Annotated in this window: 39 protein-coding genes; 14 read left to right on the top strand and 25 right to left on the bottom strand. The window is 36.9% G+C overall.

All coding sequences use genetic code 11. The annotated features are described in order from the left end of the window. On the bottom strand, window positions 1-1,439 hold a 1,439-nt coding region (locus AC4MRQ_RS02415), incomplete at its 3' end, for a WD40 repeat domain-containing protein (RefSeq protein ID WP_491196041.1). A 734-nt stretch (window positions 1,440-2,173) separates the two neighbouring features. On the opposite strand from AC4MRQ_RS02415, the gene AC4MRQ_RS02410 reads away from it, so the two are divergent. From AC4MRQ_RS02410 to AC4MRQ_RS02365, 10 genes are all read left to right on the top strand, one after another. Next, window positions 2,174-3,058 (top strand): alpha/beta hydrolase, encoded by an 885-nt coding sequence (locus AC4MRQ_RS02410; protein WP_491196040.1) that lies wholly within the window; start codon window positions 2,174-2,176, stop codon window positions 3,056-3,058. 70 nt (window positions 3,059-3,128) lie between these two features. Then, window positions 3,129-3,953, top strand: a complete 825-nt coding sequence (locus AC4MRQ_RS02405) for an SDR family oxidoreductase (protein ID WP_491196039.1) — start codon at window positions 3,129-3,131, stop codon at window positions 3,951-3,953. Window positions 3,954-4,020: 67 nt separating this feature from the next. Continuing rightward, entirely contained in the window at window positions 4,021-4,530 is a 510-nt protein-coding gene (locus AC4MRQ_RS02400; protein WP_491196038.1) for an SRPBCC family protein, read from the top strand. 4 nt (window positions 4,531-4,534) lie between these two features. Continuing rightward, complete coding sequence (locus AC4MRQ_RS02395) at window positions 4,535-5,443, top strand: helix-turn-helix domain-containing protein (RefSeq protein WP_491196037.1); 909 nt, start codon at window positions 4,535-4,537, stop codon at window positions 5,441-5,443. Window positions 5,444-5,548: 105 nt separating this feature from the next. Further along, on the top strand, window positions 5,549-5,995 hold the full coding sequence (locus AC4MRQ_RS02390; protein ID WP_491196036.1) for a hypothetical protein: 447 nt from the start codon (window positions 5,549-5,551) through the stop codon (window positions 5,993-5,995). Between the two features lie 611 nt (window positions 5,996-6,606). Further along, window positions 6,607-7,443, top strand: coding sequence for a helix-turn-helix domain-containing protein (locus tag AC4MRQ_RS02385; RefSeq protein WP_491196035.1), 837 nt, complete (start codon window positions 6,607-6,609; stop codon window positions 7,441-7,443). A gap of 169 nt (window positions 7,444-7,612) precedes the next feature. Then, a complete protein-coding gene (locus AC4MRQ_RS02380; protein ID WP_491196034.1) occupies window positions 7,613-8,770 on the top strand; it encodes a BamA/TamA family outer membrane protein in 1,158 nt (385 codons plus the stop codon). An 82-nt stretch (window positions 8,771-8,852) separates the two neighbouring features. Next, entirely contained in the window at window positions 8,853-10,817 is a 1,965-nt protein-coding gene (locus AC4MRQ_RS02375; RefSeq protein ID WP_491196033.1) for a glycoside hydrolase family 2 protein, read from the top strand. Between the two features lie 96 nt (window positions 10,818-10,913). Next, complete coding sequence (locus tag AC4MRQ_RS02370; protein WP_491196032.1) at window positions 10,914-13,190, top strand: glycoside hydrolase family 2 protein; 2,277 nt, start codon at window positions 10,914-10,916, stop codon at window positions 13,188-13,190. 63 nt (window positions 13,191-13,253) lie between these two features. After that, complete coding sequence (locus AC4MRQ_RS02365; RefSeq protein ID WP_491196031.1) at window positions 13,254-13,673, top strand: DUF2141 domain-containing protein; 420 nt, start codon at window positions 13,254-13,256, stop codon at window positions 13,671-13,673. A 465-nt stretch (window positions 13,674-14,138) separates the two neighbouring features. Here the strand turns inward: AC4MRQ_RS02365 and AC4MRQ_RS02360 are convergent, their stop codons facing one another. Then, window positions 14,139-14,486, bottom strand: coding sequence for a 4a-hydroxytetrahydrobiopterin dehydratase (locus AC4MRQ_RS02360; RefSeq protein WP_491196030.1), 348 nt, complete (start codon window positions 14,484-14,486; stop codon window positions 14,139-14,141). Window positions 14,487-14,911: 425 nt separating this feature from the next. On the opposite strand from AC4MRQ_RS02360, the gene AC4MRQ_RS02355 reads away from it, so the two are divergent. After that, window positions 14,912-15,919: a metal-dependent hydrolase gene (locus AC4MRQ_RS02355; protein ID WP_491196029.1), complete on the top strand. Its 1,008-nt coding sequence runs from the start codon at window positions 14,912-14,914 to the stop codon at window positions 15,917-15,919. 136 nt (window positions 15,920-16,055) lie between these two features. On the opposite strand, the gene AC4MRQ_RS02350 is transcribed toward AC4MRQ_RS02355, so the two are convergent. The 3 genes from AC4MRQ_RS02350 to AC4MRQ_RS02340 all read right to left on the bottom strand — a co-directional run bounded on the left by AC4MRQ_RS02350 (window position 16,056) and on the right by AC4MRQ_RS02340 (window position 20,544). Then, window positions 16,056-17,453: a TolC family protein gene (locus AC4MRQ_RS02350; RefSeq protein WP_491196028.1), complete on the bottom strand. Its 1,398-nt coding sequence runs from the start codon at window positions 17,451-17,453 to the stop codon at window positions 16,056-16,058. Between the two features lie 71 nt (window positions 17,454-17,524). Beyond that, window positions 17,525-18,898: an HlyD family secretion protein gene (locus AC4MRQ_RS02345; RefSeq protein ID WP_491196027.1), complete on the bottom strand. Its 1,374-nt coding sequence runs from the start codon at window positions 18,896-18,898 to the stop codon at window positions 17,525-17,527. Window positions 18,899-18,909: 11 nt separating this feature from the next. Then, window positions 18,910-20,544, bottom strand: a complete 1,635-nt coding sequence (locus tag AC4MRQ_RS02340; protein ID WP_491196026.1) for an ATP-binding cassette domain-containing protein — start codon at window positions 20,542-20,544, stop codon at window positions 18,910-18,912. 227 nt (window positions 20,545-20,771) lie between these two features. On the opposite strand from AC4MRQ_RS02340, the gene AC4MRQ_RS02335 reads away from it, so the two are divergent. Both AC4MRQ_RS02335 and AC4MRQ_RS02330 read left to right on the top strand, forming a co-directional pair. Further along, window positions 20,772-21,911: a universal stress protein gene (locus tag AC4MRQ_RS02335; protein WP_491196025.1), complete on the top strand. Its 1,140-nt coding sequence runs from the start codon at window positions 20,772-20,774 to the stop codon at window positions 21,909-21,911. A gap of 412 nt (window positions 21,912-22,323) precedes the next feature. Next, window positions 22,324-26,058 (top strand): BspA family leucine-rich repeat surface protein, encoded by a 3,735-nt coding sequence (locus tag AC4MRQ_RS02330; protein WP_491196024.1) that lies wholly within the window; start codon window positions 22,324-22,326, stop codon window positions 26,056-26,058. A 415-nt stretch (window positions 26,059-26,473) separates the two neighbouring features. On the opposite strand, the gene AC4MRQ_RS02325 is transcribed toward AC4MRQ_RS02330, so the two are convergent. From AC4MRQ_RS02325 to AC4MRQ_RS02280, 10 genes are all read right to left on the bottom strand, one after another. Further along, window positions 26,474-26,863: an SRPBCC domain-containing protein gene (locus tag AC4MRQ_RS02325; RefSeq protein ID WP_491196023.1), complete on the bottom strand. Its 390-nt coding sequence runs from the start codon at window positions 26,861-26,863 to the stop codon at window positions 26,474-26,476. Window positions 26,864-26,970: 107 nt separating this feature from the next. Then, window positions 26,971-27,828, bottom strand: a complete 858-nt coding sequence (locus AC4MRQ_RS02320; protein WP_491196022.1) for a 4Fe-4S binding protein — start codon at window positions 27,826-27,828, stop codon at window positions 26,971-26,973. Between the two features lie 133 nt (window positions 27,829-27,961). After that, the gene (locus AC4MRQ_RS02315) at window positions 27,962-28,333 is read right to left on the bottom strand and encodes a hypothetical protein (RefSeq protein ID WP_491196021.1); all 372 of its coding nucleotides are present in this window, start codon (window positions 28,331-28,333) and stop codon (window positions 27,962-27,964) included. Between the two features lie 249 nt (window positions 28,334-28,582). Beyond that, entirely contained in the window at window positions 28,583-29,266 is a 684-nt protein-coding gene (gene bioD, locus AC4MRQ_RS02310) for a dethiobiotin synthase (protein WP_491196020.1), read from the bottom strand. Between the two features lies 1 nt (window position 29,267). Then, complete coding sequence (gene bioC / locus AC4MRQ_RS02305; RefSeq protein WP_491196019.1) at window positions 29,268-30,059, bottom strand: malonyl-ACP O-methyltransferase BioC; 792 nt, start codon at window positions 30,057-30,059, stop codon at window positions 29,268-29,270. Window positions 30,060-30,063: 4 nt separating this feature from the next. After that, complete coding sequence (locus tag AC4MRQ_RS02300) at window positions 30,064-30,732, bottom strand: DUF452 family protein (protein ID WP_491196018.1); 669 nt, start codon at window positions 30,730-30,732, stop codon at window positions 30,064-30,066. A gap of 5 nt (window positions 30,733-30,737) precedes the next feature. Beyond that, window positions 30,738-31,892, bottom strand: a complete 1,155-nt coding sequence (locus AC4MRQ_RS02295; RefSeq protein WP_491196017.1) for an aminotransferase class I/II-fold pyridoxal phosphate-dependent enzyme — start codon at window positions 31,890-31,892, stop codon at window positions 30,738-30,740. Continuing rightward, complete coding sequence (gene bioA / locus AC4MRQ_RS02290; protein WP_491196016.1) at window positions 31,889-33,178, bottom strand: adenosylmethionine--8-amino-7-oxononanoate transaminase; 1,290 nt, start codon at window positions 33,176-33,178, stop codon at window positions 31,889-31,891. Before bioA ends, AC4MRQ_RS02295 begins: the two co-directional genes overlap by 4 nt. A 12-nt stretch (window positions 33,179-33,190) precedes the next feature. After that, complete coding sequence (gene bioB, locus AC4MRQ_RS02285; protein ID WP_491196015.1) at window positions 33,191-34,183, bottom strand: biotin synthase BioB; 993 nt, start codon at window positions 34,181-34,183, stop codon at window positions 33,191-33,193. A 55-nt stretch (window positions 34,184-34,238) separates the two neighbouring features. Then, a complete protein-coding gene (locus AC4MRQ_RS02280) occupies window positions 34,239-34,535 on the bottom strand; it encodes a hypothetical protein (RefSeq protein ID WP_491196014.1) in 297 nt (98 codons plus the stop codon). Window positions 34,536-34,854: 319 nt separating this feature from the next. On the opposite strand from AC4MRQ_RS02280, the gene AC4MRQ_RS02275 reads away from it, so the two are divergent. After that, the gene (locus AC4MRQ_RS02275; RefSeq protein ID WP_491196013.1) at window positions 34,855-36,261 is read left to right on the top strand and encodes an amidophosphoribosyltransferase; all 1,407 of its coding nucleotides are present in this window, start codon (window positions 34,855-34,857) and stop codon (window positions 36,259-36,261) included. Between the two features lie 78 nt (window positions 36,262-36,339). On the opposite strand, the gene AC4MRQ_RS02270 is transcribed toward AC4MRQ_RS02275, so the two are convergent. The 10 genes from AC4MRQ_RS02270 to AC4MRQ_RS02225 all read right to left on the bottom strand — a co-directional run. Further along, the gene (locus AC4MRQ_RS02270) at window positions 36,340-38,364 is read right to left on the bottom strand and encodes an alpha-galactosidase (protein ID WP_491196012.1); all 2,025 of its coding nucleotides are present in this window, start codon (window positions 38,362-38,364) and stop codon (window positions 36,340-36,342) included. Between the two features lie 347 nt (window positions 38,365-38,711). Continuing rightward, on the bottom strand, window positions 38,712-38,972 hold the full coding sequence (locus AC4MRQ_RS02265; protein WP_491196011.1) for a hypothetical protein: 261 nt from the start codon (window positions 38,970-38,972) through the stop codon (window positions 38,712-38,714). A gap of 2 nt (window positions 38,973-38,974) precedes the next feature. After that, window positions 38,975-40,384, bottom strand: a complete 1,410-nt coding sequence (locus AC4MRQ_RS02260) for a serine hydrolase (protein WP_491196010.1) — start codon at window positions 40,382-40,384, stop codon at window positions 38,975-38,977. 148 nt (window positions 40,385-40,532) lie between these two features. After that, window positions 40,533-41,291, bottom strand: a complete 759-nt coding sequence (locus AC4MRQ_RS02255) for a CPBP family intramembrane glutamic endopeptidase (protein ID WP_491196009.1) — start codon at window positions 41,289-41,291, stop codon at window positions 40,533-40,535. A 47-nt stretch (window positions 41,292-41,338) separates the two neighbouring features. Continuing rightward, window positions 41,339-42,049, bottom strand: coding sequence for a LytR/AlgR family response regulator transcription factor (locus tag AC4MRQ_RS02250; RefSeq protein ID WP_491196008.1), 711 nt, complete (start codon window positions 42,047-42,049; stop codon window positions 41,339-41,341). After that, window positions 42,039-43,058: a sensor histidine kinase gene (locus AC4MRQ_RS02245; protein ID WP_491196007.1), complete on the bottom strand. Its 1,020-nt coding sequence runs from the start codon at window positions 43,056-43,058 to the stop codon at window positions 42,039-42,041. Before AC4MRQ_RS02245 ends, AC4MRQ_RS02250 begins: the two co-directional genes overlap by 11 nt. A gap of 644 nt (window positions 43,059-43,702) precedes the next feature. Next, entirely contained in the window at window positions 43,703-44,257 is a 555-nt protein-coding gene (locus AC4MRQ_RS02240) for a 2-oxoacid:ferredoxin oxidoreductase subunit gamma family protein (RefSeq protein ID WP_491196006.1), read from the bottom strand. A gap of 28 nt (window positions 44,258-44,285) precedes the next feature. Further along, a complete protein-coding gene (locus AC4MRQ_RS02235) occupies window positions 44,286-45,050 on the bottom strand; it encodes a thiamine pyrophosphate-dependent enzyme (protein WP_491196005.1) in 765 nt (254 codons plus the stop codon). Window positions 45,051-45,053: 3 nt separating this feature from the next. Next, window positions 45,054-46,136: a 3-methyl-2-oxobutanoate dehydrogenase subunit VorB gene (locus AC4MRQ_RS02230; RefSeq protein WP_491196004.1), complete on the bottom strand. Its 1,083-nt coding sequence runs from the start codon at window positions 46,134-46,136 to the stop codon at window positions 45,054-45,056. 31 nt (window positions 46,137-46,167) lie between these two features. After that, window positions 46,168-46,408 (bottom strand): 4Fe-4S dicluster domain-containing protein (locus AC4MRQ_RS02225; RefSeq protein WP_491196003.1); only part of this gene is annotated, 241 nt, incomplete at its 5' end.

Raw genomic sequence — 46,408 nt, 5'->3', positions numbered from 1 at the left:
GTATTTCCATCAATCCAGGTATAACTATCACAGGCGGTTATTACATCGGTTCCCGTATTACTGTAATGCATGGTTAAATTAATTGTAATAATACTATCACATCCAACAGCATTAGGGATGGTATCATAATAAGTTCCACTTGTGGTATAAGTTTCATCTCCACTTGGAACCGTGTATGTATCACATGCAGTCGGGCTTATGGTAGCATAGCTATTGCAAGTATAAACCTGAACCTGGCCTGTTGTATAAGCCCCGCCACCATCGTTTCCATAAGCGCCCATAGCAACTTTAGAGCCAATTGAGTTTATGCTTACAGAATAGCCCAGCCAATCAGCTGCTACATCACCATTAATGTCATTGCCTATTTGCGTCCATGTATCTGACTGATTTTTATAAATCTGTACATATCCGGCATCAGTTCCTGAATTATCATTCCAATAAGCACCAATAGCTAAAGTAGAACCATCATTATTTAAATTTACTGAGCAACCAAAACGGTCTTTTATTGTTTCTCCATTAATCGTATTACCTACCTGTGTCCATGTACCTGATCGGTTTTCATAAATTCGTACATATCCTGCGGTAGTACTGGTATTATAATGCCCAGGACCACCAATAGCTACAATAGAACCATCGGAGTTTAAACTTACAGACCAGCCAAACCAATAATTTGAGCCTTTGCCATTAATGTCGTTACCTATTTGAGTCCATGTTCCGGATAGGTTTTCATAGATACGTACATGTCCTGCATTACCTCCACTATCATCATCTCCATAGCCACCAATTGCCACAATTGAGCCATCGTCGCTTAAACTAACTGAACAACCAAAATAATCATGGGCTCCATCGCCGTTAATATCGCTTCCAATTTGTGTCCAGGTACCTGACTGGTTTTCATAGACCCGTACCTGTCCATTTGTAGTATATTCTCCTATACCTCCTATGGCTACCATTGAACCATCAGCACTTAAACTTACAGACCAACCCGAATGGTTTCCTGCTACACCATCTATATCATTCCCTATTTGTGTCCAGGTTCCTGACTGATTTTCATAGATACGTACATGACCACAACCGGTTCCATTACCGTCATTATACGGGGCACCAATAGCTAGTATAGAACCATCGGCACTTAGACTTAGCGAATAACCGGATTGATCATCTGCAGCCTCACCATCAATATTATTTCCTATCTGTGTCCAGGTGCCCGATTGGTCTTCATAAACAGTAACGGTTCCAGCTTTATTGCCTGCATTACCATTCCAACAGGCGCCCATAGCTAGTACAGAACCATCGGCACTTAAACTAACAGACCATCCTAATCGATTATATTCTTCCTCACCATAAATATCATTGCCTATTTGTGTCCAGGTTTGCGCGTTCGTATTTATTGATATTATAATAAATAATAAAATAAAAGCTACAAATTTCTTTTTCATAATCTTTACATATTTCATTTCCAATCCCTATATCTGATATCTTTTTACTATTTGGTTTTCATAGGATAATTAAAAATTTAACCCCTCAATCTATTTTAAAAATTGTGAGTGCAAAGTTGAAAAACCATTGTGTATAAACCTTGAATTTTGGGTTAACGAGAGGTAACAAAAAAAATAAGCGAGGTTAACAAAAGGTAACCTCGAAAAAGAAAATGTAAGTATGTTTTACTTTAAATTTGGGATAGAAAGGTTGTAAGATTCAATGTTTTATCAACTTCCAGTTTTTTACGTAACCTTGAGCGGCCCGCTTTTACACTTTCAGTTGTTTGAAAAGTTGCAGCAGCTATATCTTTGGAGTTCATTCCTAACCGCAAAAAGGTAGCTAACCTTAGTTCCGTATGTGATAAATTTGGATATTTTCGGGTAAGGTTCTGTTGAAATCCTGAGTGAACTCTTTGAAAATAAATTTCGAACTGGTGCCAGGAATCTTCTCTTACTTTAGAATCGACCTCAGTATCCTATGCGCAATATTCAATAAACTAATGGATTTCCCCCTTGGCGAAGGGGAACGGTTTGTGGTTTTTTATAACTATTTAAGAATTAGGAGGATTGCTTTTTAGTTAGATAGAAGGTTATTACATTCTTCGATATGTATACACAAAGCTTCAATATGTATACGTGAGTGATTTTCAGAGCCTCTACATTTGCATTATTAACTATAAAAACCTGTTGTCATGTTTGGAAAAGCAATTTCTGATTTAATGATTAAACCCGGAAAATCACCGGTTTTTGAAACACCAGAAAAGTATGGTTTAGATTACGATAACGTCACCTTTGAAGCTAAGGATGGCGTGTCCTTGTCTGGTTGGTTGGTGAAGGGGAAGACTGACAAGGTAATTATTCAGTCGCACTTTGGCGTTCAATGTTCCCGATGTGGATTTACCCAGGAAGGAAAGGGTATAATGAAAAATGCCCTTTGGACAAGTGATATTCACTTTCTAAATCAGGCAAAATACCTTGTTGAAGCTGGTTATTCGGTGCTTATGTATGATTTGCGTAACCATGGTAACAGCGAACAAGGAAGAACACCGTGGGTTACCTGGGGTCTTGAAGAACGATTAGATGTATTGGCTGCTGTCGATTTTATTTCCAACCATCAGGTTTATAAATCAGCATCCATCGGATTATTGAGTATTTGCATGGGTTCTTCATCCAGCATATTTGCTTATGGCATGGAAGCTGAGTTTAAGAAGAATGAGAAGGTAAAAACAATGATTGCCGTTCAGCCCTTAACGTACGACTACTTTGTAAAAGCTATGGGTTTACCGCCATTCCTAGTTAATAGTGGTAATAAATACAGTCTGAAAAAAAGAAGTGTTGACCTAACCGGCGATTCGTTCTTACCTTATGCCAAAGATATTACAATACCAACACTGGTTATACAAAACGAAAACGATCCTATGACTAATTTAGATATGGTCAAAGGTTTCTACAACAACATTATTGTTGAGAAAGAACTATTGATGCTGACACTGGAAAAAAAGCGCGGAGCAGCTTACGACTGGATCGGAAAGAACCCGGACAAAATCTTGAAATGGTTTGACACATACATGAAGTAAGTAAAGAAAACTCTACTAATCAACACCCTGAGAAATGATTTAATAAACATCATAATCAAAAAACACAATCATGAGTAAAACAATATTAATAACAGGAGCCAGTACTGGCATTGGACGTGCAACTGCACTATTTTTCCAGGAAAAAGGATGGAATGTAATAGCCACCATGCGTACACCTGAAAAGGAAGAAGAATTAACAAAACTGGATAATGTCTGGGTAGCTAAACTGGATGTAACTGATCTTTCCACAATTAACGAAACTGTACGCCATGGAATCGAGAAATTTGGCAGGATCGACGTGTTGGTTAACAATGCAGGTTATGGTGCATATGGACCTTTAGAAACATTTCCAAGAGAAAATATCGTTCGCCAATTCAACACCAATGTTATTGGCTTGCTGGATGTAACCAAAGCCGTACTGCCTCATTTCAGAGCTAATAAAAATGGAGTGGTAATCAATATCTCCTCTGTCGGCGGCAAATTAACTTTCCCTTTTGGCGCATTATACCATGGAACCAAATTTGCTGTGGAAGGCATCACAGAATCGTTGGTATATGAATTAGAAAAGATCGGCGTTAAAGCTAAAATTGTGGAACCTGGTACAATTGTCACTGACTTTGCTGGCCGCTCTTTTGATTTTCAAATGGATAAGAGTATAAAGGAGTATAAAGATATGGGTGACACTTTAATGCAAGCAATTGCTGCCGTGCAACAAGATACCAACCGAGCTTCACAACCTGTTGATGTTGCAGAAGTCATTTATCAGGCAGCAACAGATGGTACTAGCACCATTCGCTACACAGCAGGTAAAGATGCAGATATGTTCCTAGCATCACGACAAGGTGTTAGTGATGAAGATTTTATTGCCGGCGTAAAACAACAGTTTGGATTTTAGTATGTAAATTGTGTTGGGTGTTGAATAACTCAACTTCAGCATCCAACATGTGAAATATGATTAGTATATGGAACTAATGACCATTCTTAAATCAAAGTGGTTTCTTTTTGCGGGAATACCACTTATTATTTTATTTATACTTGCACTAACCGGACGAAAATCGGTACATGCCGAAATAACCATCAATGCTAAACCACAACAGGTTTGGAATGTTTTAATGGATATCGAATCTTATCCGGATTGGAACTCCGTTCTTGTTCCGATCAATGGTGAATTTGCTGAAAGAACTACCGTTGGGTATATGTTTTACCAGGATGAAAATACAGAAAGCTTAATTCCATCAAAGGTGAAAAAAATGATTGATAATCAATTATTGAACCAGGGTGGTGGCATGATTGGAATTTTAACCTACAATCATAAATATCTTCTGCAAGTTGTACCGGAAGGAACTAAAATTATAATCCATGAAGACTATAAAGGTATAGGTGTTCATTTTTGGAATCCTGCGCCTGTGGAGAAAGCTTATAAACGATTGTGTTCACAGATCAAACAAAGAGTTGAAACTTTAAATGAGTAATGCAATGAAGAAAGATATCATCGAAATAAAGAGTATTACTCAAATTCACGATGCTATTGGCTGTTCCAAACCCAAACATCCTTTAGTAACAGTACTCCCAATGGATAAACTATCTTCCTATGATTATGGTGATTTTACTTATGTAATGGATGTTTACCAGGTGAGTTTAAAAACCGGGATTTCCGGTTCAATTATATATGGCCGCAACTCATATGACTTTCAGGAAGGGACGATGGTTTTCTCTAAGCCAAACCAATCAATGAAATACAGCAAGAATGAACCAACAGGCAACGAAAGTGGATGGAGCTTATTTTTTCATCCTGATTTAATACGTAAATCAGAACTGAGCAAAACAATTGATCAATACTCTTTCTTTTCATACGATGCCAATGAAGCATTGCATTTATCGGAGGAGGAACGAGATAGTTTAACCGAACTTGTTACAAAGATCGAGAAAGAATACTCACAAAACATTGATCAACACAGTCATGAACTGATAATTGCCAACATTGAATTGATTCTTAAATACTGTGCACGTTATTATGATCGTCAATTTTATACCAGAACCAACATTAATAAAGATGCTTTTTCTCAATTTGAGAATTTATTGAAAGACTATTACGACTCTAACAAGCCATTGGAAATAGGTGTACCAACAGTTAGATATTGCGCACAGGAGTTGAACATGTCTGGTCATTACCTGAGTGATATGCTACGCAAAGAAACAGGAAAAAGTGCTCAGGAGCATATCTATACTTTCTTAATAAATAAAGCAAAAACAGTATTATTGGGTACAGACGAAACCGTTAGTCAGGTAGCTTATGAATTAGGGTTTGAGTATCCCCAACACTTTAGCAAATTGTTTAAATCAAAAACCGGCATGAGCCCTAATCAATACCGTGAATTAAGCTAGGCTATTTCTTAGTATTCGACTAATGGTTCACTATGATGTTATTGATAAGTTGCGCTTCATTACTAAAACGATTAATTTATAATGCTAATTATTAATCTACATGGTATGAAAACATTGACTTACTCAATTACAATCAATAAGCCTCAGGATTTTGTATTTTACAAGCTTATGGATAAGTCAGCATATCCTGCCTGGTCTAAGGCATGGGGCGAAGGAATAACCTATGAGGGAGAATGGAAGAAAGGCGGTTATATGTCGTACTTTGATAATACTCAGGGTGGAACCAAAGTAATATTTGAAGAATTGAAACCTTGTGAATACATAAGAGCCAAACACATTGCAATGGTAGATCCGCAGAATATTGAAGTTGAATTAAAAGACGAAATGATGCAAAAATGGATTGGTTCATTGGAGGAATATTGTTTTCATAAGGAGAGTGATGATATAACAAAACTTGAAATCATTATGACCGTCGATGAAACATTTCAAAAAATGTTTGATGACACCTGGCCCAAAGCATTGGGATATTTTAAAGAAGTATGTGAATCATAGCAAAGAAAAAACAAAGTCAAAATATTAAACGAAAGCACAACTAATGTATGGTGAATACCATTCTGGATTAGCACCATATTAGAAGCCGTAAACAAATAGATCACCTACCGCTAAAATATTGGCCCCTTAAAAATGAGTTTGCCAATAGAAAATGTCAGATCGGTCTTGTATACTAATACGTAAACGTAGTAAAGTTCATTTAAGAGATTTTTTTATTTTTGGCAAGAATGTATGCTTTTTGATTTTTCTCTGAGCTTCATTCGGGCAAACAATACCTATCAACTTATCCATAGCTTTAACAAACTGAAAATGCACAATATCAGAAAACTTTATTTGCATAAAACTATTTGATAATGCTTTATTTGATAGCCATTCAATCTTTCTTAAGCGGAATAGTATTTTTATTTCGGAGACCTCGTCATCTTTCGAACTTGATGTTAGCACTATTCTTCTTTCTACTCACCTTAAATTTTGTTGGATTTATTATCCCCGGAGGAATTAAACAATACATTATAATTGGCTATTTGCCCTTTGTTTTTTTACTAGGTCCGACCATATATTTTTATGTGTATAGCTTAATAAGTGAAGATTTCCATTTAAAATATAAACATTTGATTCATTTAATCCCATTTGTCTTAGTTAGCATACTTCGCATGTTTATTTGGGAGGAAGAAATATTGATAAAAGAATCATTAGAACTTAAAAACAACATTCTTTTAAGTATTATAATATATGGCAGACTGATTCATATATTTACGTATGTTGTTGTGGTTTTTATTAAACTCATCAAACACAAAAAGAAACTTGAACATCACTTTGCTTCAAAATCTGTAAAGCTAACCTTAAGCTGGGTAGTATTTATTTTGGTGGTACTATTATTAAGTTATAGTATTGAGACATTTGCACCTTCTATAAAAACAATATATAGGTCAACTGATGAACTGTTTTTTTGGTTTGCTCATTTTAACATGGGCATGTTGGGTTTTTTAATTTTAGTTTTTGGCCTGCAACAACCAATTCTCTTTCCTAAGGAACAGAAATCTTCCACCAGCATTACGAAAGTTAATAAAGTTGAAAAATACACCAATTCAACACTTACACATGAGCTAATGGTGGAAATATCAGAAATGATTAGTGTCTATTTAAGTGAAAATAAACCTTTTTTAAACCCTGAATATAATCTGGACATAATGTCCAACGATATAAACATATCTAAACCACGTATCTCACAAACCATTAACGAAATCAATAAAAAAAACTTTTACCAGTTAATTAATGAATACCGGGTTGAGGAATTTAAACATCTGCTAACAGACACAAATAAACAGCACATTACTTTATTAGGACTGGCTTATGAAGCCGGATTTAATTCAAAGGCATCCTTTAACCGGGTCTTTAAAGAATCCACTGGCTATAGCCCTTCTGCTTACAAGAAGCAACTACAATAACTACCTCTCAAGGCTACTTTTTTTCGTCTCAATAAATTCTTTGAGACGTCTTATTCCGTTTTTATCACTCAGTGAGGCGCTTTTAAATCGACTTGGTTTTAATATTGAAGTCCAAGTTTAACATGCAATTAAACTTCATTTAAACAGCATGTGATAAAAATTAAAAGCTATGAAAAAATCAAATTTGAAAAGTGTATCTAAACTATTATTGATTTGTGCATTAATAATAGGTAATTCAGTTTATTTAAGTGCACAAAGTGAGACGGATTCATTAACAATTAAGAAGCAGGAAGGAAAAAAGGTACACTTTGTAGCATTTCCATCCTATGATTACAGACCTGTATTGGAACATTCGATTGCGCTGCTTGGTAAAGGTATTTTTACTCTCAAGAATAACAGCATGTTGGTATCAAGCTTAACAGGAGTAAAATCATTAAATAATCCTTCCTATCTTATTCAATTTAACAACGATTACTATTTATCTAAATGGCGTTTTAATTTAAATGTGATCACTGCCAGACAGGTTAATAAAATGGCTGCCTCGGAGATTGGAATGCCGGTTCCCGGCCAATTTACGATTGATAACTTTGTTGGCTCATATCAGTTACTTGCTAAGCGCAAATTAAGCGAGGGATTATATATTGGATTTGGGTATGAAATAGTAGATGTTACGACGGATTTGGAACTTTCCGGATTAGGTGTTCCCGGCGTAGAGGATGTTGAAATGAAAACCTTTCTTTCACAACCGGAAATTATTGCTGAATTTGACTCAAGAGATGATGTAGTTTACCCAACAAACGGATTTTATGTCACAGCACAATCCAACCTGATTTCTGATGCATTTGGTTCAAAAATAGAGAATCTTGGTGCAACCGGGATAGTTGAAGAGGAGGACTTCTTTTACACCCGCAATTTTATTAAAGCAAGTTACTTCCGTTCATTATCCGGGGACTGGAGGTCAGTTCTGGCATCCAGAGTTCAAATCAGAGCCGCTACCGGAGATATTCCAGTTGGTTTATGGGAAAATGTGAATAGCTATATCAGGGGATATACAGAAGGGAACTTCACTGGAAAACAACTGTATCACCTTGATGTTGAGTGGAGAAAATACTTAACTGATCGTTTTGGTTTTGTAGCGTTTGGTACTGCCGGTTTTGTTGGTGAAGACATCGGACATGCCTTTTCTTCGGATCGTTTTGTTCCGTCAGGCGGGCTGGGTCTAAGAGTCCAAGTATTAAAATCTAAAAAAGTAGCCTTTAGGATTGATCATGCCTGGGGTAGAGACGGTGAAAGTTCTATCTACTTTGGTCTATCCGAATACTTTTAATTTTAAAAAGGTTGAGTTCTCATTCTCAACGGATCAGTCAACTGGCACTCATTATTATCAAAAAATCTAAATTTAAAAAGCAATGAAAACATTGAATCTAATAATTCATAAAAACCATTTATTACGCTTTAGCTTCATTACCAGTTTAATGATTTTGCTATCTATGCAATTGTCTGCACAAGGCATGTTTGAGATGAAAGGAATCCCCGATATTCCTTGCTCTCCACTCATTGGAAATATTGAAGGCAGAACAACCCAGTCGTTAAATGGTACTTGGAATGCTATGATTGACCCAGTATCGGATAAGGATAATCTCCTAGGCAAACTCTACGTTCCATATATTGTAAAGAATCATCAGCCGCAAGCTGGAGAACTGATGGAATTTAATCTTGAAAACGGTACCACTCTACAGGTGCCCGGAGATTGGAATACCCAGGACGACCGTTTATATTTCTACAATGGTAAGGTTTGGTATAAAAGAGATTTTCATGTTACCAAAAAAGACGACAAAAGGTACTTTTTATATTTCGGTGCTATCAACTACAAAGCACATATTTTTGTGAACGGAACCCAAGTGGCAAGCCACATCGGAGGATATACTTCTTTTAATTGCGAAGTAACTGAAGCTTTAAAAGATGGGGAAAACCTTTTGGTTATTAAAGTTGATAATACCCTGACTGATGATGAAATTCCAACTGCTTCAACTGATTGGATGAATTATGGTGGTATTACTAGGGATGTTTACGTTGCCGAATTACCAAAAGCTTATATCCAAAATTATAAAATCCAGTTAGCTAAAGGAAACACAAAACTTATTGAAGGTTCAGTTAAAATTGATGGGGCAACTGATGGTACGGTTAGTATAAAAATACCTGAATTGAAAATTAAGAAATCGTTTACAGTTAAAAATGGTGAAGCAACAATTCAATTTAAAGCTACTCCAAAGCTTTGGTCGCCGAAAAGTCCAAAACTTTATAATGTAGAACTAACTTACGGTGAAGAGACAGTAAAAGACCAAATAGGATTCCGTACCATTGAGGTAAAAGACAGACAGGTAGTAATAAATGGAAAGCCTATCATGCTGAAAGGTATTTCTATTCACGAAGAAGCTATCGGAACCGATGGTCGTGCATATAGTTACGCACATGCAGAGGAATTACTTAAAAAATCGTTGGAACTAGGCTGTAACTATGTCCGTTTGGCACACTACACACACAATGAACATATGGTAAAGGCTGCAGATAAATTAGGCTTAATGGTATGGGCAGAAATACCTGTTTACTGGAGCGTAAAATTCGAAAAACCTGAAGTTCTGGAAATGGCTAAAACACGTATGTCGGAAATGATTTTAAGAGACCAAAACAGAGCCAGTATCATTTTTTGGAGTTTGGGTAACGAAACCCCTGTTAACGATGCAAGAAACACATTCTTCAGAAATTTAAATGCCCACGTAAAAGGCCTTGACAATACGCGTTTAACAACAGCAGCACTGGTATTTGGTGAGCATGAAATAATGGCCATGTCCAAAGATTATTTCTTCCCTACTTTGAAAGGGCAAAATTTCGATACATGGGATCTTCATATCCATGATCCACTTGCAGAGATTGTTGATGTTGGTGGTATAAACCAGTATTTTGGATGGTATTATTCAGGTTTCTTAGCAATGGGAGCAAAAATTCCTCACGCACAAGCTAAAAAGGTAATGCTTGATAATATGGCCAAGGTACGTTTACATGTTCCTAACAACAGACCTTTTGTATTTAGTGAAACCGGAGCCGGTGCTAAAAAAGGATTGAGAGCTAAACCGGAAGACATGCTTATGTTTAGCGAAGATTTCCAGGCTCTTGTATATGAAAAACAAATTGAGATTTATAAAAACCAGGAAGGTATAGTAGGTATGTCTCCATGGGTTCTTAAAGATTTCCGTGCTACTTTAAGACAACACCAGGGCATTCAGGATTACTTTAATCGTAAAGGTTTGATTGATGATAACGGTCAACCCAAAAAGGCATTCTTTGTACTTCAGAAGTTCTATAATGAGAACTAAGATCGAATATTCTTAAAAAAATGGTGGGGTGAATTTTGGGTGGAGAGCAATTCGTTGTTCTTCACCTGGAATTTACCATTTATAAAAAACATTGAGATGAATAAAATAAAACTTTTCCTGTCTTTGCTGCTTTGTGTTTTTGCATTAAACATACAGGCCCAAAGAGCAGTCATTAATTTTAACGAAAACTGGCATTTTAGAGGTGGTTCTGTTTCCGGGTTCACCATTGATGAACCGGTAAACATACCACATACCTGGAATGCCGAAGACACACGCGATGGTATTAATTATTACCGGGGTGAAGGTGTGTACACAAAAACATTTGCCGCCGATGCGGCCTGGCAAGGTAAACGTGTTTTTATCCGGTTTGAAGGGGTAAACAGCGTAGCCAAAGTGTTTATCAACGATAAATTACTTGGTGAGCACCGCGGAGGATATTCTGCCTTTATTTATGAGCTTACCGACAAATTAAAATATGAAGGAACAAATATCCTTAAAGTGGTGGCCAATAACGAGGAAACTGAAGATGTGCTTCCATTGGCAGGTGACTTTAATATTTATGGAGGGATGTACCGTCCGGTAAAAATATTGGTTACCGAACAGCTTTGTATTTCACCTTTAGATTATGCTTCTCCGGGAGTATATATCTCTCAAAAAAAAGTATCGGAAAAGTTTGCAGATATACAAGTAGATGTTAAATTCTTGAACTATCGTGATAACTTGCAGGAAGCTTCGGTAAACATTGCCATTAAAGATAAAGACGGTGTTGTTGTAGTTCAAAAAGCATCAGATATTGAGGTAACAGGTAAAGAAGGGGTGCACTCTGAGCTGTTCACTATTAACAACCCGATTCTGTGGAACAGTCGTCAAAACCCATACATGTACCAGGTGTCTACACAGCTTATTTCAAACGGTGAGGTAATTGATGAAGTGGTTGAACCTATGGGACTTCGTTATTTTTCAGTAGACCCGAATAAAGGATTTTTCTTAAACGGAAAGTCATTTCCTTTATATGGAGCAAGCCGTCACCAGGATCGTGAAGGCATTGGTAATGCACTACATTACAAGCACCATAAAGAGGATATGGATTTTATGCTCGAAATGGGAATGAATTCTACACGCCTGGCTCATTATCAGCAATCTGAAACCATTTACGATTTGTGCGACTCTGCCGGACTTGTAGTATGGGCCGAGATTCCCTGGATTGGTATGCCTGCAACCTTGGGAGGCATAAATGGTTATGTAAATTCAGAAGCTTTTCATAACAATGCCAAGCAGCAGCTTTACGAGTTAATTCGCCAGAACTACAATCACCCGTCTATCATGTTTTGGGGTATCTTCAACGAAATTCAGAATCATAAAGAAGATGAGGCCATACGGCCACAAAAGCTGATAGAGGCTTTGAACGACATTGCAAAAGCAGAAGATAAGCAACGTTTAACTTGTGCTGCCAGTATGCTTAAACCCGAAGAGGATATCCACCACTTTACTGATGTCATATCCTGGAACAGGTATTATGGCTGGTATTATGATGAGCCCAGCGGTATAGGTACTTTCCTTGACGAAACACACGAGAAAAACCCGGAATGGAACATAGGTATAAGTGAGTACGGAGCCGGAGGTGCCATTTCGCAACACTCACAAAAACTAAAAATGCCAAACCCTATGGGTAAACCTCACCCGGAGGAATGGCAAAGTTATTACCATGAGGAACATTATAAAGCATTTGCAACACGACCATTTGTATGGAGTGTGTATATCTGGAATATGTTCGACTTTGGTTCGCATTTCCGTCGTGAAGGTGAGCACCATGGTGTAAATGATAAAGGAATGATTTCCTTTGACCGCAAAACAAAAAAAGACGCTTTCTTTTTTTATAAAGCTAACTGGTCAGATGAACCTGTGCTGCACATTACTTCAAAGAAACATATTTTCAGGGATGATAAAATCACACCGGTAAAAGTATATACCAACCTAAACAGTGTAACACTTACCGTAAACGGAAAAACGATTGGAACAAAATCTCCCGAACACGGAATCGTCACCTGGGAAGATATCAAATTAGAGAAAGGTAACAACGGAATAATTGTAGAAGGCGACTTAAACGGTAAAAAATATACTGACCATACCGTATTTGTTATCGACACTGCATTGGGTGAAACAGTGGCTAAGGTTTATGATTTCGTTATGAAGTCGAAATTAGTTATAGCTATTCTGCTTATTGTTGCGGTATTACTATGGTATTTGGGTTGGCGCAGAAAAAGCATTAATAAATGGATTCGTCTCATTTTCAAAGTGCTTTTTATACTTGCTGTTTTGGGCATATTGATAACATTTGGTTTAGATATGCTTTTTAGAGCAATGTTTGAGTAATTCTTGATATAAAAAGGAATTACAAATTGAGATTAAAATAAAGAATCTAAACAGATGAAAAAAATGATGTTATTATTTGTGGCCGCGCTAAGTTTAATTGGAGCTGCAAATGCACAAAAATTGGAAGTTAATATTACAGATATTAAAAATAACAAAGGCCAGTTTGTAATTAAGGTATATGATACCAGTGAGGCGCGGAATAAGGAAGCTCCGGTATTATTGAAAGAGTTTTCAAAAACAGATGTAAAGGATGGGATCTTAAACCTTAAACTGGATTTGAAATATGGAACATACGGTTTGAGTTTGCTCGATGATGAAAACTCTGATGGAGAGATGGAAAAGAGTTTTATTGGTATGCCAAAGGAAGGTTTTGGGTATTCTGATTTTTATCTTACTAAATTAAGCAAACCGGCATGGGAGGACTTCGAATTTAAATTTAGTCCTGAAAAAACATCTGTAACTGTTAGAGTAAAGTATTTGTAGATAATAATTATCAATCACTCTGTCTTTAGAATTTACATTGAATTCACGTAATTTTAGTTGAGTTTGAATAACGTCAAAAAAACGTTTTTGCCGGGTCATTCTTAACAGTTGACGGAATGAAGTATTAGTAACATTTCCCCTTAATAACGCCGTTACCTGTTAGCTGAAAGTCTCAAATCTTTGACACACCTAAATTACTAAAGGAAATGTGTAATTCTTAAGACCTTAACCTGCGCCAGGAATTCGACAACTGCTATTCCTGGTGCAGATGTATAATCACCAAACATTCCCTTACCGTGCTTTCTTCAATATCTAAGCATGATATTAATTTAATAAGGACAGCTGATCAAACCTGACAGGTCTTCCAAAGAATCATTTAACCGGGTCTTCAAAGAGTTCACTGGCTATAGCCCTTCTGTATACCGTAAGCAACTACAGTAATTGTCACTTCAATTACAATTCTAATTAAAACACTTGTTGGTATAATAAAGATGTTTTTGATGCCATAATGAAATCGTTTTTATGAAGCCCATTTATTTTATGAGTCCACCATAAAACTGTTACAGATGAATACTCAACAATAATTTGCGGGTGATGGCTTTCGGTCTCTGCAATATCTGCTATTGAGTTTGTAAATGAAATGGCCTGAATAAAGTTATTGGTATGAAATACCCGTTTCAGTTTATGAACATTCGAATCAACAATCAATTCCCAACCCTCTACTTCTGACATTAATGTGTCAATTTCATTAACTGACAACATTTTAGCATTTACATTACATGCTTCGCAATTTTGTTTAGATAATTGATCCATATATAACCTCCTCAATATTTTTAAGTTCGATTAGATTTTGAAATAGAAGCTGATTCATTAATTGAATAACGCGCTCCTTTCTAATAAAGTAATTTTATAACGCTACTGTCAAGAATGGATACCATTTTTTTAGCTATTTTCTCATTAAACACCTCACATTCAAGTGAATTATGGCACTTTAGGATTTACTAGTTAATCAATGAGTTAATCTGGAATCATAATAGAAAATAAATATCAAGACACCTGCCCTATAGAAATAATCCGGTAAAACGAAATAAAGTAGGTTCATTACATGTAATTTTAAGTCCCATAATGTATTGTTTTCATAGTAATGCTGTTTAGTTTTGAAGCTGGTAACTTAAACAATCATTCGTTATATAGGTTTACATTTAAAACTATACTTGAAATTATAAAAGTAAAAGAACGTGGATTTAGTTACTCAAACCGTATTAGGAGCCGGAGTAGGAGAATTAGTTTTAGGTAAAAAGGCAGGAAATAAAGCTATATTTTGGGGTGCCATAGGTGGCATAATTCCGGATTTGGATGTATTATTTACTTCTTTTTTTAGCGAGGTAGACGGACTATTTGTGCACAGAGGCTTTAGCCATAGTCTGATTTTTGCTTTTATACTTGCACCCATGCTGGGATGGCTAATACACCGTATTCATCGGAAAAAGATGAATATCACCAGGCGCGAATGGACGATGCTTATATTTTGGTCAATTTTCACCCATCCTATTTTAGATTATTTTACAGGGTATGGTACAGGTGCTTTCTTCCCGTTTTCTAACTATAGAGTAGAATTTGGTACCATAGGAATAGTGGATCTGTTTTATACAATTCCGTTTATATTGGCCTTATTGATTATTCCATTTTTAAGGAGAACAGCACTCCTCAGGCGAAAACTTATTCTCGCAACCATTTTTATAAGTTCATTTTATTTGATTGGTACTGTTGGAAATAAAGTATATATAAATAGTGTGTTTAAAGAAGCATTCACAAAGCACCAAATTTCGTATGATCGATTTAAAACTGTCCCTTTGCCCTTGACCAACTTCTTGTGGATGGGAGTTGCTGAAACAGATACAGGTTATTACATGGCTCTGCATTCAAACTTTGATTCTGATATACCTATCGATTTTATGTATATACCTCGTAATGAGAATAAACTCAACACTATTGCCGATAACAAAGATTTGAAAAAACTAATACGCTTTACTAAAGGTTATTACCATGTAAATGAAGATAAAAACGGACTATATTTGGCCGATCTTCGTTTTGGAAAAATGGGTACAGGAGAAAACGCTGATTTTATTTTTAAGTTTTATCTGAAAGACAAAGAAGGCCAGGTAGCTATCCATCAAGCAAAAGAATCGAGAGGCATTGAAGAAAGTGAATTTTCAAACTTTATTGAAAGAATAAAGGGCATTTAATAATCCTTTCAACAAAGGATATTTATAAATTTATAAAAACGGTGCAACACGACTTGTGTAGTTTGTCTTTCGGAATAATGTAAAGGAAATTGCTTTTCAAAGAATATCAAGCAAGTTCCACGCCAAAGATAGATCTTTAATTAGCAAATAGCTGGTTCGAGAGATAAAGGTAGTTGAGCACCTCCATCTGAAATTTCACATATGCTTCTGTTAATTTGAGTTTTCCGTCTATATACTTTTCCTGTCGTTTATTAAGCAGGAAAACAGAGCTTTCACCATATCTGAACTTTTCATTCTCACCGTTGAGCAAACGCTCATAGTTAGTTGCATTTTGCTCATAAATGGAAATTTGCTCTTTAAGTATAGCTTGCTGTTGCCAGCTTGCTTCCGCCTTGTTGAATAATTCATTTTTCTTGTACATCAAATCAAGCTCCTGCTCCTGAATTCTTAGCTTTCCTTTTTTCACTCCTGCCCTTTCACTCCTGAGAAATAAAGGCATTGAAAAGCCAATACCCAACTTATAGTTAGACAAATCAAATTCATGAATATTGATATTATCTGAAGTTGTTAACAAAGCATTGTATTTGACTTTTAGTTTTGGTTTTAGCTTTTCTCGTTTAAGGCGTTGCTCAATTTCTGAGATGGTTAATTTATTGATGACTGATAAAATTGCAGGATGCTTGCTGATTAATACCGAATCAAGTTTAACCAGTGTATTGCTATATAGTGTCTTATAATCCTCCGGTTTAACATCGGCTTGAAGAAGAAGTGGTTTCGATTCAAACCACAAATAATTTTCAACTGTTTGCCTGGCTTTTACAAGGTACATATCATTTTTATTGAACAAGCCGATGGCTTCCTGGTAAGCGATGCTTGCCTCTAGCGTATCCATAGCTGTTTTTTCACCCATATCAAAGGCATTGCGTGTATTCATGTAATTACTATGAGCAATGGCTATATTTTCGCTTAGCACCTCCATCGAATAATGATACATCTGCCAGGTGTGATAAGAATAGAGTGCATTATAAAGTAAGTCGTTTAAAAGTATGTTCTGCTCATTTTGCGAAAGGTGTTGGTATTCTCGTGCCTGGCGAATAGCAGTGTTCCGTTCATTAGTCAGCAAACCATTAAGTACATCCATCTCAACTCCAAGGTTCCACAGTCCATATTCATTTGTTTTATTTTCAGGGTTAAGGTATTGTCCATCGGTATTCTCGTAACCGCCACTGAAGGTAATACCCAAACTTGTCGGAAATTTCAATTTTGTTTTTAGCTTTTCATAGTAGAGTTTATCATCTAATTCTTTGCTGCTCCAACTGGCGTCTATGGTTGGATCAAGCATTCCTTTGGCACTCATCAATTGGGCATCGGCATACAACAGTTTTAATCGCGCTTTTTGAGCTACCGGATGGAACCCCAATATATTATCAACATACTCCTGATAACTCAATACAAGACTATCTCTTTGAGCAAATGCAGTAAAACTCATGCTGAATATCAATAGTATAATCAGACCTCTTTTAATGTTAGCCAACTTCATTTTATGTTTTACGATTACTGCAGTATAAAGCATTTGATTAAAACCAGATTGTGATTAACGAATAACTACTTAATTGACCGAATTGGTGCTTTTAATTTGAGTTCATCATTTTCCTTTTTAGGTTGATAGAAGTCAGCAGGAAAGCCATTTAGTTGACGCCACAACTCATACCATACCGAAACTTCGTTGAGTAAAATAAACGCTTCTGCCCCGGCTCCAACTCTCAACTGCTCCGGCCATTGTTTTTCAGTTTCATCAGGACTAATCAGTATTCGATAATACCCATTGTCACTAATAAACTGATCAATCGCTACGATGGTTCCTCCGAACACACCAGTTGATGATTCAGGCCACCCACTGATAACTATCGCCGGCCATCCGTCAAACCGGAGACGCACATGATTACCTTTATGTAACAAGGGTAAATCATTGGGTTTTAAATAAATCTCAACAGCCAAATCATACTCATCAGGAACAATAATTGCAATATCGGCACCTGCATTCACCGTTTCACCAAGTCCTTTTTTTATAATCTTGGTAATGTATCCGGTTTGTGGCGCAGTGATGTAATAAAATTTTTGACGCTCACTATAGTTACTTAAGGTGCTTTCCAATTTTGATATGGTAGCCACCCCTTCCATTTTGGTCGATATAGCCGTTTGCAAATCAGATTGTGATTTGGCTAGCTTATCAGCATACTCCTGCTCTATCGCGAGCAATTCGATATTTAAAATACTCAAAGTATTCTGTTGATTAAGCAATTTGTTTTGCTGTACACTGACTTTGGCTTCCGCTTCTTGCAGTTTGTATTGTTTTTCCTGCAGTTCAGATAAGGATTTCAGGCCTTTATCATAAAGTTCTTTTGTTCGTTCATACTGGTTAGCTGAAATATCCAGGTTGTTTTTGAAAGCCGATAAATCAATGCTATCCATACTAATTTTGTTTCGAGCCTGTTTCACCTTCTGATATGTTTGCCGTCGCTTTAACTGGTAGGCTTCTTTAAGCGCATTGTATTGTTTTTTGAGTGCTTCAATCTTGATATCATAAGAAGCCAGACTCTTATTTTTAGCATCCAATTGTTCGCCGGTGCGTTCTATAAGGTTAGGGTCAAAATATTCGCTCTTCACATCTGTAATAAAAAGGATAGTGTCGCCTTTACTCACATAATCACCCTCGCGAACAAACCAGTTTTCTATCCGTCCTGAAATAACTGATTGAATAGCTTGTGGATGTTGTTCTGGCTGGCGGGTAGTCACATAGCCTTTCGCGCCAATATTTTGCGTCCATGGTAAAAACAATCCAATCAATAGTACGACAAAGCAACCGAGCATAACATAAAGAGGTGCTTGTGTTACCTGACTTTTCTTTACAAGGTCATAGGCCTTAAAGTCACTTAGATGGATAAACTTATTTATGCTGTTTTTAGAAATATTCAACATGGCTCAAATCATTATTGGTTTAAATCAATGGTACGATTGCATTTTTTCTGCCAATAATTAAAATCAGATACCACTATAACTGTAGCCTTAAATGCATCTGATGTGAGATAATCAATAATCCTGATTTTTTCTGATTCCTCAAGAAATTGAAGTGGTTCTTCCAGCAACAGTAATTTAGGTTGATGCACAAGAATTCGGGCAAGTTGAATCCTTTGTATTATACTTCTTGGCAACCTTCTTCCTCCACTGTCTATAGTAGTATCGATACCATAGGGTTGATAATTAAGAAACTCCTCAAGTTTTAGGAATTGAAGAATCTCATTGATCTCATTTTCTGAAAATTCCCTTCCCATCAGAATGTTGTCTTTTATACTTCCTTCAAATAGTTGATTGGTTGGTAAATTCACGCCAATCGAAGCAAAGTAATTATCCCGATCATAATGAGAAAGAGGAATGTTATTAATCAGTAATTCACCCTTTTTAATGGTATACAACCCTGAAAGCACTTTAGTCAGAACCGATTTACCGCTGCCTGTTTTCCCATTAAGCACGACTTTCTCATTCGGTTTTATCTCAAATGATAAATTATCGATGACAGTTTTATTCTCTTTGGGAAAAACAACTGATACGGAGCGCGCAGATACCGATAAACCATTGTCACTATTAACCGTAATCGTTCCGCTATTTTTGTCTAATTCCAGATCGGTTATATAACCAATCTTTTCAAGTCCGGTAAGTACATCATAAATGGTTTCAACAAGCCTTATTACTTTCTCAACAGAGCTGATAATTAGAATAATAACAATTTCAGCAGCCACAAACTGACCTATATTTATCTTTTCCTGGAAAACAAGTATACTTCCCAGAATTAGTAATCCGCCAGCAATAGTCAATTTAAATGCAATAAATAGCCAATACTGTCGTAAAAGTACTTTAAAGTGTTTTTGACGAGCTTCGAGGTAACTTTCAACACCTTCATCTGCAAGTTTTAAATGTAAGCGATCTTTATTGAAAATTTTAAAACTGGCATTTGTTCTCGCTATTTCTTCCAACCAGTGAGCTAACTTGTATTTGTACTTACTTTCCTCAAGACTGGTAGCTAACCCCTTAGCACCTGTTAACTTGTATATAATCCATAATATACTGGCCAGTATAAAGCCAAGAATTACAAAATAAGAACTATAGAACGTTAATAAAATAAGTCCGAAAAATATCTGAAACAATGCCAATGAAAAGTCGATTAGGATTTTTGGTAATCCTTTTTGCAAAGTTAGAGTATCAAAAAAACGATTGACCAGTTCAGGAGCATGAATGGTGTCCAGCCTGACAAAAGCAATTCGTGGCATACGGTAAGCAAACTCAAATGCCGAACGAGCAAACAAATCCTGCTGTACATTCTCAACCAAAAGCAGTTGTAAAACCTGAAGAATACCAGTTAAAAGGATACCTACCAGAACAAAGCCAACTAAAATAAGCCACGCAGAGGTTAACTCACCAGTTTGAAGGTAGTTAATAATGGCTTGTATACCAATTGGCAGGGTCAGGTTGATGATACCAATAAAAAAGGCATAAAGATATATCTGCTTTAATACAGACTTATACTTGATCAATAAGTTAAAGAGTCTCTTTGTGGGTTGAGTTATCATAGCACTTATCCAACTTTAATTTGGTAACATTCACACTTTAAAACATTATAAAGAGCGCTTTGTTTGGAGCTACCTAACTATAACAGCAAGTTCAATTCTACTAATTGAGCAAACAACTGTAGAAGTTGTCAGTGCAGAAGCACGTTAGCTCTTCTCACTCTGTTTAAGTTTAACCAATTTTAATTAAACAAACTTCTTTTATCTGGCGTTTCCTTTATAAAAAGCCTATGAAACTGTTGGAGAAAATACTAGTTCCTGTAAAAGTCAATAAGATGGCAAATAATCAATTGGATATGGCCGTTGAACTTTCTAAAAAGTTTGGTTCCAAACTGTTCCTACTCCATGTTCTTCCTTCAGAAGCCCGTTCTCAAAACGTCAGAATACTAATAGAAGAGTATGTCGATAAGGATTTTGAGAAAGTAATTAATTATGTTAGTGATAAAGGCGTTTCTGTTCAGAAAGTAATAAGATATGGAAACATGTTTGAACAGATTCTATCTACGGCTGAAGAACAAAACGTCAACCTAATTCTTATACCTAACGATTTTCACTTAACGGATAATAATCAGTCTGTTGATTATTTGGTTGAGAAACTCATTCGCAAATCAGAAAAACCGGTTTGGGTTGTTAAAGAAAATTCACAAGGAGTCCCCGCCAGAGTGCTATGCCCAATCGATTATTCTGATGCATCAAGACGGGCCTTGACCAATGCTATAAAAATAGCACGCATATTTAAAGCAAAATTGTTTGTTACCAATGTATTTGAGTCACTTGAAGATGTATATTCACTGCGTTATAAAGTTGATTACGAAGAAGAAAATGCTGCTCTTGAGCAAGAAAACAGAGACAATTTTGCTGCATTTATCAAAAATTTCAGTTTTGTAGATGTTGATTATGAGCAAGTCATATTAAAAGGTAAACCATATAAGAAAATCATCGAGTTTGCAAGTGATAAAAAGGCGGATGTTTTATTTATTGGAGCCACCGGTAAAACCTTTTTCCAACGCCTATTACTTGGTAGTGTCACCGAATTAGTCATTCGTGATTTACCTTGCTCAGTTGTTATTACCAAGTCTGAGAATATCCTCAATCTTAAAATAGAAAAGGACATATCTGATATTGAGCGCTTGATGGATAATGCAAAAAATCTTGAAGAAGCAGGCTTTTATGAAGATGGTATTGAACAATTAAAGCTTTGCTTAAAAATTAACGATTTGCACCTTCCTGCACTTTATGCCATTGTTAAACTCTACCAGAAGATTGGGAAAGAAGATCTTGCAAAAACATTTAATCATAAAGCAGAGGAAATACTTAAACGTTTATGGAATAAAAAAATAGAATTGGAAATTCGGAGAGGTTTGGATTAAGATCAGCCTTAATCTAATTATTAAATACAATAGTCAAATAAATAAGGAATTCCAACTAACAAGCAGAGCTATATTTGAGCGGCATTGCTTAGCGCAGGTTATAAGTTCTTTTTATTACTTTGTCAACTTATTTACCAGAAATTGGAAGTTTAACATTCAGCAGTCCCCTACTCGACGTAATTTGTAATTACTCCTTACCTATCTTGCGGTTTACAACTACCTTTTAAATTAACCGCAGTAAGTTCATTGATTCATTTTAACCTGCCAGATATAAGAATAAGCTTACAAACTTATCCGTGGAAAAAATATAAAGATTCGTGGAATATTTTAGTTGCTTAACAGGCATAAGGTTATTTTTGGGCTCATTTTAATAATAGAAGTAATCTTTTACCTAAATATCACACAAACGAATATGATTAACAAACTGTACTCTTTTGCCATCGTGCTGAACTTTATGTTCTTTGTAACGCATGTGGCTAGTGCTCAACACGAATTTATTACAACCTGGAAAACAAACAATCCCGGAACTTCTAGTTCAACAGAAATCACCATACCTACTATGGGTAGTGGTTATAATTATGATGTAGACTGGAATAACGATGGCATTTTTGATGAAATTGGATTAACTGGCAACGTTACTCATGATTTTGGTACGGAAGGAGAATACACCATCCGTATCCAGGGAGATTTCCCCCGGATTTTTTTTGATGGAGGTGGCGACAGGCTTAAAATACTATCTGTTGACCAATGGGGAAGCATTTCATGGTCCAGTTTTCACAGAGCTTTTAACGATTGTAGCAATCTGATTGTCAATGCTACAGATACACCAGATTTAAGTGGTGTAACATCGTTATCTTTTGCATTTGCAGGTTGTTCCTCAATGACAGGAGATCTTAGTCTGTGGGATGTGAGTAATGTAATAGACATGTCTTTTACATTTATAGGTGCTGGTTCATTTAATTGTAATTTAAGCAGCTGGGTCACAAGTTCGGTAACTACCATGCAATCTATGTTCAGGGGAGCAAGTTCGTTTGATCGGAATATTGGTATGTGGGATATCTCACAGGTTACCAATATGGACAAAATGTTTTACAGCCATAACGGCATGTCAACAAGTAATTACGACAAGACCTTAATCGGCTGGAAAAACCAGCTGGTTCAACCCAATGTGGTTTTTGATGGAGGTGATTCAGAATATTGTCATTCAGAATCTGCCAGAAACGCTTTAATGAAAGATATGGGATGGACCATAACAGATAATGGCTTTAACAGTGAAGGGCAGGAATTTATCACCACATGGACTGTTAATTCTTCGGGAACAAAGATTACTATTCCTACTTACGGCACTGGCTATAATTATGACGTAGATTGGGATAACGATGGTAAATATGATGAAACCAATATTACCGGAGATGCAATTCACAATTTTATGAATGAAGGTACTTATACAGTCAGGATCAAAGGTGAATTTCCGCGTATTTATTTCAACAATTCTGGCGAAAAAGATAAAATTACTGATGTTGTTCAATGGGGAACCATTGACTGGTACGATATGGAGAATGCCTTTTACGGATGTTCTAATCTGAATATTTCGGCTACTGATGCTCCTGATTTATCAAGGGTTACAGACATTGACAATATATTCAGGGGTTGCTTATTATCCACTTGTAATATAGGTAACTGGCACGTGAGCAGTATTACATCAATGAAAGCTGTCTTTATGGATTCATTCGAATTTGATGCAGATATATCTTCTTGGGATGTAGGTAATGTAACAGGTATGTGGGCTATGTTTTTGGGAACCAAATTCAACCATGATATTAGCAATTGGGATGTAGGTGAAGTAAGAGACTTTTCATTAATGTTTCAGGATGTACATGAGTTTAACCAGGATATAAGTAATTGGGACGTATCACGTGCTCAAAATATGTATCGTATGTTTTACGATGCCACATCATTTAATCAGGATATAGGCAGTTGGGATGTAAGTGAAGTTACCAATATGGGAGGCATGTTAAGAGGAGCTTCTTCTTTCGACCAGAATATAGGTAATTGGAATATAGGAAACGTGACAAACATGACCAGCATGTTTAGAAGTGCTAAATTATCAACCCAAAATTACGACAGTCTTTTAACAGGTTGGCATAACAAGTCACCTCAATTTAATGTAGTTTTTGATGGTGGCAATAGTACTTACTGCGAAAGTTCCCTTGATAGAGATGCTTTAGATGGTCCTTATGCATGGACCATAACTGATGGTGGAATGGATTGTAGCTACCAACACTTTGTTACTACTTGGAAAACAGATAACAGGGGCATATCAGGAGAGACGGAAATTACCATCCCTACTACCGGATCGGGTTACAATTATGATATAGACTGGAATAACGATGGTGTATTTGATGAATTTGGCATCACGGGATCTGTTACCCACGATTTTGGTGAAGCTGGAACTTATACCATCAGGATTAAAGGAGATTTCCCTCGTATTTACTTTGGAAATGGTGGAGATAAAGAAAAGATACTTGACATTGAACAATGGGGAACAATTGAATGGGCTAGTATGGAAGCTGCATTCGATGGTTGTTGGTATATGGTAATGACAGCAACGGATGTTCCTAATCTTTCTAATGTAACCAGTTTTAGGAATATTTTTAGAGAGTGCCGCGTTTTTAGTGGCGACCTGAGTAATTGGGATGTAAGTAATGTGACTAATATGTATGGAGCATTTCTGGATGCTTATGCTTTCAACGAGGATATATCATCGTGGGACGTAAGTAATGTGACTGATATGTGGAACATGTTTGGGAAATCAGATTTCAACCAAGATATCAGCAACTGGAATGTAGGACAAGTCAGAAACTTCTCAAAAATGTTTGAAAGGCTGGAGGATTTTAACTGTGATATAAGCGGTTGGAATACCAGCAGGGCAACCAATATGTCAGAAATGTTTAACCAGGCAACCTCATTTGATCAGAATCTAGGCAATTGGGATATCACCAACGTTACAAATATGACTGACATGTTTAACGGAGTCAAACTCTCAGATGCTAATTACGACGCATTATTAATTGGATGGTATAACCTTGGAACCATCAATTTTGATATTTCGTTTAATGCCGGCAGCTCACAATATTGTGAGGGGAGCACTGCACGTGAGGTTCTGATTAATACATATGGATGGACAATAACAGATGGCGGATGGGAAAGCAACCCTCCTGTACCTGATGCAGAAACTTTACCTGACTTTGTTGCTGAATGCGAAATAATCGCTGTAAAACCACCTTTTGCAACAGATGATTGTGCATCATCAGTAACTATTACCAATGATGGTACTTTCCCAATTACATCACCGGGTACAACTGTAATTACCTGGACCTATGACGATGGTCATGGAAACACTTCAACTCAAACGCAAAACTTAATTATTAATGACCAGATAGCCCCTGTTCCTGGCATAAGCAATCCTATTTCCATACGAACCTTATGTTCCTTAACACCCAATGCACCAACTGCAACGGATAATTGTGATGAAGGTAAAATATATGGAACAACGGATACCGAATTTCCTGTTACAGCAATAGGAACAACAGAGGTGGTATGGACTTTTACGGATTCAAATGGTAACACATCTCAATTTTTACAGAACATTATCATAGATGGCTTAGATCCTGATATTTACCTTAAAAATGATCAGCAAACATTAACAACAGATGAATCTAAAGTAACCTATCAATGGGTTGACTGCAACAATGCTAACCAGCCAATTGACGGTGAAACTAATTCATCATTTACACCAACTGTCAGCGGAAATTATGCAGTTGAAGTAACATGGTCAGAAGGATGTTCTTATATGTCAGATTGCATGTATGTTGATATACCTGAGGTACCAACAGGGCTAAGCAATGATATATTTGATAATGTATCCATATCTCCAAATCCAACAAATGGTTTGGTTAATATTACCCTTGAAGGCCTTAGAGATGTAACAATTAAGGTTAGAAATATTGGTGGTCAGATAGTTTACTTTGAGGATAACATTAATGCTTCTACTCATAGTTTCACTCTAAATACAACTCCTGGATTATACTTTATTGAAATAATGGCAGAAGGGAAAAAAGAACTATTTAAACTAATAAAAGAATAGTCATGGTACCATCATAAAATGGTAAATAACAAATTATTTGAAACATGATAGCCAGCTAAAAATATTAATCTATCCCAATTAATATTTTTAGTTGGCTATTTTCTTGTTATACGAAAACCGAACATCCAGAAACATACCCTAGTTCTACTTTCTACAATACCTATGTAAGTTTCATCGGGTACAATAATGTATTCTGTTCAAACTAAAAATCCCTTGGCAAAGCAGACATGCCAAGGGTGATATTATCAGCAGTAAGTTGGTTAATTTAATCGTCCTACTTATTAATGAAAACCTTTAGTTTAACATGGACTTGAAGGTGCAAAAATATGATGCTCATTAAGATGATAACATGATATTCATCACTCAGTGAAGTTTTGTTGAATAAAGCCTACAAAATAATTAACAAAAACAATCACTACTCCACCTCTAAAAAGGTTTTAATGGCACCCAGATAATATTCATTCCACCCTTCTACAATGTCATCGTAAGTTTCAGCAGGTATATTGGTATGCAGTAGGTCTATCTGTACCTTACCACCGCCCTGCTGAAAGAATTTTATGGTGACGATTGATTGCGCTTCTTGATCACCAAAGTACCACTCTTGCACAATCTTCTTTTCTTCTTCGACTTCTAAGACACGCCCTACAATATCCCCTTCCCACAAAGAAAATTCTGAATTGAGTTCTTTACTCATCACTGCCGGATAGCCACTCCACAATTCAATCGTAAAAGGATTAATAAAAGCAGCAAAAGCATCTTCCATTTCAGCCTTTACCTTTATGCGAGTTTTAAAGTCTTTACTCATTATAGTCTATTTTTATGCAAAGGAAAGGAAAAATGAGGAACTGAGGAATTGCTTATTTGTTTATTTGACGAATTGCATAATGGATCATTATCTTTCAGGCTAAGGCATTACAAAGGAATATGCACCTCCACTTCTTTACGTCTCATATTTTTTTCTTCAAAGCGTTTACGCGTCATATGATAAAGCAAGCCTTTGAATTTTCGGGCATTGTACGAACACATTTCCACACATCGGGCACAGGCAATACAGGCTTTTTTATTGGTTTTCTTTGGATTATATAGATCAATAGCTCCCACCGGACATAAACGAGCACAGGCTCCGCAATAATTACAATTCGAGTTGACTTTGGCAACTAAAGGAACTTCGCCTGCCGGTAAATTGGGGTGATAACCTTTCAGTTTGCATTTGCCATCGCTTGTTAGTCGGGCATGCTGAACACTCTGTTTGCCAAACTGACGAGCTTTATCCAAATCTTTTTTATCAGGTCGCCCCTTAGCTACTTCCTGAAATATGGAATGACGAGCAATAAAAGCACCTGAACTTATTGGTGTAAAATCACAATCACTGCAAATCTGAATCAATTCATCCAGCGTATACTGGTAATCATTGTTTCCATAAACACAGGTCACCACCACTCTGGCTCCATTCCCATTGATCTGTTTTAAATGCTGACGAGCCAATGCCGGTACCCTCCCGAAATAGACAGGCACACCAACCACCGCAATATCATTTACATCAATGTTAATATCTTTTTGGATTCCCTGAGTAATATCGTGAATGATGACGTTATCAGATATACCAAAAGCAATTGCTTCTACTACTTTTTTGGTTGATCGGGCCGGACTAAAAAAGATGGCATGTACCTTTTTTTTGCCAATTTTTGGTGAGTCTGTTTGTTGTAACATTGGTATTCCAATACTTTTATCTACATCGATAATTCGATGGCAAAAGTATAGGTTGATCATTTCCCATAAATTGATCAAAGTCACATTTGGAGATGTTACAAAACAGGTGATCCTTAATTATCCTTCTGAAAAAAAGAACTTGCTATCGCGTTAAGCAATGCAAGTTCCTTGTCCAAACCATTTCTGATACAGTCTAAATCCCGAGTGCTTTTATTAAATCAGCCACCCGGTGTAAGTGAATTTTTGATATATCTCCAACCTTTTTTCTCAACACTTCATGTTCTTTAAAATATTGATGTTCTTGGGTAATAGGAAAATCCTTGTTATAAAACTGCAACTCATTCTCCTGAACTTTTATAAGGTTTACCAGTTTTTGTAGTTGCTCACTATGCTCGTCCAATACCATCAATTCAACAGTATTGAGTTCGGCAATATACTTCTCATCTTTTACTTCTTCGTTTCTGTTTTTGAGAATCTCAATTTCCTTTACAAATAGACTCAGACGATTTTTCCACATCTTGTACTCAAAATCTAAGTCGATTAAATTAATTTTTCCCCCTTTCATAGTGTACGGCTTTTATTGTTAGCCTAAAAAAGTTAGGAAAAAAGAAAAACAAATGCAGCTTTTAAGGGCATTATTCTCTTTCGTTTAAAAAAAGAACGAGAGTATTTAAACAATATGAATTGAGTTACAAGTCACTATGCAATAACAACCCGTAATCTTTTCCAAAGTCAAAACCATTAAAAAAGGTAAAGAGAAAATGCAAAAGGATATTTCCGGTTATCTGATCAGATAAAGTGTATCTGGAAAATATCACTCAAACCAATTACTCATATTAAAAGCTGGTAGCTGTCCCGTTTTTTCATTAATAACTGGCACTTCCGCCCATAAGGCTTCCGGAAAGTATTGACCAAGGTATTGCTTTAAGACCTTTGCCGAATCGGCTGTTATTTCAGGTTCCGTCACCGGGTAATGATTATAAACCAAACCATATAATGACATATTCCTGTTTTTCAATACCTCAAGAGTTAAGAGTGTGTGGTTAATAGAACCTAACCGACCGGATGTTACAAGGATAACAGGGAAGTTATGCCTTTGAATAAAGTCAGCTACCAATAATTCTGAATTAACAGGTACCATCAAGCCACCTACCCCTTCCAAAAGTACTGTTTCGTATTTTTTTTGAATGGCTGAAATAGCTCCATCTAATTTGTCTTCTGCAATTTTGATTCCCTCCATTTCCGCCGCCAGATGTGGACTGGCCGGAAATTGAAACAGATAAGGACAGGTAAGACCTATTTTATCATCCTCCAGTAAATCCATTTCCATCAGACGACGATGTACCAAAATATCTTCTGAAACCTCTTCACAGCCTGTTTGCGACAACTTCATAGTTATCACATTTCTCCCATGATCTTTTAAGTATCTGGCCAACAATCCGGTTATAATTGTTTTACCTGCATCGGTATCAATAGCTGTTATAAAATAGGTCGACATGTTATTTTTTTTTAAAAATCATTAGATACGGATGGTAAGTCAGAGGATAACCTTCAAGTTGTGCCAATTCTTCATAGGCACTTATAAAAGCATGCATCTGCCCTTTACCCCACCGACAGTGGCTTACGCTATTTACACCGGTGTATCGCATATGCTTCAAAATGTCCATTGGCTGATTAAACCACATGGACTGCTGCCACTCTTCAAAAGCAAGCAACTCAAATTGCGGTGAGGCTGCCTCAACAATCTGTTCCTTTGTTTTGTAATCAATCCCATTGCCGGTAATTTGCCTGATTTCCCGATAATTATCCGGTCCAAATGTGGAAACAATGAGATAACTGTTTGGATTAAGCAAGTCATTAAGCTTTTTAAAGAAAGTGCTTAGATGGCTAATCCATTGGATGGTTGCCCCCGACCAAATACAATTCTGTCCGTCAGGTAAATCAACCTGCTCGGCATCACCACCAATAAATTGAGTTTGCACAACCTGGTTATTTAATATCGGGGAAATTGTGGTATACGTATTGTCCACCAAATCGTTAAAGTTGTATTTCCCCACTGTAAAATGCTTAACAATTTCTTGTGTCAGCAACCCTGTTCCACATCCAACCTCCAAAACTTCACTTAGCTTAGAAGGCACATAGCTGCGAGCCAGATTCACCAATCTGGTGGCCATTGCTTGTTGCACAACAGCATGACGGTCATAAGTTGAAATAGCCGCTTGAAACCGCTTTTCCAGTAATGCTTTATCTACTTTAAACCTCTTTTTTTCAACACATACATCTGCTAACATAGCATTACTTTAAATGGATAATTTCGTTCCAATCCTTGAATTCATAAAAGCAAAAATGACCTTGATTCAATTCAATAAGTTCAACCTGGCCTTGCCAATAATTAAGCTGATGAACTGCTGAAAAAATCAGATCGTCCTTTCCTACAATTGCCCTTTGATAAAAGTCATCCTTAAGCTTTTGCACCTTAAAATGCTCCAGCAGCAAAAACAACTCATTCTTGACTTCATCAAATGAACGCTGCGGGTAATTGCCTTCGAATTTGCTCCAATCCTCACGTTTAGAAAACATCCGCCTGTGAAATTTCTGAAGATTCTTATCTGACAAGCCCGATAAAGTACCCAACGCAATTGGCGCCGGTATACCAAAATCTTTATCTACCGGATAAATGGTTCCATTAACAGCGATGGTCTGTTGTAACTTATCTTTAAGAGGGTACAAAGCTTGTTGTGCAACCCACACTCCAAAAGACCAGGCTACAACGGAAATGTTTTGATAGTTACTAATGGCCTTCAACACGTCAGTTGGCAATGTCAAGTCGCGATAATCGTATAACATGATCACGTCACTATCCTGACATGTAATATTTTGAAAAGGTCGATCATCACAACTCCACCCATTAAAAAATAGAATTAACTTATCATTTTCATTGTCGTGTAAGAAGATATGTTTCATTGTAATTATCGTGTACGGTTTGGTATTAATGGCATTAATTGCCCTAAATCTTCCTGAATCATATTAGCCATTAAAGATATTCGAAGACGTGCTGTACCAACAGGTACTGTTGGCGGACGAATCGGAAATACCAGAAATCCTTCCTTCTGCAAATGCTCAGCCAATTGAACTGCCATTTTATTATCACCAATCATCACTGGCATAATGTGACTATCGTGAACCGTATAACCCTTCAACTTCAATTCTTCAACAACATATGCTGATAGTGCTTTTAGCTGCTTCCGTTCCATTTTGAAATCAGACATCCGCTCAATTATAAATCGGTTCCAGGCCATATTAACCGGGGGTAAAGCAGTCGTGTAAATTAAAGTACGTGCCTTATTCACCAATAACTGCTTCAGGTTATTTGTTAGTATCGCGAAAGCTCCAACAGAAGCATAAGCTTTACCCAAAGTGCCTACAAGTATATCAATCTGTTTGGTTACCAGCTGCTCTTCACACAGACCAAGACCTTTATTGCCCAAAACACCCACTGCATGAGCTTCATCTACATAAAGAATGCAATCAAATCGTTCTTTAATATCCACCAGTTGTTGAAGATTATTAACATCGCCATCCATGCTAAATACCGACTCAGTTACAATGAACACCCGATTAAACAAATGACGCTTCTTTTTCAATATAGTTATCAACTGATCGTGGTCCATATGACGATAGCGTATATGTTCTGGCTGACTTAAACGGATGCCATCGATCATACTCGCATGACACAGTTTATCCGATAATATTAGGTCTTTCTTATCTGTTAAGGCAGGCAATATTCCCATGTTGGCATGGTAACCACTATTGAAGAACAAGGCTGCTTCAGCCTCATATATTTGAGCTAACAAACTCTCAACCTCATCGTACAAATGGGTATTACCAGTTAACAAACGTGATGATGACGCTCCAAAGGTGAATACGGATGTTTCTTCGATTTCTTTCAAAAATTGATCTTTCAGTACTTGATTATTGGCCAGTCCCAGGTAATCGTTAGAAGTGAGATTCAGCATCTTTCGTCCCTTATAAGAACAATATGCACCTGATTCTTGCTCGACTGTTCTCAGTTCACGCATCAATCCCTGCTCTTTTATTCGGGTTAATTGTTTATCAAATGTCATCTCTCTCCTTCCCTTTTAACAACCTTGTAAACAGCCTCGCATAATTTGGTTAACTCCTCATCTGTAATAATAAATGGTGGCATGAAATAAACATTTTTGCCAAATGGACGTACCCAAACTCCAAGTTCCACAAAATGCTTTTGAACGGCTGTCATATCAACCGCTTGCTTTAACTCAACTACTCCAATCGCACCTAAGCAACGAACATCGCTAACATTATGCAATTCTTTACAAGCTTCCAGTCCCATTTTCAGCTTGGCCTCAATGTGCATTACTTTATTCTGCCAGCCAGAATTTAGAAGCAATTCAATACTTGCAATAGCCACAGCACAAGCCAGTGGATTAGCCATAAATGTTGGTCCATGCATAAACACACCTGGCTCTCCCCGACTGATTGTTTCGGCCACTTTTGTTGTTGTTAACGTAGCGGCAAAACTCATATAACCGCCGGTAATAGCCTTACCTAAACACATGATATCCGGTTCGATGCCTGCATGCTCACAGGCAAACAACTTACCTGTTCGACCAAAGCCTGTCGCTATTTCATCAGCAATCAATAAAACCTTGTATTGATCACAAAGCTGCCTTACCCCTTTTAAATAATCTGAAGAATAAAACCACATACCTCCAGCCCCCTGAACAATCGGCTCAAGTATAATCGCGGCTAGTTCCTGATGATGCTTTTCAAGAATGGCTTCCATCGCAGCCAAATCATTTTGCACTTTATCCTCTCCAAATCGACAATTGGGCTGAGGAGCAAAAAACTGTATTGGTAAAGCTTTATTAAAGATATGATGCATGCCTGTTTCTGGATCACAAATGGACATAGCATTCCAGGTATCTCCATGATATCCTGAACGAATCGTAGCAAACTTTGATTTCTCGCTCTTTTGTTGTGCTATCCAATATTGCAAAGCCATCTTCATGGCTACTTCAACCGCTACTGATCCTGAATCGCAATAAAATACTTTTTGCAATAATGGTGGCGTAAGTGCAAGTAACTTCTCTGTTAGCTTAACAGCCGGTTCATGCGTCAGGCCACCAAACATGACGTGCGACATTTGTTTTAACTGCTTCTCAACAGCCTCATTCAATACCGGATGATTATAGCCATGAACAGCTGCCCACCATGATGACATACCATCAGTCAATACACGACCATCCTTCAAACGAATGGAGCATCGCTCCGCCGACTCTACCGGATAAACAGGTAATGGTTCTGTCATTGAGGAGTAAGGATGCCAGATATGATTGCAGTCAATATCAATTAGCTGGTTTAAGTCCATTGTAATAATCAATTAAGCTTTACACGATGCCTTCTCTGACAACAACTCATGATCAAGAGTAAACCCTGCATTGTTAAATGCAGCTTTATCCTGATTGATATTCGTACCAATCGTGGTTAAATAATCGCCCACCAGGGCAGCACTCACACCTGCTTTTAATGCTTTATCCTGAATATGACTGATCAGATTACGCCCACCCGCTAATCGGATGTTTGCCTTTGGGTTAATAAGGCGGAAGAGTGCAAAAGTGGTCAGAATTTCTTCATCAGATAAAGACTTTGCTTTTGAAAGCTGTGTACCTTCAACAGGCATTAAAACATTTAAAGGAATCGATTCGATCTCCAACTCACTTAATGTAAAAGCCATCTCAATGCGTTGTTCCATGGTTTCACCCATACCAATGATACCACCTGAACAGATGCCCATACCTGCCTCACGTGCCATTCTGATGGTTCTGAATTTATCTTCCATTGTATGTGAAGTACACACTTCCTTAAAGTATGACGGTGCAGTTTCGATATTACAATGATAATGACCAACACCTGCATCCCTTAGTTTATCAAGCTGAGAACGATTCAATAAGCCCATGGATGCACAAAGGTGAATTGGTGTCTTCTTCTGAATATTCTTGTACACTCCACATAATTTATCCAGATTGCCATTGGAGATGGATCGTCCGCTGGTTACCAGAGAGAAACGATAAACTCCTTTATTAGCATTTTCTTCGGCTAACTGCTCAGCTTCCTTCAGATCAACCAATTCATACTCTTCCACATTCGTATTATGAAACATGGACTGTGAACACCACTTACAGTTTTGCGTGCACTTGCCCGATTTAGCATTCATTATGGAACACATCTCCATAAAATCACCCTTAAAATAACGACGAAGCTCATCAGCAGCTTCATAAAGCTCATCTTTATTCTCAATGTTGATCAATGCCAAAGCTTCCTCCTGTGTGATGGAACCTCCACTTAAAATCCGTTCTTTAATTTCCTGAATCATACCTTTACAAATAAAAATCGCCAACAAGGAATAACCCTGCTGGCGATTGCATATATCATACTACATTTTTTTTAGCACATGCTGTTTCATCAGTATTAATTACCAATGCTAACAACAGCTCCTCATTTACCTCATCCAAGCTGCTTTCGTCTTCCGACTCTAACATTAAAGTTTGCTTCAACAACAAATCGATATTCAGTACAATCTGACCAATCCATTGCACCAAGGCTACAGATAAGCGCCCTATGTGCACCACATGCCCGAGTGATCCAAAGATGGCAAAACCTTTTCTGCTCCATTTTTTGAAAACAGTTACCGAATTTTGCTTGCTATTTTGAGATAAAAAATTCACAGCCACAAAGCTAACAGATAATTTTTAAATTTAATCACCTTCATCTTTGCTTTGCAACATATCGAATGATTCAATACTAATGGAGGAAATTTTATTATATCCAGCCAAGTTATAAAACAGACCAATTGGTCACCCTTCATATTACTAACTATAGAAGGATTCAACTATACCATATTACATAATCAATTGCCAGAAATATCCCTCTACACATTTAGAACGAAAACAAATAACGTCAGAGGCCCTACTATACCCGCTAATCTAGATTGGAAATATATAAATTAGCCTCCCTGGTAACTCAATCACAAAATAATTATAAACAATGAGTGGATTTTTTGGCAGCATCTCTAAAAATGACTGCGTAACTGATGTTTTTTATGGGACTGATTATCATTCTCACTTAGGAACCAAACGTGCCGGTTTGGCATTCTTCAATCCTGAAAAAGGATTTCAACGCGCCATCCATAGTCTGGAAGATGGTTATTTCAGAAACAAATTCGAGACGGATATCGAAGAATTTAACGGAAACAGTGGTATCGGAGTTATCTCTGACACTGAAGCACAGCCCATTATTGTAACATCTAACCTGGGACGTTTTGCAGTTGCAACTGTTTCTAAGATCGTTAACATTGACGAATTGGAAGAGCGCTTTATTAAGCAACACCGTACCTTTTCGGAAACCAGTCAGAACAACATCAATCCAACTGAATTGGTGGCCATGCTGATTGCTGAAGGTAAAACCTTTAAGGAAGGCATTGAGAACGTTTTCAATAGTATTAAAGGTTCTTGTTCGATGCTGATTTTAACCGAAGACGGATTACTGGCTGCCCGCGATAAGCTGGGACGTACGCCAATTATCCTGGGTAAAAAAGAAGGAGCTTACTCTGCTTCATTTGAAACATGCGCTTTCTCCAATCTTGACTATGAAATTGAAAAATACCTGGGGCCGGGCGAAATTGTAAAAATAACAAGTGATGGTTATGAGCAACTTCGTCAGCCAAACGAAAAGATGCAAGTCTGTTCATTCTTGTGGGTGTATTACGGCTACCCTCCATCATTCTACGAAGGCATCAATGTAGATGAAAGCCGCTACCGTTGTGGCGCAGCTTTGGCAAAAAGAAATGGTACCAATGCTGATTTCTGTGCAGGCATTCCTGATTCAGGTGTTGGTCATGCGATGGGCTATAGTCATGCCACCGGTGTACCTTTAAAGCGTCCTTATTCGAAATATACACCAACATGGCCAAGAAGTTTTATGCCTCAAAGCCAGAAGACCCGTGACTTGGTAGCTAAAATGAAACTGCTTCCAAACAAGGCATTGATAGAAGGTGGTCGTGGCATCTTCCTGGATGATTCCATTGTACGTGGAACGCAATTGAAAGATAATGTAAAAGACTTACATAAAGCTGGTATTAAAGAGGTACACGTACGTATTGCCTGCCCTCCACTGACGTATCCATGTGAGTTCTTAAATTTTAGCCGTTCGCGTTCCAATATGGATTTGGCAACCATTAAAGCTGCCTGCAAATTGGAAGGTCGTGAAGATGTTGACATGAAGGAATATTCTGACTGCAATTCTGAAAAGTATAAAGCTATGGTGGAAGAAATCCGCAAGACGCTGGATTTAACGTCATTGAAATTCCAAAGGTTGGATGACCTGGTTGAAGCAATTGGCTTGCCTAAAGAAAAGTTGTGTACACACTGCTGGGATGGATCAAGCCATTTTTAAAATGAATTTATAGAAGAATATATCATAAAAAACCGGCTAATGCCGGTTTTCTATTTCTGGCTAAATTCAATTTATTTTCTAATCCTCAAGCACCTTATAACGATACAAAACGAAAGTATTATCATCAGGTAGCGCTACCTCGATGGTTTCATCATCACTGACACTCTTTATTTGTGTTTCCGGACCATCACCAAATACTTTTGTTAGCTGAATAGTTTGGCCGGATGACAACCAGGTTTTTAGCCTTCCCTTTTCTTCTGTCTTTTCACGATATACCATCAGATACCCCTTGGTATTATCAATAATACTCTGAAAACCTGTCCAACTGTATCCATCGGGCATATCACCAATAGGGAATATGTCACCACTATGCAGGTCATTACGAATTGAATTGTATTGCTTTATCAGTGGCGCTACTTTATATGCATCTTTCGGTAAGCCACTTGCTTCAAACCAGGCTAAAGGCTGTGCCATACATGTAGTTGCAAACAAATAACTAAATGGTATCTGATTGGGAGCTAACTCGTCATCACCATACTTGTGTATGTTTCGCCACTTGTTTAAAAACTCGATCTGCAGACATTGAGCGGGTACATATTTACTTAACATCCAAAGATTACGTAATGTACGAAACGGATAATAGGAACGTGAATCTGTGTACCTGTTTTCGAGAAAGATATTGTTATTGGCATGTAAAAAATGGTAGCCGAAGCGCTTTCCAGCAGTTACATCCAGATTAAAAAATACTTCACCATTGGTTTCGGCAATCACTTTATTATAAAACTTAAGAAACTGCTCCTCCCCCAACTTGTTATTAATTTGCATCCCGTCAATTTTAAAAATACGAATGCCATAACGACGGTATAATCCAATCAGAATATCTGCATCATTCTCCCAGGCTTCATAATCGTTGTGGGAACTGGGGTTAAACCAGAGACCCAGCTGAATATCTAGTTTCTTTGCCTTTTTCACCAATGGCTCAAGTCCGTTGGGGAATCGTTCCTGATGAGGTAACCAATCTTCCACAGCCCACTTTTCCCAGGCCTTGTTTTTACCCTTAAACGCCGAATTATGTGATAATCCAGCCTGCCATCCATCATCTAATTGGAAATGGGTTATCCCTAAATCTCTACATTTATCCAGCTCGTTCATGATAAATCGCTCACTCATCCGGCCGTCTTTGGAACGATCGCCCCAGGTATTCATCATCACCATATCGTCTCTTCCGGTTACATATGTATGCTCTGCCATTTGGATTTGACGGAGTGCTTTAAGAATATCAATCTCTTTATCGGATGCAGCAATACCAATCGCTAATGAATAACCTTTTGTCCATTGATCTGCATTAAGATCCTTTATTTCACACCCCACACCAATCACATCAATACGACTGCCAAAGGCTTCAAAATCCACTCCCTGATGTCCGGCATAAGCCTCTTTTAGTGGGGCCTTTTTATAAAGAAATAATCCAAGCTTTGATTGTGGCTTTTTTATTGTCAGAATGTTACCTGTCATTGGAATTCGGGAATAACTCAAAACCTCATTCTCAGTCACCAGGTTATTATAGTAATCCGTTTGTCCCGTAAAACTAACAGCTTTATATACCAAATTCTTACCGCCAAAATCCAACTTATTCATGTAAGAATAAGCCTTCTTACCAGATTTTTTAACTTCAGAAAGTGCTTTAAGATAATAATCTGTCATAATTGCGGTTGCTCCTGGGTATATGCGCAAAACTCTTTTCAGACTAACGTTATCATAACTCGTAACAACCTCCACTTCCAGATGGTCTTTATATAAGGGACCGCTTTTCTCTGAAATTTGAATCTGACCTCCCTTAGCCACACCTTTAATACCAGGCATGCCAAAACCCGAATTATCGGGCTTTTGAAATTGCAACGACTTACCGCTTCGAAGGTCTTTGACAGAGAAATTGATCAAGTCGCCATTGTTCCATAGATATAAAGCTTCAATGGTGCCATTTGAAACAAACAGCGTATCATTATCAAGTGTTGCTTTACAATTGTGTAAGGAGGTTTGCGATATAATGTGAGAGCTACCAAACAGTGTTATCAACATTAAAACGAATAAGTAACGATGCATAATAGATGTGATTGATTTAGAAATTGACTAATTGGACAAATGTAATATATCTCTGTTGAAATCAATAAAATCGGAATAATCACCCACGGCAATCCCTTTAAAAGAGTTTTGCATGCAACTGTAGAGTTCCGATTTCGCCTCGCTATCGCACGAATCCTTTCGCGTGATTATATTCAACCACATGTGAGAACTCCTGCAACAACACAAGGAAAAAATGAAGAACCCATCAGAAGTGAAAGATATATTGAATGGGAAGTAACCTACTTAACAGCAATACAAACCACCTGAAATTCAGAGCAAAAAAAGCTGCCGTTTTGGGCAGCTACTTCAGTTACTCAGAAGCCATATTACGATAAGGCTTCCTCTTGTTCAGTGATGTTACCGGGCATATCCGACGCTTTTATCACAATCCTGTCCCCACTTAAATCCTCGTTCACTGCTGTAGCTGTATATACCCAATCAATTCCATTGTTATCCAATACGGCCTGGCCACTTGCAACCTCCGATCCATCCGCACTATAAATCTCAACACGAACGGTTTCTACCATAAAATCATCAATAGCACGAACCTTAATAGTACTACCAACTGTACCATCATAATTCTCCATGTTCACTTCATTTTTTTGCCATTAATACTTTTCCCATTTTGAAATAAAGTCATAGATTCGATGCTTCCATTACCATCAATGTTAAATTCAATTTGAGCATCCTTGACTTTTATGAAAAATTTGTTTTTTTCATAAGGAAATACCTGAACTTTTGACTGTCCACTTATTTGAATAAATAAATTTTGTTTTTCGAGAAAAACATCCATATACATTTCGGGAGAAAGCTTGTATTTGCCTTCATAGCTCTTTAAAACATCAACATTTAGAGTGGTAGATTTAAATTCTTTCTTCGCAAAACTAGGTAAATCATCAACTTGCTTTTCACCTCTTAAAAGCAGAATTGCACGGACAGATAATGCTGAAAGAATATTGCCAATATCGCCACAGTTTGCCATTACATAAAAACCTTTTTTAATGTTAATATCAAGTATGTAATAGGCACTAAAACCGGGAACACTGCCTCCGTGCAATATTAATTTTTTACCATTATTAACTGACACTCCAACTCCTAATCCGTAATTATTGGGAGTAAACTGATTTGTTTGCATTTCTTTAATTGAACTTGAGTCCAAAACTGAAGTATTTTTGTAATACCCGCTATTTAATTGTGGAATTAATAACCTACCCATGTCAGATGGTGTAAAGTAGGCATCCCCAGCTGGAAAAACATTATATCTACAAAAGTTGGTTGGTACAGGTTTATTATTCTCGGTATAATATGGAAGTGCCATTCTTTCCATCATCATTGGAGTTGGTTCAAATGGGTCAACATTATTAATAGATAGGGGTACCAAAAAGTTTTCTTTAAAATAATCGTTAAATGACTTCCCTGATATGTTTTGAATTATATAGCCGGATATGCCGTAACAATGGTTACAATATTTAAATTCAATTCCAGGTTTTTGGTAGGGGGTAATTCCTCTTATTAATGAATCAAGTGGTTCAGGCAACCTTCTTGCCCAAATAGGTATTTTAGTCGTTTCTCCTTTTAATCCTGAACGATGACTTAATAAGTGCCTTAACGTTACAGGGCTATCCTTGTCGAAATCGCGATATGTCGTTTGTTTCAAATACTTTGTAATGGGAAAATCAATATTTAGTTGGTTTGAAGCATGCAATTGCATTAAGCCCATTGCTGTAATAACTTTAAAAGTTGACCCTGTATTGTAAATTGTATTTGTAGTGGCAGGGATTTTTAAAGCTACATTGGAAAATCCATATGCTTTGTTTAATATCACAGAGTCTACACTTATTATTGCATATGAAATTGAGGGAACGCCAGTTTCATGTCTTATTTTTTCAATCTGCTTTTCCAGGTCATTTTCTATTTCCGAAATGGAGATTGACTGTGCATTTAGAAAGCCTGATTTAAGAACTAGAATTGTCAGAACTAAGTAAGTTAATGTTTTCACTATATGTAAAAATTAATGAGTAATTAATTGTTGCTGTTGTAATAATGGTGAATGCATATGGAGTGGCTGGCAAGGTAGTACCAACCATTATTTTCAAAAATTTACAGATGGTTAAATCTGGTTAATTTAACCATCCAGACTATGATTCTTAAATCATTCTAAATAGAAAATGAAAAAAATCAATTGTACTATGGGCAATTATAGGAAAGACTAAACTTCCGCTTCTTTCTCTCATAAGAGCAAAAATAAATCCATAGATACCAGTCAGTATAATATTCGGTGCATTGTCGAATTGAATTTCATAATTTTCAGTTAAATGAAAACCATGGAGCAATCCAAAAGCAATTGATGTTAGAATTGCTCCCCACCCAAAGTTAGTTCGAAGAACCCTAAACTTTTTATCAAACAATTTATTCAAGAATCCAAGTAAAAATCCACGATAAATTAACTCCTCATTTAAACCAGGCATAATAGCCAGGTATAACAGTGTTTTTGTATCGAATACTCCTTTATTGCCTAATAATCCGGGAATCAATGCTGTTAAGAAAATGCAAACCGTTACAATCAAAGAAAATTTAATAGAATTCTTGTTTTGATGTAGTCTTAATCCGATTTCATCTGGGGTAATAATTTTCTTTAACGGAATCAACAGTAGTAAAGCAAAAACAATGCTGTAAATTTTGGGGCTCCAATTACAATATATAGCATTATTCCAAGTATGTGATTTTATCAATTGCGTGTTGGGGTAAACGATTGTGATTGAATTTAGTAAGTTGTCGACAAATCCAACTATAAAAAAGAAAAGTAACAGAATCCAATACTTGCTTGATTTTTTATAGTCGATTAGGAAAGAGCATAAAACAAAAAAGCCAAAGATTATAGTGTATGATAAAATATCCTGTATCATATTATTTTAAGATTGAAAGGCATTAATCACTTGCTATTCCAGCTAATTTATCGTTTAATGGATTTAAAGAAACTGGTTTTATACTTGTCACTAATGGGTATAATTGTTTCCCCAATTTTAATTCGGTTACGCTCTATACTATCAATTTTATTTATCGATACTATGAATGAATTGTGAACTCGTACAAACTTACCTTCAGGCAGATGCCTGAGCATCCCCTTAAAACTTTGAAGCGTCATTCTATTTTTTGATGTAGAATGAATTTTCAAATAATCCTTCATCCCTTCGATAAATAAAATATCATCCAACACAACTTTTTCTATTCGGTTTTCAGATTTAATAAACATATATTCATTACTCTGAGAAGCAATTAATTCATAGTTTTTTGCCTTTTCTTTAAGTTCTTTTAAGTTTATTATTTTATCAACCGACTGAAGGAACCTTTCGAGGGTATACGGTTTTAATAAATAATCCACAACTGAGAACTCATAACCGGTTAAGGCATATTTCTCGTAGGCTGATGTAATAATTACAGCAGGTTTTACATGCAGTGCCTTAAGAAACTGAATACCGTTAAGATCTTTCATCTCAATGTCAAGAAATATTAAATCAACCTGATTTCCCTGCAAATAATTAATGGCAGTAATTCCATCATAAAAGACGGACATTAGCTCAATTACAGTAATCTTTTCAATAAAACCAGCTAATTTTTCAGCTGCCAGTTTTTCATCTTCTATGATAATACATTTAATCTTCATCTATTTTCAATCTTAACAATACGGTATACATTCCTTTTTGATTTTCAATATTTAACTCGTAACTGGCAGGATACATTAAATCAAGGCGTTTTATAATATTTGAGATGCCAAATCCTGATTTTGTCTCGTTTACCTTATTCTGGTTGAAATAATTCTGACATTCAAACAGTAAATCTTTGTTATTGGTCGATAACGAAATGTTTATTGGATGATTTTTGCCAATTAAGCCATGTTTAAACGTATTTTCGATAAATGGTAAGAATATCATCGGTGCTATTCGAATTTTCTCTGCATTAATATTCTTTTTCAAATAAAAGTTGACATTATTTTCGAAGCGCAAAGATTGAAGTTCAATATAATTTTCAATGTAGCCAATTTCATCAGACAGACTGACTTTATCTCTTTCTGAATTTGTGTATATGTATCGCAAAAGGTTAGATAACATATTGATCGATTCAGAAGCTTTTGCTGGTTTTGTTGTTATTAATGAATCAATGTTGTTTAATACATTGAATAAAAAATGTGGATTACTCTGATTAACTAACACTTTCAATTTTGCTTGAATCCTTTCATTTTCAAGTTCATTTTTCTTTCTCTCGGTATTAATCCAATCAATAATAATTCTCAAAAGCACTCCGGAAGCGCAAATAAATGAACTTAAAAAAACTACCTGAATATATCCTGAAATTGTATAGTTCATCCAACCATTTCCAGATATAGCTGAAAGCACCTTGTCAATATTAGCAATAAGTGGAAAAAGCAAACTTGTTCCAAAAAATGAGGCAAGAAAAGCGATATATTTTCGATGTAAATAAAATTTAGGAGCTAACAGTAAGTAGCCAAGATAAAACAATGCCAATGACCATGAAAGCATCCCCATTATTGAAATAACAACGGTATGTACATTTTCATTTACCCATAAGTTTCCTGCAAGAGATACCAGAAAAATTATAAGTAAGTTACAAAACAAAATAAATCCGTGTAATGTATAATAAATAGCCTTTTTCATAATTCTTAGCAAAGCTTTATAATTTTATTTTACTATAAAAAACTAATATACAGCTACTGAATTATATTCGACATATTTTATAGAACAATCGACAATTGAGTCAATCGTTGTACCTGAAGGAGTAACATGTGTGTTTCAACCTTTGAGACAATAGTCAATATGCGTAAAAAAATAATATCATAAAGCACATACAAGCTTTTGGCATCAAAGCAGGTCTAAACCGACTTGCTGAAATCCTTGCTGAGCATAGGATGTTTTAGCATTTAAAATACGAAATAAAAAACCTCTCCACTACTCTACAAAAAACAACGCTAACAATCATCCTAAAAACCACCACTTTGCCCATATCCTTCCTTCGCTCTCCCTTCGCATTACCCTAAGCTCACTTTCTGGTACTAATTTACCCTTCCAACGCAATCCTTTTCAGAAGTTGATTTGCATTACTCATTTGACAATGGTGGTAAAGAAACCGGGACTATATATATTGGTGATATCAAACCTCAGGAGAACTATAGCGCCTCAACAAGCATCGGATGCACCAACAAACAATTGCTCAAATGTAGTTGTGAAGCCTTTTGGTTCGATTAAGAATATAAAAAAAGCGCACCTGAAAAGATGCGCTTTGACTTTATGAACAAGTTGATTTATTCAACCAACGAAACTTCTTTAATGATCTCACCGCCACGAACAATGGCCTTTTCATTCATTGGAATTAAATGATGGTGGCGTTCAGGCAGTGATTTCTTCAATCCTGCAACAACATTCTCCATCTTCACCAATGGCTTCACCTGAAGATATCCACCCAAAACAATCATGTTAAAGGTCTTTACTGCATGCATGCGAGCAGCCTCATCAGTAGCATCTACACGATAAATATTAATATCTGTTCGCTCTGGATGCTTGGTAATTCCGTTACCATCATATATTAGAGTACCACCCGGCTTCACATCCTTCTCAAACTTATCCATCGACTGTTGGTTAAGAATGATAGCAGTATCATATTCGTGTAGGATTGGCGAACTAATACGGTCTTCACTAAGAATAACGGTTACATTAGCTGTACCACCTCGCATTTCTGGTCCGTAAGCTGGCATCCATGATACTTCCATATCTTGCATTACGCCTGAGTAAGCTAAAATCTTACCCATAGAAAGTACACCCTGTCCACCAAATCCGGCTATAATAATTTCTTCTTTCATTTTGTCAATTTTAAAAGATTAAACCGAACTACTCGTTCTTGATATCGCCAAGCGGGTAGTAAGGGAACATGTTTTCTTCCATCCATTCGTTGGCTTTAACAGGCGTCATTTTCCAACCGGAATTACAGTTAGAAACGATCTCTACCAATGAAGTACCCTTATTGGCCTTTTGGTTTTCAAACGCCTTACGCAAAGCTTTTTTGGTTTTACGTACATTAGCAGCTGTGTGAACAGCCTGACGTGTCACATAGCATGTACCTGGTAGTTGCGCCAAAATCTCAGAAATTTTAATTGGCTCACCGTCATGGCTTACATCGCGTCCGGCAGGACATGTTGATGCCGTCATACCTGGCAACGTTGTTGGGGCCATTTGACCACCTGTCATACCATAAATACCGTTATTAATAAATATCATCACGATATTCTCGCCACGGTTACAGGCATGAATGGTTTCGGCTGTACCAATGGCTGCTAAGTCACCATCACCCTGATATGAGAAAACATTCTTCTCTGGCATTAAACGCTTAACCGCTGTAGCCAATGCTGGTGCACGACCATGAGCAGCCTGCTGCCAGTCAATCTCTAAAAAATTGTATGCTAAAACAGAACAACCAACAGGCGCAATACCAATGGTTGTTTCCTGAATACCCATTTCTTCAATTACCTCAGCGATCAGCTTATGAACAGTACCATGTCCACAACCCGGACAGTAGCTTAATTCATTATCAGAAAGAACTTCTGTTCTTTTATAGATAAGGTTCTCAGGCTTTATAATTGTATTAATATCTGACATTGCTTAACCTCCTATTAATTTTTGCTCCAATGCTTCAACCACTTCACCTGGTGAGTGCACCGAACCACCAAAACGACCAAAATGCTCAACCGGAATTTTTCCATTAACAGCCAACCTTACATCTTCAACCATTTGTCCGGCACTCATCTCAACAGATAACATTCCTTTTACCTGCTCGGCATATTTCTGAATCGGCTTAACAGGGAAAGGATATAATGTAATTGGACGAAGCATTCCTACTTTGATTCCTTTTTCCCTTGCAATTTCAACAGACTTTTGACAGATACGGGCACTTGAACCGTAAGCAACAATCAAGTACTCAGCATCCTCGCACATGGTTTCTTCAAACAATACTTCATTCTCCTCAACCTGCTTGTATTTATTCTGCAGCTTGTGATTGAAAGCCTCCTGAACCGAAGCTTCTAGCTGAACTGAAGTAATGATGTTTTTATCTCTGCCATTCTTTTTTCCGGTTGTAGCCCATGGGTAATTCTCTTCAATATAATCCATTGTCCAACGCGGCTTGAACTCTTTCAACTCCACCTTTTCCATCATCTGACCGATAACACCATCAGATAAAATCATCACCGGATTACGATACTTAAACGCTAATTCAAAAGCATCCTCCACAAAATCAGCCATTTCCTGCACAGATGCCGGAGCCAAAGTAATTAATTTATAATCTCCATGACCACCACCTTTTACCGTCTGGAAATAATCAGACTGAGCTGGTTGAATGGTTCCTAATCCTGGTCCTCCTCTAACAACGTTCACTACAACACAAGGCAGCTCTGCTCCGGCAAGGTATGTTATACCTTCCTGCATTAAACTCATACCCGGACTTGAAGAAGAAGTCATAACACGTTTACCACATCCGGCACCACCATATACCATATTAATAGATGCGATTTCACTTTCTGCCTGCAACACAACCATCCCGGTTGTTTTCCATGGCTGTTCGGCCATGAGGGTTTCCATTATCTCCGATTGTGGAGTAATTGGGTAACCAAAGTAACCATCCACACCTGCGCGGATAGCAGCTTCGGCAATTGCCTCATTACCTTTCATTAATTTTAGTTCTCTCATGTGTGACTAAATTTCCTTTATGAGTTTTACATTAAGCAGTAGCTCCTGCCTTAGCGCGATAAACAGTAATACATGTATCGGGACAAATAATCCCGCAATTAGAACAACCGATACAAGCGTCGGGATTTGCCATATAGGCATAATGATACCCTTTGCCGTTAACATCGGCAGCTAATTCAATTACCTTTGTGGGGCAAACCGTAGTACAAACGCCGCAGCCTTTGCACCTAACTGTATCCACCACAATTGCACCTTTTGCTTTTGCCATATTA

Source organism: Carboxylicivirga sp., from assembly GCF_982718395.1.
This window is presented reverse-complemented; position numbering and strand designations above follow the sequence as displayed.

Bases quoted from the DNA above. Each gene is read 5' to 3' on its own strand.
- AC4MRQ_RS02410 (WP_491196040.1), top strand. From the start codon at position 2,174: ATGTTTGGAAAAGCAATTTCTGATTTAATGATTAAACCCGGAAAATCA.
- AC4MRQ_RS02405 (WP_491196039.1), top strand. From the start codon at position 3,129: ATGAGTAAAACAATATTAATAACAGGAGCCAGTACTGGCATTGGACGT.
- AC4MRQ_RS02400 (WP_491196038.1), top strand. From the start codon at position 4,021: ATGGAACTAATGACCATTCTTAAATCAAAGTGGTTTCTTTTTGCGGGA.
- AC4MRQ_RS02395 (WP_491196037.1), top strand. From the start codon at position 4,535: ATGAAGAAAGATATCATCGAAATAAAGAGTATTACTCAAATTCACGAT.
- AC4MRQ_RS02390 (WP_491196036.1), top strand. From the start codon at position 5,549: ATGAAAACATTGACTTACTCAATTACAATCAATAAGCCTCAGGATTTT.
- AC4MRQ_RS02380 (WP_491196034.1), top strand. From the start codon at position 7,613: ATGAAAAAATCAAATTTGAAAAGTGTATCTAAACTATTATTGATTTGT.
- AC4MRQ_RS02375 (WP_491196033.1), top strand. From the start codon at position 8,853: ATGAAAACATTGAATCTAATAATTCATAAAAACCATTTATTACGCTTT.
- AC4MRQ_RS02370 (WP_491196032.1), top strand. From the start codon at position 10,914: ATGAATAAAATAAAACTTTTCCTGTCTTTGCTGCTTTGTGTTTTTGCA.
- AC4MRQ_RS02365 (WP_491196031.1), top strand. From the start codon at position 13,254: ATGATGTTATTATTTGTGGCCGCGCTAAGTTTAATTGGAGCTGCAAAT.
- AC4MRQ_RS02360 (WP_491196030.1), bottom strand. From the start codon at position 14,486: ATGGATCAATTATCTAAACAAAATTGCGAAGCATGTAATGTAAATGCT.
- AC4MRQ_RS02345 (WP_491196027.1), bottom strand. From the start codon at position 18,898: ATGTTGAATATTTCTAAAAACAGCATAAATAAGTTTATCCATCTAAGT.
- AC4MRQ_RS02340 (WP_491196026.1), bottom strand. From the start codon at position 20,544: ATGATAACTCAACCCACAAAGAGACTCTTTAACTTATTGATCAAGTAT.
- AC4MRQ_RS02335 (WP_491196025.1), top strand. From the start codon at position 20,772: ATGAAACTGTTGGAGAAAATACTAGTTCCTGTAAAAGTCAATAAGATG.
- AC4MRQ_RS02330 (WP_491196024.1), top strand. From the start codon at position 22,324: ATGATTAACAAACTGTACTCTTTTGCCATCGTGCTGAACTTTATGTTC.
- AC4MRQ_RS02325 (WP_491196023.1), bottom strand. From the start codon at position 26,863: ATGAGTAAAGACTTTAAAACTCGCATAAAGGTAAAGGCTGAAATGGAA.
- AC4MRQ_RS02320 (WP_491196022.1), bottom strand. From the start codon at position 27,828: ATGATCAACCTATACTTTTGCCATCGAATTATCGATGTAGATAAAAGT.
- AC4MRQ_RS02315 (WP_491196021.1), bottom strand. From the start codon at position 28,333: ATGAAAGGGGGAAAAATTAATTTAATCGACTTAGATTTTGAGTACAAG.
- bioD (WP_491196020.1), bottom strand. From the start codon at position 29,266: ATGTCGACCTATTTTATAACAGCTATTGATACCGATGCAGGTAAAACA.
- bioC (WP_491196019.1), bottom strand. From the start codon at position 30,059: ATGTTAGCAGATGTATGTGTTGAAAAAAAGAGGTTTAAAGTAGATAAA.
- AC4MRQ_RS02300 (WP_491196018.1), bottom strand. From the start codon at position 30,732: ATGAAACATATCTTCTTACACGACAATGAAAATGATAAGTTAATTCTA.
- AC4MRQ_RS02295 (WP_491196017.1), bottom strand. From the start codon at position 31,892: ATGACATTTGATAAACAATTAACCCGAATAAAAGAGCAGGGATTGATG.
- bioA (WP_491196016.1), bottom strand. From the start codon at position 33,178: ATGGACTTAAACCAGCTAATTGATATTGACTGCAATCATATCTGGCAT.
- bioB (WP_491196015.1), bottom strand. From the start codon at position 34,183: ATGATTCAGGAAATTAAAGAACGGATTTTAAGTGGAGGTTCCATCACA.
- AC4MRQ_RS02275 (WP_491196013.1), top strand. From the start codon at position 34,855: ATGAGTGGATTTTTTGGCAGCATCTCTAAAAATGACTGCGTAACTGAT.
- AC4MRQ_RS02270 (WP_491196012.1), bottom strand. From the start codon at position 38,364: ATGCATCGTTACTTATTCGTTTTAATGTTGATAACACTGTTTGGTAGC.
- AC4MRQ_RS02265 (WP_491196011.1), bottom strand. From the start codon at position 38,972: ATGGAGAATTATGATGGTACAGTTGGTAGTACTATTAAGGTTCGTGCT.
- AC4MRQ_RS02255 (WP_491196009.1), bottom strand. From the start codon at position 41,291: ATGATACAGGATATTTTATCATACACTATAATCTTTGGCTTTTTTGTT.
- AC4MRQ_RS02250 (WP_491196008.1), bottom strand. From the start codon at position 42,049: ATGAAGATTAAATGTATTATCATAGAAGATGAAAAACTGGCAGCTGAA.
- AC4MRQ_RS02245 (WP_491196007.1), bottom strand. From the start codon at position 43,058: ATGAAAAAGGCTATTTATTATACATTACACGGATTTATTTTGTTTTGT.
- AC4MRQ_RS02240 (WP_491196006.1), bottom strand. From the start codon at position 44,257: ATGAAAGAAGAAATTATTATAGCCGGATTTGGTGGACAGGGTGTACTT.
- AC4MRQ_RS02235 (WP_491196005.1), bottom strand. From the start codon at position 45,050: ATGTCAGATATTAATACAATTATAAAGCCTGAGAACCTTATCTATAAA.
- AC4MRQ_RS02230 (WP_491196004.1), bottom strand. From the start codon at position 46,136: ATGAGAGAACTAAAATTAATGAAAGGTAATGAGGCAATTGCCGAAGCT.